This is a genomic window from Streptomyces sp. NPDC032126 (assembly GCF_055580085.1).
Window position 1 is genome coordinate 338,300 of record NZ_JBVIMA010000006.1, and the last position, 56,505, is coordinate 394,804.

The 56,505-nt window shown below is 72.4% G+C and carries 52 protein-coding genes and 1 riboswitch (2 of these 53 only partly in view); of the genes, 34 read left to right on the forward strand and 18 right to left on the reverse strand.

Annotated features, from left to right (window positions below; translation table 11 throughout):
- The 7 genes from ACZ5NW_RS23930 to sucD form a co-directional block, all read left to right on the forward strand.
- A protein-coding gene (locus ACZ5NW_RS23930) for an ATP-binding protein (RefSeq protein WP_468745910.1) crosses the window boundary here: on the forward strand, positions 1-858 show its 3' portion. It extends 273 nt beyond the left edge of the window; the window shows 858 of its 1,131 coding nt (coding positions 274-1,131); the start codon falls outside the window, past its left edge; the stop codon is at positions 856-858.
- 29 nt (positions 859-887) lie between these two features.
- Positions 888-3,221, forward strand: coding sequence for a DUF5682 family protein (locus ACZ5NW_RS23935; protein ID WP_468745911.1), 2,334 nt, complete (start codon positions 888-890; stop codon positions 3,219-3,221).
- Between the two features lie 134 nt (positions 3,222-3,355).
- Entirely contained in the window at positions 3,356-4,474 is a 1,119-nt protein-coding gene (locus ACZ5NW_RS23940) for a vWA domain-containing protein (protein WP_468746173.1), read from the forward strand.
- Positions 4,475-4,615: 141 nt separating this feature from the next.
- Positions 4,616-5,446, forward strand: coding sequence for a hypothetical protein (locus tag ACZ5NW_RS23945; protein WP_468745912.1), 831 nt, complete (start codon positions 4,616-4,618; stop codon positions 5,444-5,446).
- Between the two features lie 156 nt (positions 5,447-5,602).
- Positions 5,603-7,330 (forward strand): hypothetical protein, encoded by a 1,728-nt coding sequence (locus ACZ5NW_RS23950; protein ID WP_468745913.1) that lies wholly within the window; start codon positions 5,603-5,605, stop codon positions 7,328-7,330.
- A gap of 446 nt (positions 7,331-7,776) precedes the next feature.
- On the forward strand, positions 7,777-8,955 hold the full coding sequence (sucC, locus tag ACZ5NW_RS23955) for an ADP-forming succinate--CoA ligase subunit beta (RefSeq protein ID WP_468745914.1): 1,179 nt from the start codon (positions 7,777-7,779) through the stop codon (positions 8,953-8,955).
- Between the two features lie 22 nt (positions 8,956-8,977).
- On the forward strand, positions 8,978-9,862 hold the full coding sequence (gene sucD / locus ACZ5NW_RS23960; RefSeq protein WP_468745915.1) for a succinate--CoA ligase subunit alpha: 885 nt from the start codon (positions 8,978-8,980) through the stop codon (positions 9,860-9,862).
- Between the two features lie 82 nt (positions 9,863-9,944).
- Here the strand turns inward: sucD and ACZ5NW_RS23965 are convergent, their stop codons facing one another.
- Positions 9,945-10,829, reverse strand: coding sequence for an RNA polymerase sigma factor (locus ACZ5NW_RS23965; protein WP_468745916.1), 885 nt, complete (start codon positions 10,827-10,829; stop codon positions 9,945-9,947).
- A 96-nt stretch (positions 10,830-10,925) separates the two neighbouring features.
- Here ACZ5NW_RS23965 and ACZ5NW_RS23970 point away from each other — a divergent pair, with 96 nt between their 5' ends.
- A complete protein-coding gene (locus tag ACZ5NW_RS23970) occupies positions 10,926-12,572 on the forward strand; it encodes a cell division protein PerM (protein ID WP_468745917.1) in 1,647 nt (548 codons plus the stop codon).
- A gap of 39 nt (positions 12,573-12,611) precedes the next feature.
- On the opposite strand, the gene ACZ5NW_RS23975 is transcribed toward ACZ5NW_RS23970, so the two are convergent.
- The gene (locus tag ACZ5NW_RS23975; protein ID WP_468745918.1) at positions 12,612-13,448 is read right to left on the reverse strand and encodes a hypothetical protein; all 837 of its coding nucleotides are present in this window, start codon (positions 13,446-13,448) and stop codon (positions 12,612-12,614) included.
- A gap of 269 nt (positions 13,449-13,717) precedes the next feature.
- On the opposite strand from ACZ5NW_RS23975, the gene purN reads away from it, so the two are divergent.
- Both purN and purH read left to right on the forward strand, forming a co-directional pair.
- Positions 13,718-14,356, forward strand: a complete 639-nt coding sequence (gene purN / locus ACZ5NW_RS23980) for a phosphoribosylglycinamide formyltransferase (RefSeq protein ID WP_468745919.1) — start codon at positions 13,718-13,720, stop codon at positions 14,354-14,356.
- Positions 14,353-15,918 (forward strand): bifunctional phosphoribosylaminoimidazolecarboxamide formyltransferase/IMP cyclohydrolase, encoded by a 1,566-nt coding sequence (gene purH / locus ACZ5NW_RS23985; RefSeq protein ID WP_468745920.1) that lies wholly within the window; start codon positions 14,353-14,355, stop codon positions 15,916-15,918. Before purN ends, purH begins: the two co-directional genes overlap by 4 nt.
- A 67-nt stretch (positions 15,919-15,985) precedes the next feature.
- On the opposite strand, the gene ACZ5NW_RS23990 is transcribed toward purH, so the two are convergent.
- The gene (locus tag ACZ5NW_RS23990; RefSeq protein WP_468745921.1) at positions 15,986-16,585 is read right to left on the reverse strand and encodes a hypothetical protein; all 600 of its coding nucleotides are present in this window, start codon (positions 16,583-16,585) and stop codon (positions 15,986-15,988) included.
- A gap of 170 nt (positions 16,586-16,755) precedes the next feature.
- Between ACZ5NW_RS23990 and ACZ5NW_RS23995 the strand changes: the two genes are divergently transcribed.
- From ACZ5NW_RS23995 to ACZ5NW_RS24015, 5 genes are all read left to right on the forward strand, one after another.
- Positions 16,756-17,610 (forward strand): bifunctional methylenetetrahydrofolate dehydrogenase/methenyltetrahydrofolate cyclohydrolase, encoded by an 855-nt coding sequence (locus tag ACZ5NW_RS23995; protein ID WP_468745922.1) that lies wholly within the window; start codon positions 16,756-16,758, stop codon positions 17,608-17,610.
- On the forward strand, positions 17,600-18,070 hold the full coding sequence (locus ACZ5NW_RS24000; RefSeq protein WP_468745923.1) for a DUF3017 domain-containing protein: 471 nt from the start codon (positions 17,600-17,602) through the stop codon (positions 18,068-18,070). The genes ACZ5NW_RS23995 and ACZ5NW_RS24000 overlap by 11 nt, the downstream gene beginning before the upstream one ends.
- A 201-nt stretch (positions 18,071-18,271) precedes the next feature.
- Complete coding sequence (locus tag ACZ5NW_RS24005; RefSeq protein WP_468745924.1) at positions 18,272-18,760, forward strand: helix-turn-helix domain-containing protein; 489 nt, start codon at positions 18,272-18,274, stop codon at positions 18,758-18,760.
- Positions 18,761-18,914: 154 nt separating this feature from the next.
- Entirely contained in the window at positions 18,915-19,832 is a 918-nt protein-coding gene (locus ACZ5NW_RS24010) for a helix-turn-helix domain-containing protein (protein ID WP_468746174.1), read from the forward strand.
- Positions 19,833-20,171: 339 nt separating this feature from the next.
- Positions 20,172-21,161 carry a malate dehydrogenase gene (locus tag ACZ5NW_RS24015; protein WP_468745925.1) on the forward strand — a complete coding sequence of 330 codons (990 nt, stop codon included), beginning with the start codon at positions 20,172-20,174 and terminating at the stop codon, positions 21,159-21,161.
- A gap of 212 nt (positions 21,162-21,373) precedes the next feature.
- On the opposite strand, the gene ACZ5NW_RS24020 is transcribed toward ACZ5NW_RS24015, so the two are convergent.
- Both ACZ5NW_RS24020 and ACZ5NW_RS24025 read right to left on the reverse strand, forming a co-directional pair.
- Complete coding sequence (locus tag ACZ5NW_RS24020) at positions 21,374-22,195, reverse strand: serine hydrolase domain-containing protein (RefSeq protein ID WP_468745926.1); 822 nt, start codon at positions 22,193-22,195, stop codon at positions 21,374-21,376.
- Positions 22,196-22,260: 65 nt separating this feature from the next.
- Positions 22,261-23,652: an MFS transporter gene (locus ACZ5NW_RS24025; RefSeq protein ID WP_468745927.1), complete on the reverse strand. Its 1,392-nt coding sequence runs from the start codon at positions 23,650-23,652 to the stop codon at positions 22,261-22,263.
- A gap of 91 nt (positions 23,653-23,743) precedes the next feature.
- Here ACZ5NW_RS24025 and ACZ5NW_RS24030 point away from each other — a divergent pair, with 91 nt between their 5' ends.
- A complete protein-coding gene (locus ACZ5NW_RS24030) occupies positions 23,744-24,715 on the forward strand; it encodes a LysR family transcriptional regulator (RefSeq protein WP_468745928.1) in 972 nt (323 codons plus the stop codon).
- 74 nt (positions 24,716-24,789) lie between these two features.
- On the opposite strand, the gene ACZ5NW_RS24035 is transcribed toward ACZ5NW_RS24030, so the two are convergent.
- The gene (locus ACZ5NW_RS24035; RefSeq protein ID WP_468745929.1) at positions 24,790-25,509 is read right to left on the reverse strand and encodes an isocitrate lyase/PEP mutase family protein; all 720 of its coding nucleotides are present in this window, start codon (positions 25,507-25,509) and stop codon (positions 24,790-24,792) included.
- Positions 25,506-26,024, reverse strand: coding sequence for a carboxymuconolactone decarboxylase family protein (locus ACZ5NW_RS24040; RefSeq protein WP_468745930.1), 519 nt, complete (start codon positions 26,022-26,024; stop codon positions 25,506-25,508). Before ACZ5NW_RS24040 ends, ACZ5NW_RS24035 begins: the two co-directional genes overlap by 4 nt.
- 47 nt (positions 26,025-26,071) lie before the next feature.
- On the opposite strand from ACZ5NW_RS24040, the gene pdxR reads away from it, so the two are divergent.
- Positions 26,072-27,463 (forward strand): MocR-like pyridoxine biosynthesis transcription factor PdxR, encoded by a 1,392-nt coding sequence (gene pdxR / locus ACZ5NW_RS24045; protein ID WP_468745931.1) that lies wholly within the window; start codon positions 26,072-26,074, stop codon positions 27,461-27,463.
- 27 nt (positions 27,464-27,490) lie between these two features.
- Here pdxR and ACZ5NW_RS24050 read toward each other — a convergent pair whose 3' ends face one another.
- The gene (locus tag ACZ5NW_RS24050; RefSeq protein ID WP_468746175.1) at positions 27,491-28,369 is read right to left on the reverse strand and encodes a DMT family transporter; all 879 of its coding nucleotides are present in this window, start codon (positions 28,367-28,369) and stop codon (positions 27,491-27,493) included.
- Between the two features lie 141 nt (positions 28,370-28,510).
- On the opposite strand from ACZ5NW_RS24050, the gene ACZ5NW_RS24055 reads away from it, so the two are divergent.
- The 6 genes from ACZ5NW_RS24055 (at position 28,511) to ACZ5NW_RS24080 (ending at position 35,863) form a co-directional block, all read left to right on the forward strand.
- Positions 28,511-28,858, forward strand: coding sequence for a hypothetical protein (locus ACZ5NW_RS24055; RefSeq protein ID WP_468745932.1), 348 nt, complete (start codon positions 28,511-28,513; stop codon positions 28,856-28,858).
- Between the two features lie 17 nt (positions 28,859-28,875).
- Positions 28,876-30,084, forward strand: a complete 1,209-nt coding sequence (locus tag ACZ5NW_RS24060; protein WP_468745933.1) for a glutathionylspermidine synthase family protein — start codon at positions 28,876-28,878, stop codon at positions 30,082-30,084.
- 132 nt (positions 30,085-30,216) lie between these two features.
- Positions 30,217-30,305: riboswitch (ZMP/ZTP riboswitch) on the forward strand.
- A 47-nt stretch (positions 30,306-30,352) separates the two neighbouring features.
- Entirely contained in the window at positions 30,353-31,804 is a 1,452-nt protein-coding gene (locus ACZ5NW_RS24065; RefSeq protein WP_468745934.1) for a glycine hydroxymethyltransferase, read from the forward strand.
- A 102-nt stretch (positions 31,805-31,906) separates the two neighbouring features.
- Positions 31,907-32,920: a tryptophan--tRNA ligase gene (gene trpS / locus ACZ5NW_RS24070; RefSeq protein ID WP_468745935.1), complete on the forward strand. Its 1,014-nt coding sequence runs from the start codon at positions 31,907-31,909 to the stop codon at positions 32,918-32,920.
- Between the two features lie 138 nt (positions 32,921-33,058).
- Complete coding sequence (locus tag ACZ5NW_RS24075) at positions 33,059-33,646, forward strand: 2'-5' RNA ligase family protein (RefSeq protein ID WP_468745936.1); 588 nt, start codon at positions 33,059-33,061, stop codon at positions 33,644-33,646.
- A gap of 24 nt (positions 33,647-33,670) precedes the next feature.
- Positions 33,671-35,863 carry a protein kinase domain-containing protein gene (locus ACZ5NW_RS24080; RefSeq protein WP_468745937.1) on the forward strand — a complete coding sequence of 731 codons (2,193 nt, stop codon included), beginning with the start codon at positions 33,671-33,673 and terminating at the stop codon, positions 35,861-35,863.
- On the opposite strand, the gene ACZ5NW_RS24085 is transcribed toward ACZ5NW_RS24080, so the two are convergent.
- Both ACZ5NW_RS24085 and ACZ5NW_RS24090 read right to left on the reverse strand, forming a co-directional pair.
- Positions 35,860-36,615 (reverse strand): decaprenylphospho-beta-D-erythro-pentofuranosid-2-ulose 2-reductase, encoded by a 756-nt coding sequence (locus tag ACZ5NW_RS24085; RefSeq protein ID WP_468745938.1) that lies wholly within the window; start codon positions 36,613-36,615, stop codon positions 35,860-35,862. The genes ACZ5NW_RS24080 and ACZ5NW_RS24085 overlap by 4 nt on opposite strands.
- A 27-nt stretch (positions 36,616-36,642) precedes the next feature.
- Positions 36,643-37,998, reverse strand: coding sequence for an FAD-binding oxidoreductase (locus tag ACZ5NW_RS24090; RefSeq protein WP_468745939.1), 1,356 nt, complete (start codon positions 37,996-37,998; stop codon positions 36,643-36,645).
- A gap of 142 nt (positions 37,999-38,140) precedes the next feature.
- On the opposite strand from ACZ5NW_RS24090, the gene ACZ5NW_RS24095 reads away from it, so the two are divergent.
- The 3 genes from ACZ5NW_RS24095 (at position 38,141) to ACZ5NW_RS24105 (ending at position 40,673) form a co-directional block, all read left to right on the forward strand.
- On the forward strand, positions 38,141-38,695 hold the full coding sequence (locus ACZ5NW_RS24095; protein ID WP_468746176.1) for a phosphatase PAP2 family protein: 555 nt from the start codon (positions 38,141-38,143) through the stop codon (positions 38,693-38,695).
- Positions 38,688-39,671 (forward strand): decaprenyl-phosphate phosphoribosyltransferase, encoded by a 984-nt coding sequence (locus tag ACZ5NW_RS24100; protein WP_468745940.1) that lies wholly within the window; start codon positions 38,688-38,690, stop codon positions 39,669-39,671. The genes ACZ5NW_RS24095 and ACZ5NW_RS24100 overlap by 8 nt, the downstream gene beginning before the upstream one ends.
- A 96-nt stretch (positions 39,672-39,767) precedes the next feature.
- Entirely contained in the window at positions 39,768-40,673 is a 906-nt protein-coding gene (locus ACZ5NW_RS24105; protein WP_468745941.1) for a YihY/virulence factor BrkB family protein, read from the forward strand.
- Here ACZ5NW_RS24105 and ACZ5NW_RS24110 read toward each other — a convergent pair.
- Positions 40,627-41,961, reverse strand: coding sequence for a D-alanyl-D-alanine carboxypeptidase family protein (locus ACZ5NW_RS24110; RefSeq protein ID WP_468745942.1), 1,335 nt, complete (start codon positions 41,959-41,961; stop codon positions 40,627-40,629). The genes ACZ5NW_RS24105 and ACZ5NW_RS24110 overlap by 47 nt on opposite strands.
- A 91-nt stretch (positions 41,962-42,052) precedes the next feature.
- On the opposite strand from ACZ5NW_RS24110, the gene ACZ5NW_RS24115 reads away from it, so the two are divergent.
- The 3 genes from ACZ5NW_RS24115 to ACZ5NW_RS24125 all read left to right on the forward strand — a co-directional run bounded on the left by ACZ5NW_RS24115 (position 42,053) and on the right by ACZ5NW_RS24125 (position 44,783).
- Positions 42,053-42,292: an SCO4848 family membrane protein gene (locus tag ACZ5NW_RS24115; protein ID WP_468745943.1), complete on the forward strand. Its 240-nt coding sequence runs from the start codon at positions 42,053-42,055 to the stop codon at positions 42,290-42,292.
- 248 nt (positions 42,293-42,540) lie between these two features.
- Positions 42,541-44,079 carry an ABC transporter substrate-binding protein gene (locus ACZ5NW_RS24120; protein WP_468745944.1) on the forward strand — a complete coding sequence of 513 codons (1,539 nt, stop codon included), beginning with the start codon at positions 42,541-42,543 and terminating at the stop codon, positions 44,077-44,079.
- A gap of 296 nt (positions 44,080-44,375) precedes the next feature.
- Positions 44,376-44,783, forward strand: coding sequence for an ATP-binding protein (locus ACZ5NW_RS24125; protein WP_468745945.1), 408 nt, complete (start codon positions 44,376-44,378; stop codon positions 44,781-44,783).
- Positions 44,784-44,829: 46 nt separating this feature from the next.
- On the opposite strand, the gene ACZ5NW_RS24130 is transcribed toward ACZ5NW_RS24125, so the two are convergent.
- Both ACZ5NW_RS24130 and ACZ5NW_RS24135 read right to left on the reverse strand, forming a co-directional pair.
- Positions 44,830-46,281: a sensor histidine kinase gene (locus tag ACZ5NW_RS24130; protein ID WP_468745946.1), complete on the reverse strand. Its 1,452-nt coding sequence runs from the start codon at positions 46,279-46,281 to the stop codon at positions 44,830-44,832.
- Positions 46,278-46,967, reverse strand: coding sequence for a response regulator transcription factor (locus ACZ5NW_RS24135; protein WP_468745947.1), 690 nt, complete (start codon positions 46,965-46,967; stop codon positions 46,278-46,280). The genes ACZ5NW_RS24130 and ACZ5NW_RS24135 overlap by 4 nt, the downstream gene beginning before the upstream one ends.
- A gap of 165 nt (positions 46,968-47,132) precedes the next feature.
- On the opposite strand from ACZ5NW_RS24135, the gene ACZ5NW_RS24140 reads away from it, so the two are divergent.
- The gene (locus tag ACZ5NW_RS24140; RefSeq protein ID WP_468745948.1) at positions 47,133-49,547 is read left to right on the forward strand and encodes an MMPL family transporter; all 2,415 of its coding nucleotides are present in this window, start codon (positions 47,133-47,135) and stop codon (positions 49,545-49,547) included.
- Positions 49,548-49,627: 80 nt separating this feature from the next.
- Here ACZ5NW_RS24140 and ACZ5NW_RS24145 read toward each other — a convergent pair whose 3' ends face one another.
- Entirely contained in the window at positions 49,628-50,377 is a 750-nt protein-coding gene (locus tag ACZ5NW_RS24145) for a TetR family transcriptional regulator (RefSeq protein ID WP_468745949.1), read from the reverse strand.
- A 67-nt stretch (positions 50,378-50,444) separates the two neighbouring features.
- On the opposite strand from ACZ5NW_RS24145, the gene ACZ5NW_RS24150 reads away from it, so the two are divergent.
- Complete coding sequence (locus ACZ5NW_RS24150) at positions 50,445-51,428, forward strand: nucleotidyl transferase AbiEii/AbiGii toxin family protein (RefSeq protein WP_468745950.1); 984 nt, start codon at positions 50,445-50,447, stop codon at positions 51,426-51,428.
- On the opposite strand, the gene ACZ5NW_RS24155 is transcribed toward ACZ5NW_RS24150, so the two are convergent.
- A complete protein-coding gene (locus ACZ5NW_RS24155) occupies positions 51,395-51,802 on the reverse strand; it encodes a VOC family protein (protein WP_468745951.1) in 408 nt (135 codons plus the stop codon). The genes ACZ5NW_RS24150 and ACZ5NW_RS24155 overlap by 34 nt on opposite strands.
- Positions 51,803-52,059: 257 nt before the next feature.
- On the opposite strand from ACZ5NW_RS24155, the gene ACZ5NW_RS24160 reads away from it, so the two are divergent.
- From ACZ5NW_RS24160 to ACZ5NW_RS24170, 3 genes are all read left to right on the forward strand, one after another.
- A complete protein-coding gene (locus tag ACZ5NW_RS24160) occupies positions 52,060-52,542 on the forward strand; it encodes a TM2 domain-containing protein (protein WP_468745952.1) in 483 nt (160 codons plus the stop codon).
- Positions 52,535-52,954 carry a DUF2752 domain-containing protein gene (locus ACZ5NW_RS24165; protein ID WP_468745953.1) on the forward strand — a complete coding sequence of 140 codons (420 nt, stop codon included), beginning with the start codon at positions 52,535-52,537 and terminating at the stop codon, positions 52,952-52,954. The genes ACZ5NW_RS24160 and ACZ5NW_RS24165 overlap by 8 nt, the downstream gene beginning before the upstream one ends.
- Before the next feature lie 247 nt (positions 52,955-53,201).
- Positions 53,202-53,471 carry a TM2 domain-containing protein gene (locus tag ACZ5NW_RS24170; RefSeq protein ID WP_468745954.1) on the forward strand — a complete coding sequence of 90 codons (270 nt, stop codon included), beginning with the start codon at positions 53,202-53,204 and terminating at the stop codon, positions 53,469-53,471.
- Between the two features lie 68 nt (positions 53,472-53,539).
- Here the strand turns inward: ACZ5NW_RS24170 and ACZ5NW_RS24175 are convergent, their stop codons facing one another.
- The 3 genes from ACZ5NW_RS24175 to sdhA all read right to left on the reverse strand — a co-directional run.
- Positions 53,540-54,151: a Uma2 family endonuclease gene (locus ACZ5NW_RS24175; RefSeq protein ID WP_468745955.1), complete on the reverse strand. Its 612-nt coding sequence runs from the start codon at positions 54,149-54,151 to the stop codon at positions 53,540-53,542.
- A gap of 158 nt (positions 54,152-54,309) precedes the next feature.
- Positions 54,310-55,071: a succinate dehydrogenase iron-sulfur subunit gene (locus ACZ5NW_RS24180; RefSeq protein WP_468745956.1), complete on the reverse strand. Its 762-nt coding sequence runs from the start codon at positions 55,069-55,071 to the stop codon at positions 54,310-54,312.
- A protein-coding gene (sdhA, locus tag ACZ5NW_RS24185; protein ID WP_468745957.1) for a succinate dehydrogenase flavoprotein subunit crosses the window boundary here: on the reverse strand, positions 55,071-56,505 show its 3' portion. 320 nt of this gene lie beyond the right edge of the window; 1,435 of the gene's 1,755 nt are visible here — the last part of the coding sequence; the start codon falls outside the window, past its right edge — the gene reads right to left on this strand; the stop codon is at positions 55,071-55,073. The genes ACZ5NW_RS24180 and sdhA overlap by 1 nt, the downstream gene beginning before the upstream one ends.

Consider the following 56,505-nt stretch of genomic DNA (forward strand, 5'->3'; position numbering starts at 1 on the left):
CGCGCCCTGCTGCTCCTCGGCGTCCCCGGCACCGCCAAGACCTGGGTGTCCGAGCACCTGGCCGCCGCGGTCAGCGGCGACTCGACGCTGCTCGTGCAGGGCACCGCCGGCACCCCTGAGGAAGCCATCCGCTACGGCTGGAACTACGCCCAGCTGCTGGCCCACGGCCCGAGCCGCGCCGCCCTCGTGCCCAGCCCCGTCATGCGGGCGATGGCCCAGGGGGCGACGGTCCGCGTCGAGGAGCTCACCCGGATCCCGGCGGACGTCCAGGACACGCTCATCACCATCCTGTCGGAGAAGACCCTGCCGATCCCCGAGCTGGGGCAGGAGGTCCAGGCCGTGCGCGGCTTCAACCTCATCGCCACGGCCAACGACCGCGACCGGGGGGTCAACGAGCTGTCCAGCGCGCTGCGGCGCCGCTTCAACACCGTGGTGCTGCCGCTGCCGGACAGCATCGAGGCCGAGGTCGACATCGTCGCCCGCCGCGTCGACCAGATCGGCCGCTCCCTCGACCTGCCCGCCGCTCCCGACGGCATCGACGAGATCCGCCGCGTGGTGACCGTCTTCCGTGAACTGCGCGACGGGGTCACGGCCGACGGCCGGACGAAGGTGAAGTCGCCCAGCGGGACCCTGTCCACGGCCGAGGCGATCTCCGTGGTCACGGGCGGGCTGGCGCTCTCGGCCCACTTCGGCGACGGCGTGCTGCGGGCGGGCGATGTCGCCGCCGGGATCCTCGGTGCCGTGGTGCGCGATCCGGCCGCCGACCGGGTCGTCTGGCAGGAGTATCTGGAGGCGGTGGTGCGGGAGCGCGAGGGGTGGACGGACTTCTACCGGGCCTGCCGCGAAGTGAGCGGCTGAACCGGGGCGGGGACGGGACGGGGGACGACATGGTGGGTGCTGAGGGAGCCGGGCCGCACCGCCCGGGCGCGGAACCCTTGCTGCTGGGGGTGCGGCATCACGGGCCGGGATCGGCGCGGGCCGTGCGGGCGGCGCTGGAGGCGGCACGGCCGAGCGTCGTCCTGATCGAGGGGCCGGCCGAGGCCGACACCCTGGTCCCGCTGGTCGGCGACGCCGGCATGCGCCCCCCGGTCGCCCTGCTGGCGCACGCCGTCGACGAGCCGGGCCGGTCGGCGTTCTGGCCGTTCGCCGAGTTCTCGCCGGAGTGGGTCGCGATGCGGTGGGCCGTGGCGCACGGGGTGCCGGTCCGTTTCATCGACCTTCCCGCGGCGAACGCGCTGGCGTGGGAGCGCGAGGAGGAGGCGGAGGAGCGGGAGGAGGGCGCCCGTGTCGACCCCCTCGCCGTGCTGGCCGAGACGGCGGGGTACGACGACCCCGAGCGCTGGTGGGAGGACGTGGTCGAGCACCGGGGCGCCGGGCCGGGGGACCCGTTCGCGCCGTTCGCCGCCGTGGAGGAGGCGATGGGCGCGCTGCGGGAGGCCGACGACGACGAGGCGCGCGACCGGGACGCGGTGCGGGAGGCGTACATGCGGCTCCACCTGCGCGCCGCGCGGCGGGAGTTCGGGGGCGGCGGGGTCGCGGTGGTGTGCGGGGCCTGGCATGTGCCGGCGCTGCGCAGGCGGACGGCGGCCGCCGCGGACCGGGCGCTGGTGAAGGGGCTGGCCAAGGTCAAGGCGGATCTGACCTGGGTGCCGTGGACGTACCGCAGGCTGGCGCGGACGAGCGGGTACGGCGCGGGGATCACCTCCCCGGGGTGGTACGGCCATCTGTTCGCCGTGCCGGACCGGCCGGTCGAGCGATGGCTCACCAGGGTCGCGGCGCTGCTGCGGGAGGAGGACCGGATCGTGTCCCCGGCGCACGTCATCGAGGCGGTGCGGCTGGCCGGGACGCTCGCCGCGCTGCGGGGCCGCCCGCTGCCCGGGCTCGGGGAGACGACCGACGCGGTACGGGCGGTGATGTGCGAGGGGTCGGACGTGCCGCTGGCGCTGGTGCGGGACCGGCTGGTGGTGGGGGACGCGCTGGGGGAGGTGCCGGTGGGCGCGCCGGCGGTGCCGTTGCAGCGCGATCTGGACCGGCAGCAGCGGAAGGTGCGGCTGAAGCCGGAGGCGCGGGAGCGGGAGATCGAGCTGGACCTGCGCAAGGAGGCCGACGCCGCGCGGAGCAGGCTGCTGCACCGGCTGCGGCTGCTCGGGGTCGGATGGGGCGAGCCGGCCGTGGCGCGGGGGAGCACCGGGACCTTCCGGGAGACGTGGCGGCTGCAGTGGGAGCCGGAGCTGTCGGTGCGGGTCGCGGAGGCCGGGGTGTGGGGGACGACCGTGCTCGCGGCGGCCACGGCCAAGGCGGAGTCGGACGCCGTGACGGCCCAAGGGCTCGCGGAGGTCACCGGGCTGGCGGAGCGCTGTCTGCTGGCCGGTCTGCCGGAGGCGTTGCCGGCGGTGATGCGGGTCCTCGCCGACCGCGCGGCTCTCGACACGGACGTCGGCCATCTGGCCCAGGCCCTGCCCGCCCTGGTCCGCTCCCTGCGCTACGGGGATGTGCGGGGCACGGACACCGGGGCGCTGTCCGAGGTCGCCGAGGGCCTCGCCGAGCGGATCTTCGTCGGCCTGCCGCCCGCGTGCGCCGGGCTGGACACGGACGCGGCGCTGGAGATGCGGGGTCACGTGGACGCCGTCCACGGGGCGGTCGGGATGCTGGCGGACACGGGCGCCGGCGCCGACTCCCTTGATCTACGCGGCCGTTGGTGGGGCGTCCTGCGGGTGCTGGGGCAACGGGAGCGGGTGCCCGGGGTGATCCGGGGGCGGGCCGTTCGACTGCTGCTGGACGGTGGCGAGTTGGCGGAGGCGGAGGCGGCCCGGCTGATGGGACTCGCCCTGTCGGTGGGGGCGGCGCCGGCGGACGCGGCGGCGTGGATCGAGGGGTTCGTGGGCGGCGGCTCCGGCGGGGGGATGCTGCTGGTCCACGACGAGCGGCTGCTGGCGCTGGTCGACACATGGCTGACGGGGATACCTGCGGAGGCGTTCACGGACGTACTCCCGCTGCTGCGGCGGACGTTCTCCGCGTACGGGACGGGGGTCCGGCGGACCCTGGGGGAACTGGTGCGACGCGGGCCCGAGGAGAGGGGCGCGGTCGCGGGCGCCGGGTCGGGCGTGCCCGGCTTCGCACCGGAGCCGGATCGCGCCCGGGCGGAGGCGGTGATGCCGGTGGTGCGGCTGCTGCTGGGGGAGCGGGCGGAAGGGGACGGGCTGGAAGGGGTGGTCGTATGACGCAGGCGGAGACGCAGACGGAGACCGAGACGGAGACCGAGACGGAGACCGAGACGGAGACCGAGACGGAGACCGAGACGGAGACCGAGACGGAGACCGAGACGCAGAGGGGTGAGCGGCTTCGGCGGTGGCGGATGGTGTTGGGGGGTGATGCCGCGGACGGTACCGGGGTGTCGTTGGCGGGCCGGGACGCGGCCATGGACGGGGCGCTCGCCTCCCTGTACGGGCGGGAGGATCGGGGGCAGCAGCAGACGGGGCGGGAGCGGCAGGCGGGGCTCGGGGCGTCGGCGCCGGCCGTGGCGCGGTGGCTGGGCGACATCCGGACGTACTTCCCCTCCTCCGTCGTCCAGGTCATGCAGCGGGACGCCATCGAACGGCTCGGGCTGTCCACACTGCTGCTGGAACCCGAGATGCTCGAAGCGGTCGAGGCCGACGTGCACCTCGTCGGCACGCTGCTCTCGCTCAACAAGGCGATGCCCGAGACGACGAGGGAGACCGCGCGGGCCGTCGTGCGCAAGGTCGTCGACGACCTGGAGAAGCGGCTCGCCACCCGCACCCGGGCCACCCTCACCGGAGCCCTGGACCGCAGCTCCCGGGTCCACCGGCCGCGCCATCGCGACATCGACTGGAACCGCACGATCGCCGCCAACCTCAAGCACTACCTGCCGGAGTACGGAACGGTCGTGCCGGAGCGGCTCGTCGGGTTCGGGCGGTCGGCGCGGGCCGTCAAGAAGGACGTGATCCTGTGCGTCGACCAGTCGGGGTCGATGGCGGCGTCGGTGGTGTACGCGTCGGTGTTCGGGGCGGTGCTCGCTTCGATGCGGTCCCTCGACACCCGGATCGTGGTGTTCGACACCGCCGTCGTCGACCTCAGCGATCAGCTGGACGACCCGGTCGACGTCCTGTTCGGCACCCAACTCGGCGGCGGCACGGACATCAACCGGGCGCTCGCGTACTGCCAGTCGCACATCACCCGGCCCGCCGAGACGATCGTCGTGCTGATCAGCGACCTCTACGAAGGGGGCATACGCCAGGAGATGCTGAAGCGGGTCGCGGCGATGAAGGCGTCCGGGGTGCGGTTCGTGACGCTGCTCGCGCTGTCGGACGAGGGGGCGCCGGCGTACGACCGGGAGAACGCGGCTGCGCTCGCGGCGCTGGGCACACCGGCGTTCGCGTGCACGCCCGAGCTGTTCCCGGAGGTGATGGCGGCGGCGATCGAGAAGCGGCCGCTGCCGATACCCGACACCGCGTGACGAGGTGCGGCGGGTGACGACTTGTCGACCCGGGGGCGGCGGCAAAAAGGACATGGCTACCCATCGGTAACAGGGGGCTTGCGTGACCGCGGGACCCCCGTGCAAGGATCGACGCCTCTTCTCCCGGGAGGTCCGCCCCTTTTGACCCCGCCCACCGCTCTTCCCCACACCGCCGCGCCGCGCGTTCCGCGTGCCGCGGTGGGGCGGCGTGCGCTGTATGTGGCACTGCTGCTGGGCGGGTTGTGGATGCTGGGCGTGCTCTTCGGCGGGCGGGCGGAGGCGGCCGAGGGGACGGGGACCCCGGTGACTCCGGTGGCCTCGGTCACCGGGACGTTCACCGCGGCCGCGGCAGCGGTGCCGGACTCCCCGGCTGGATCCCCCTCCTCCATGGGCGACGAAGTCGTACACCCGCTGGAGCATGTACGGCCCGCAGAAAACGCCGTGCGGCCCGTGGATCACGTCGTGCGGTCCGTGACCGAGGAGTTGACGCGGGCGGGGGAGCGGTTGCCGTCGCTCCCGTCGCTGCCCGGGGTTCCCGACCTTCCCGGGGTTCCCGCGAGTTCGTTGCCCGTCACCCAGGCGCCGCAGTCCGGCGCACCGGTGGTGTCCGTCGTGCCGGGTGACCGTGAGGACGGGCGGAAGGCGTCCGCCGTGGACGCGGCGGCGGTGAGCCGTACGGACGCGTACGGTCCGTCGGCCGTCGGGGACGGCGAGCGGGGAGCGTACGGCGATCGCCGGCACGCCACCCCGCGATCCGGTTCGGCTCCCGTGCGTCAGGCGCCCGCCGGTGATCCCCACGGGATGCTGGGCCACGCGCCCGCGATGGACGGCGGTGCGTCGCGGCACGGGGACGCGCATGCCGTGACCTCGCATCAGCAGGCGCCGCTGGCGCTGATGGCCGGCGGTGCCGTGCGCACCGAGGCCGACGAGACCCGGGACCGGTACCGGGACATTCCCGTTTTCCCCGCTTAGGGCAGGCCCTTCCCGCGCCGTAGACCTGCCGCGCGGGGGCGGAACAGGTCTGCCCGTCCGTTCGGACCCCCCAACCCGTTCTCCGGTCCGGACGGAAGCACCCGAATGTCCCAAGCCTTCCGAAGTCTCGGAACCCCCTAAGGATCTGACGTACGCATGAACAAGAACATCCGCCGTTCCATCGTGATAGCCGCCGGAGTCACCGGTGCCTGGGCGCTCGGCTCCGCCGTGGCCAGCGCCGACGAACTGCCCGCCTCCTCCCTCTCCGTCACCGACACGACGTCGGACCCGGCCGGGAACCTGGTCGGGGGAGTCGAGGGCGTCACCGGTGAGGTGACCGGTGCGGTCACGGCGACCGTGGACGGGGTCGTCGCCGACGTGACCGCTGACGCGCGGGGCACGGCCGCCGAAATCACCGACGCGACAGCCCCGGCCGTCGACGCCGCCGACGCGGGCAAGGGCGCTGCCGCGACCGTGCGGACCACGAGTGTCCGGGGCGCGCAGGCCATCCAGGGGGCCCGGGCGGCGCGCGCCGCGCAGGCCACGGCGCAGGCTCGGACCACCGCCCAGGAGCACGCCCGTGCGCTGCGGGAGCGGGCGGCCACCGTGCTGTCCGACCTGGAGTCCGGTACGGCGGCTCGGCACGGCGTCGACTACCTCTTCGGCCCGCTGTCCGCCTTCGCCCCGGAGCTGGAGGAGGCACTGGCCGCCGCCCAGACGAAGCTGCAAGGGACGCGTGCGCAGGGCGCCAAGGGCGCGGCACGGACGGAGGCGCGACAGGTCGCCGCGGGCGCGGGCCGCACGGCGACCGGTGCGCAGGGGGTCGCCTCCGGCGCCACCACGACGGCGGAGGGCGCCACCACGACTGCGCAGGGCACGGCCACGGCGGCTCGGAGCACCGCGAACGGCACCACGAGGGTCGCCGCGACGGCCGCCACGACGAGCGTGTCCGCCGTGCCGGGACACGTCACCGGCACGGTGAGCAGCGCCCTGCGGAGCACGGTCGTGCCGGTCGCGCGACAGACCGCGAGCGCGGCCGTCCCGCCCGTCGCCGACACCGCCGTGGACGGACTGCTGCCGGTCGCCGGGGGCGCGGTGTCCGACGTGCGCGGCGTCGCAGGGGAGGCGGTTTCGGGTGTGCAGCCGGTTGTGGGTGGCGTGGTCTCAGGGGCCCGAGTGATCGCCGACGGCGCCATCACCGGAGTGCACGGCGTCGTCGATGGGGCGGTTGCCGGGGTTCGAGGGGCGGTTCTCGGGGTCGTCGCCGACGTGCCGGACTATGCCTCCGGGGTCGTGGGTCAGGTCGCCGGGGACGCCGTGGGGGCTGTCCTGCCGGCCGTTGCGAACACCGCCGTGCACGGGGTCGTGCCGGTGGCCGGTCAGGCCGTCGCCGACGCCGGTGCGCTCGCGTACGGCGTCACGGATGACGTACGGCCCTTCGCGGGCGGCGTCGCCGCCGACGTACCGCCGCTCGCGCAGGGCGTGACCGGGCAGGTGGGCGGCTTCGCGTACGGGGTGAGCGGTCAGGTCGGGCCCTTCGCGGGCGGGGTCGTCGACGCCGTGGAGCCGGTCGTGGAGACGGTGGCCGGGATCGCCCGGCCGGTCGTGCGGGGGGTGGGCGGCAGCGCCACCACGCTGGCGTACGGCGTCACCGCCGAGGCCGCTCCGCTCGCGCAGGGCGTGACCGGGCAGGTGGGTGGCTTCGCGTACGGGGTCACCGGTGAGGTGGGGCCCCTGGTCCATGACCTCACCGGGACGGTCGCCGCCGACGTCGAGCCGCTGGCCGCGCACGCCGTGACCGGCGTCCGGGGCATCGCCGAGGGGGCGACCCCGGCGTACCTGGACAGCGCGTATGACGCCCACGGCTCGTCGTACCTCGGCTGACTCGACCGCATCCGCGTAGCGGACGAGCTCCGCCGCGGCGCTGACCCGGACGGCCGAACGCCGTCGGAATCGTTCGGGCGGCGTCGGGCGGGTGGGGCCGGGCAGCCCCATCGGGGTGGGGACGCCGGTGGGGACGCCCCGGCCCGGGCAGCGCCTTCGGGCGCTGTGCGCGCGGGGGTCCCACCGGGTCGACCCCAGCCCGGTGGGACCTCACACGCGGCACGCCGTGTCAGCGAGGACGGCATCATGTGACAGGTATCACCGCTCAGGTGTGACCCGCGATTTAGAGGCCCCCGGGAAGCAGAGATAACCTGCGAGACGGACATGCCGCGCGCTCGGACACCGTGTGCGCTTCCCTTGTGACACTGCGGACGTCGTCACGTTGCCCTTCGCGGCACGCCCACGCATCCAACGAACCGCGAGATCACTGATAGGGACGGAAGCGCGTGGACCTGTTCGAGTACCAGGCGAGGGACCTCTTCGCCAAGCACGATGTACCGGTGCTGGCCGGTGAAGTCATCGACACGCCTGAGGCGGCCCGCGCAGCCACCGAGCGCCTCGGTGGCAAGTCTGTCGTCAAGGCCCAGGTGAAGGTCGGCGGCCGTGGCAAGGCCGGTGGCGTGAAGCTCGCCGCCACCCCGGACGAGGCCGTCGCCCGCGCGACGGACATCCTCGGCATGGACATCAAGGGCCACACGGTCCACAAGGTGATGATCGCCGAGACCGCCCCGGAGATCATCGAGGAGTACTACGTCTCCTTCCTCCTCGACCGTGCCAACCGCACCTTCCTCTCCATCGCGTCCGTCGAGGGCGGCATGGAGATCGAGGAGGTGGCGGCCACCCGTCCGGAGGCCGTCGCCAAGACCCCGATCGACGCCAACGAGGGTGTGACCGAGGAGAAGGCCCGCGAGATCGTCGCGGCCGCCAAGTTCCCGGCCGAGGTCGCCGACAAGGTCGTGAACGTCCTCGTCAAGCTGTGGGACACCTTCATCAAGGAGGACGCCCTCCTCGTCGAGGTGAACCCGCTGGCGAAGGTCGCCTCCGGCGAGGTCATCGCCCTCGACGGCAAGGTCTCCCTGGACGAGAACGCCGAGTTCCGTCAGCCGGAGCACGAGGCCCTCCAGGACAAGGCGTCGGCGAACCCGCTGGAGGCCGCCGCCAAGGAGAAGAACCTCAACTACGTCAAGCTCGACGGCGAGGTCGGCATCATCGGCAACGGCGCCGGTCTCGTCATGAGCACCCTGGACGTCGTCGCGTACGCCGGTGAGAACCACGGCGGCGTCAAGCCGGCCAACTTCCTCGACATCGGCGGTGGCGCCTCCGCCGCCGTCATGGCGAACGGCCTGGAGATCATCCTGGGCGACCCGGACGTCAAGTCCGTCTTCGTCAACGTCTTCGGTGGCATCACCGCGTGCGACGAGGTCGCCAACGGCATCGTCCAGGCGCTGAAGCTCCTGGAGGACAAGGGCGAGGAAGTCACCAAGCCGCTGGTCGTCCGGCTGGACGGCAACAACGCCGAACTGGGTCGCAAGATCCTCTCCGACGCCAACCACCCGCTGGTCCAGCGCGTGGACACCATGGACGGCGCGGCCGACAAGGCCGCCGAGCTCGCGGCTGCGAAGTAAGGGAAGAGGGACTCAGACAGCCATGGCTATCTTCCTCAACAAGGACAGCAAGGTCATCGTCCAGGGCATGACCGGTGCCACGGGCATGAAGCACACCAAGCTCATGCTGGCCGACGGCACGAACATCGTCGGTGGTGTGAACCCCCGCAAGGCCGGCACGTCCGTCGACATCGACGGCAACGAGATCCCGGTCTTCGGCACGGTCGCCGAGGCGATCGAGAAGACGGGCGCCAACGTCTCCGTCCTCTTCGTCCCGCCGGCCTTCGCCAAGGCCGCCGTCGTCGAGGCCATCGACGCCGAGATCCCCCTCGCGGTCGTCATCACCGAGGGCATCGCGGTCCACGACTCCGCCGCGTTCTACGCGTACGCCGTCGCCAAGGGCAACAAGACGCGCATCATCGGTCCGAACTGCCCGGGTCTGATCACCCCCGGCCAGTCCAACGCCGGCATCATCCCGGGCGACATCACCAAGCCGGGCCGCATCGGCCTGGTCTCGAAGTCCGGCACGCTGACGTACCAGATGATGTACGAGCTGCGTGACATCGGCTTCTCCTCCGCCGTCGGTATTGGTGGCGACCCGGTCATCGGTACGACCCACATCGACGCGCTCGCCGCGTTCGAGGCCGACCCCGACACCGACCTGATCGTGATGATCGGTGAGATCGGTGGCGACGCCGAGGAGCGGGCCGCCGCGTTCATCAAGGAGAACGTGAAGAAGCCGGTCGTCGGTTACGTCGCCGGCTTCACCGCGCCCGAGGGCAAGACCATGGGCCACGCGGGTGCGATCGTGTCCGGTTCGTCCGGTACGGCCGCCGCGAAGAAGGAGGCCCTCGAGGCCGCCGGCGTCAAGGTCGGCAAGACGCCGACCGAGACGGCGAAGCTCGCCCGCGAGATCCTCGCCGGCTGAGCCGTTCAGTCCAGCGCAGGTGGCCCGTTCCCCGGAGTGGGGGCGGGCCACCCGCGTTTCCGCTCGCCGGGGGGAGACACCGTCAGCGTGCCTCCGGCAGCACGCGCTCCGGGCCGTGCGACATGTGCGAACGGAGCTTGGCCCGCAGCGACAGTTCCGGGTCCGACAAGGGGCCCGGGGCCATTCTCGGCGGGACTCCCTGGACCGTTTCTCCCCGGGGGACCGGGGCCTCGTAGCGCGTGGGAGCCGTGCGCAGCGTCAGGGCCGTCGCGCCGACGATCGTGATCGTGAAGGCGATCGCCGCGCGCGTCCAGAAACGCGCCCGGCGTTCGCTGCCCAGCCGCACCGACGGGGGCTTCGCCGCGCGCAGGCGCTCCACGGAGGCGACCTCGGCGAGGCGCCGGTGCAGCGTGGCGGGGTCCGCGAGGTCGGGCAGGCGCGCGGCGATCTCCTCGCGCGCGTGCAGCAGCCGGCGGGCGGTCGCCGGGGTGCTCGCCTCCGTCTCCGCCGCCGTCTCCGGCAGATCGAGACCGATCCCGTCGTACAGCAGCAGCGTGCGCCGGTACGACGGCGGCAGCTTCAGCAGCGCGTCGAGCAGCGCGCGGTCGGAGGCGTCGGCGGGGGGTGGCTCGGGGTAGCGGTAGCGCGGGCGGAGGCGGTGCCAGGGGGAGAGGGCGTACTCGTACGCCGCCGCCCGCACCCAGCCCGCCGGATCGCGGTCACGCGCCACCTCGGGCCAGTGCTCCCAGGCACGGTGGAAGGCCCGTTCGACGGATTCGCGGGCGAGTTCGCGGCGCCCGGTGAGGAGATAGGTCTGCCGTACGAGGGCGGGGGCGCAGAACGCGTAGAGCGCGTCGAAGGCCTGAGCGGGGGTCAGGGCGGCGGGGACGGGCCGCTTGACGAGGCTGACCGTCACATCCGCGCGGGCCGGGGTGGCCTGACGATCCGTCGACTCCTTCAGTGTCACCGGGCGCCCTTCCGTACGAACAAGTACATAAACGTATATTGAGCGACACAACGGGGCTTCGCCTGTTACGCCGGGAAAGCGCGTGTCGTTGGGAGCATGGCGGGCGTGATGCCGATGACCGCTCGCCGTTCGTCCCCGTCCCCGCTGCTCTCCCGCTGGCGCGACCGCTCGCCCGGACTGGCCGCCGGCCTCCTGGGCGGTGCGCTGGCGGCCGGGCTGGGGCTCGGTTCGCTCGCCGTGCTCGTGATGGTGCTGTGGATCAGCTCGCCGTACCCCGACAGCGGGCCGTCCGGCGCGCTGCATGTCGCCGCCGCGCTGTGGCTGCTCGCGCACGGGGCCGAACTGGTGCGCACCGACACGCTGGCCGGCGTCCCGGCGCCGGTCGGGGTCACGCCGCTGCTGCTGCTCGCGCTGCCGGTGTGGCTGGCGCACCGGGCCGCGCGGGACGCGGTGGAACCGGACGGCGACGAGGAGGACGCGGCGCCGGTGAGCGGGCGTGCCGCGTGGGCGGGCGTCGTCCTCGGCTATCTCGCCGTCGGCACGGCCGCCGCCCTGTACACGGCCGACGGCGCTCTGCGGCCCTCGTGGGGCTGGACGGTGGCCGGGATGCCGACGGTGGTGGCACTGGCGGCGGGGGCGGGAGTCTGGACGGCGCACGGCCGTCCCCGCGACGCGGCGGACGGCGCACTGCTTCTGCTGCCGCGCACGCTACGACGACCCCTGCTCGACCCGGCCGAACGGCGACGGCTGGCAGCGGCGACGCGGGCGGCGACAGCCGGGGTCTCGCTGCTCTTCGGGGGCGGCGCGGGCCTGGTGGCGGCGTCGTCGGTGTGGCACTACGAGCCCGCCCGCGCGTCCTTCCTCCAGCTGACGGAGGGCTGGTCGGGGCGGTTCGGGGTCCTGCTGCTCTGCATGGCCCTCGTCCCTAACGCGGCCCTGTGGGGAGCGGCCTACGCCCTGGGCCCCGGATTCGCCCTGGGCACGGCGCACACGGTGACCCCTCTCGCCTCGGATCCCGCCCCCCTGCTCCCCCCGTTCCCTCTGCTCGCGGCGGTCCCGGACGCGGGCCCGGGAACGCCGTGGAACTGGGCGGCGGCGGTGGTGCCGGTGGTGGCCGGGGTGACGGTGGGGTGGTTCGTGGCGGGAGCGGCGGGGCGGGGCGGCTGGACGCGGGGGCGTACGGCGGTCACCGCGCTGCTCGCCGCCGGGCTGTGCGCCGTCGCGGTCGCCGCGCTCGCCGGGCTGGCCGGGGGGCCGCTCGGGGTCGCCGCGCTCGCCGGGTTCGGGCCGGTCGGATGGCAGGTCGGTGCGGCGGCGCTGGCGTGGCTCGCGGTGATCGCGGTGCCGGTGGCCGTGGGCGTACGGGCCTGGCGCCACCGGAGGCGCGGCGCACGGCGATCGCGACGGTCGGACACCCTGCCCCTCGTCGCCCCTCGCCCGGAGCCCCCGGCCCCGACACCGGCCTCGGCTCCTACGCCGGCCGGTGACCCACCCCCCACGGACCCCACCTACGAGCCGTACGACTTCCTCCCCCTCGACCCACCCGAGGACCCCCTGTCACCCCTGCCCTGGCACGACGACCCCGCCGGCAGATCCCACTGGACGGCTCTGAGGGACGCGACGTCCACAGAGGCGAATTACCCAGGCCTCAAGAATCCGCCGGACAAGGACGCGGCGCCCGAGCTACGCGACCCCCACGCCCCGCCCGGAATCCCCGGCGCCCCCGGCGCCCTCGACTCCTGAGCGGCAGTCCAAAACCCGGACCCGGACCCGGCCCCTTCCTCAGTCGCTCTCTCCCAGCAACCCCCGCAGTTCCTTCGGCAGCAGGTCGTCGCAGGACTGCTTCGCCTCGTGGGTCAGCGCGTCCTGCCTGCACGTGTAGTAGTCCTGGTAGACCAGCTGGGCGGCGAAGCCCGCCGCCACCAGGGCCAGCGCCAGCGACGCCGTCACCACGCCGCTGACCGCCGCCGTGATCTGGGGCCGGCCCCCGCTGTCGGGCGGGGCCGGGGTGTTCGGGTCGGGGACGCGGGGCTTGGCGCGCAGCGCGCTGATGCCCCAGTACAGGCCGAGCGCACCGAGCAGCAGGCCAACGTACGGCCAGCCGAAGAGGACGAAGAAGACGGCCCACATGCCGCTGAGCAGGGCGTAACGCGCCCGGCGCTGCGAGGGGTCGGCCGGGTCCCAACGGGGTCCGGGGGTGGGGTTGGGGCCGCCCTGGCCCTCGGGGCCGCTGCCGGGACGCTGGCCGAAGCCACCGCCGGGGGCGCGACCGGGCTGGCGGTCGCTCCACTGACTGCCCCAGGGAGAGCCACCCTGCGGAGGACCCCCCTGAGGGGGCCCGCCCTGCCCGGAATCAGGACCGGAGCCGTGACCCGAGCCGGAGCCGTGACCTGATTCGGAGCCGTCGGCGCCCGGGGACGGGTGGCGGGGCTGCCAGGGACGGTCCGGTGCGCCCTCCGGCGGCGGGGCGAAGGGGTTGTCGTCCTGGGGCTCGCCCCGCTGGTCCTCGGGCGTCCTGGGCGGCGAGGTGGGGCGCTCCCGCAGCAGCACGGCTGCACGCTCCCCTCCCTGCGCTGACTGCGGGGGGAGCGTGTGGAGTCGCAGGCTGCGGTCCGACATCAAGTGAGTGTCTTCCCCTAGGTGGTTACGGCTGTCCGACAAGAGCGTCCCCCTGGAAAACGCACCGCACCACGATCGCGTTCCCGAGTCGCTCGCCCCAGACGCTACCTTCCGGCCACGCCCCCGTCCCATGAGGGGCTTCCGGTGTGCCGGTATCGTTGCTGGCGGTCGGCCGCTTCGTAGACTTCCCCGTATCCCGGGGCGCGAAGCATTCGTACGACTGTACAAACCGGCCGTACAGAAGCTCCCCCGAGAAAGGGCCCCCAACCGTGGCCGCCACCCCCGCCGGACCAGCGGTCAAGCGCCTCGTCGTGCTGGTCTCCGGATCCGGCACCAATCTGCAGGCGCTGCTGGACGAGATCGCCCGCGTCGGAGCCGAGGCGTACGGGGCCGAGATCGTCGCCGTCGGCGCCGACCGCGACGGCATCGAGGGGCTGGCCCGCGCCGAGCGCGCCGGACTGCCGACCTTCGTGTGCCGGGTGAAGGACTACGGGACCCGCGAGGAATGGGACGCCGCCCTCGCCGGGGCCGTCGCCGCCCACCGCCCCGACCTGGTCGTCTCCGCGGGGTTCATGAAGATCGTGGGCAAGGAGTTCCTGGCGCTGTTCGGCGGGCGGTTCGTCAACACGCATCCCGCCCTGCTGCCCAGTTTTCCCGGCGCCCACGGCGTCCGCGACGCGCTCGCGTACGGGGCCAGGGTCACCGGCTGCACCGTCCACTTCGTGGACGACGGCGTCGACACCGGGCCGATCATCGCCCAGGGCGTGGTGGAGGTCCGGGACGAGGACGACGAGAGCTCTCTGCACGAGCGCATCAAGGAAGTCGAGCGAAGGCTGCTCGTCGAGGTCGTGGGGCGGCTCGCCCGCAACGGCTATCGCATCGAGGGACGAAAGGTAGTTATCCAGTGACCGCCGAGAGCAACAAGCGGCCCATTCGCCGGGCGCTCGTCAGCGTCTACGACAAGACCGGCCTGGAAGAGCTGGCGCGCGGGCTGCACGAGGCCGGCGTCGAGCTGGTGTCCACCGGTTCCACCGCCTCCCGCATCGCCGCCGCCGGCGTGCCCGTCACCAAGGTCGAGGAGCTCACCGGCTTCCCCGAGTGCCTGGACGGCCGCGTCAAGACCCTGCACCCCAAGGTGCACGCCGGCATCCTCGCCGACCTGCGCCTGGACAGCCACCGCCGGCAGCTCGACGAGCTGGGCGTGGCCCCCTTCGACCTCGTCGTGGTCAACCTCTACCCCTTCCGGGAGACCGTCGCCTCGGGCGCCTCGCCCGACGAGTGCGTCGAGCAGATCGACATCGGCGGCCCGTCGATGGTCCGCGCCGCCGCCAAGAACCACCCGTCGGTCGCGGTCGTCACCAGCCCGGCCCGCTACGCCGACGTCCTGGCCGCCGTGCGGGACGGCGGGTTCGACCTCGCCACCCGCAAGCGGCTCGCCGCCGAGGCCTTCCAGCACACGGCGTCGTACGACGTGGCGGTGGCGAGCTGGTTCGCGAGCGAGTACGCCCCGGTCGACGACTCCCGCTTCCCCGACTTCCTCGGCGCCACCTGGCAGCGCGAGAACACCCTGCGCTACGGCGAGAACCCGCACCAGCCGGCCGCGCTCTACGTCGACGGCGGTGGCAGCGGCCTCGCGCAGGCCGAGCAGCTGCACGGCAAGGAGATGTCGTACAACAACTACACGGACACGGACGCCGCGCGCCGTGCCGCGTACGACCACGACGAGCCCTGTGTGGCGATCATCAAGCACGCCAACCCCTGCGGCATCGCGGTCGGCGCGGACGTCGCCGAGGCGCACCGCAAGGCACACGCGTGTGACCCGCTGTCGGCGTTCGGCGGCGTGATCGCGGTCAACCGCCCGGTGTCGAAGGAGATGGCCGAGCAGGTCGCCGAGATCTTCACCGAGGTCATCGTCGCGCCCGACTACGAGGACGGCGCGCTGGAGGCCCTCGCCAAGAAGAAGAACATCCGCGTCCTCAAGGCGCCCGGCGCCCCGGCCAACCCGGTCGAGGTCAAGGCCGTCGACGGCGGTGTACTGCTCCAGGTGACCGACCGGCTCCAGGCCGACGGCGACGACCCGGCCAACTGGACCCTCGCGACCGGCGAGGCGCTCACCGCCGACGAGCTGGCCGAGCTCGCCTTCGCCTGGAAGGCGTGCCGGGCCGTGAAGTCCAACGCCATCCTGCTCGCCAAGGACGGCGCGTCCGTCGGCGTCGGCATGGGCCAGGTCAACCGGGTCGACTCCGCGAAGCTGGCGGTCGAGCGGGCCGGTGCGGAGCGGGCCCAGGGCTCCTACGCCGCCTCCGACGCGTTCTTCCCCTTCCCGGACGGGCTGGAGATCCTCACCGAGGCCGGCGTCAAGGCGGTTGTGCAGCCGGGCGGTTCGGTCCGCGACGAACTCGTCGTCGAGGCCGCGAAGAAGGCGGGCGTGACCATGTACTTCACGGGCACGCGGCACTTCTTCCACTGATCCGCCCCTGACATGACGAGGGCCCGCCGACCGTTCCCCGGTCGGCGGGCCCTCGTCATCGGTCCCGTCAGTAGCGCGGCCTGTTGAACCAGGCGGAGCCGGTCGAGTTGCCCGTGAACACGGCGATCAGGATGCCCAGCACCAGGTGCACCAGGCCGATGATCAGGAACGGGTACACGCCCAGCACCGCCGTGATGATGCCGAAGACCAGCGCGGCGACCCGCACACCGTTGCCGCCCGTCTTGAACTTCGTCGCCAGGAGGATCGCGTAGACCATCCAGCCGATCGCGAAGACGCCGATGGCGAACATCAGGCCCGCCGGAAGGTCACCGAGCCGCCTCGCCAGCTCCGAGTCGTCCCCGTCGTCCGCGTTCGCCGCGGCGAAACCGAGGCCGAGGTAGAGGAACACACCGATGACCTGGAGGCCGACGATCACCCAGAGCATGGCGCGGGCCGCGGAGACCGTGCCCGGCATGGTGGTCATGGGCGGGTGACCGCCCGCGTACGGCTGCGAGAGCGGCGGGGCGGCGGGGATGCCACCGGGGGCTCCGTAGTAGCCGGGCTGCTGCTGCGGGAAGCCGTAACCAGGCGCGGGAGGCTGCTCCTGCGGCTGCTGGGGGTTCTGGGGCGGCGGCCCGTAGGGGTTGTTCGGCTCGCCGTAGCTCATGGCGGGATTTCCTCCGTCTGCCGGGTGCGGGGACACGGCCGGCCGCACTGTTCACGTCAATCGTTGAGCACTGTCCGGATCGTTGTCCAGCGTCATTCCCCGGCGTTGTGCAAGCGCAATGACCGGGGCGGATTGGAACCCGGGGCCGGTCATCCGGGAGGATGGGGAGCATGACCGCCCAGATTCTCGATGGCAAGGCCACCGCAGCCGAGATCAAGTCCGATCTGACCGCCCGCGTGGCGGCTCTCAAGGAGAAGGGCGTGACGCCCGGTCTCGGCACGATCCTCGTCGGGGACGACCCCGGCAGCCAGAAGTACGTCGCCGGAAAGCACCGCGACTGCGCCGAGGTCGGCATCGCGTCGATCCAGCGCGAACTGCCCGCCACGGCCACGCAGGAAGAGATCGAGGCGGTCGTCCGCGAGCTGAACGAGGACCCCGCCTGCACCGGTTACATCGTCCAACTCCCGCTGCCCAAGGGCATCGACGAGAACCGCATCCTCGAACTGATGGACCCGGCCAAGGACGCCGACGGCCTGCACCCGATGAACCTCGGCCGGCTGGTGCTGAACGAGCCGGCGCCGCTGCCCTGCACCCCGAACGGCGTGCTCACCCTGCTGCGCCGCCACGGCGTGGAGATCAAGGGCGCGGAGGTCGTGGTCGTCGGCCGGGGCGTGACGATCGGCCGCCCGATGCCGCTGATGCTGACGCGGCGCAGCGAGAACGCCACGGTGACCCAGTGCCACACCGGCACCCGCGATCTGTCGGCCCACCTCAAGCGCGCCGACATCATCGTCGCGGCCGCCGGTTCCGCCCATCTGATCCGCGCCGAGGACGTGAAGCCGGGCGCCGCCGTCCTCGATGTCGGTGTCTCCCGCAGCGCCGAGGGCAAGATCGTGGGCGACGTCCACCCCGACGTGCGCGAGGTCGCCGCCTGGATCTCCCCGAACCCCGGCGGGGTCGGCCCGATGACCCGCGCCCAGCTGCTCGTCAACGTGGTCGAGGCGGCGGAGCGCAGTGTGGGCTGAGGCACGGGACCGGACCGAGGCCGGCGACCAGGACGAACCCGGCCGCGAGGCCGGCCGTCCGGCCCGGCGGCAGGGTCAGCGCCGCTTTCCCCGACTGACCCGGGACACCGCGCGTCCCGAGGGCGGCGGGCGGGCCGCGCCCGGGGACGCGCCGGCGCCCGCGCGGCAGTGGCCGATGCTCGCGGTGCTGGGCCTGGTCGCGCTGGGCCTGCTGCTCACCGCCGTCGACCTGTTCCGCGTCGGGACGGTCCTGGTCGGTGTGGCCCTGCTGGGCGGTGCGGTGCTGCGCTGGATGCTGCCGGGCGTCGGCATGCTGGCGGTGCGCTCCCGCTTCACCGACATCGCCACGTACGGGGTGCTGGGCACCGTGATCGTGCTGCTGGCGCTGATGGCCCAGCCCGACCCGTGGCTCCAGATCCCGTTCCTGAAGGACACCCTGCACTTCACGGTCAGCAGCTGAGTCCTCGCCGCTCGCGGCGGCGTACGGCGGCCCGTCCCCACCCCCGTGCGAGGACGGGCCGCCGACGTGTTCCACGCTTCCTCACGGCGAAGTGCCTGTTCAACACCTGTCAGGCCGCTGTGGCACGGAAGTGACCGTTCCGCTACGGAACCGAACTGCGCCCCCCGTGCGTCCACCCGATCGGACCCGGGGAGGTGGGTGATGAGCTCCTGGCAGCCGCTGCCGGACGAACTGCCGTCGGAGGTACGGCACTTCGTGGAGCACCTGCGGCAGTTGAAGGACCGCTCGGGGCTCAGCCTGGCGTCGCTGGGCGCGCGCACGGCGTACAGCAAGTCGTCCTGGCAGCGCTATCTGAACGCCGTCCAGCCGCCGCCGAGGCACGCCGTGGCCGCGCTGTGCAAGGTGGCGGGCGGGACCGAGGCGGAGGCGGAACGGTACTGCGTCCGCTGGGAGTTGGCGGTGGAGGCGTGGCCGAAGACGGGGCAGGGGAAGGCGGGGGACCAGGGGGAGCCGGGGGAAGCGCCCACCGGCGAGGGGGCGTACGAGGACGAGCCGACCGTGCCGTGGTGGGAGCGGTTGGAGGAGCGGGCGCCGAGCCGGTTCGGGCCGGGGCGGGTGCTGTGGGCGGCGGTGGCGCTGCTGGGGGTGCTGCTGGTCGCGGTGGTGGTGGGGGCGCTGGCGTTCGGCTGAGAGCGCGCGGGGCGGGCGCCGGAGTGTGGCCGTTGTGTCGATGCGTCGACAAAAACGTGGATCGGTATCGAATCGGCGGCACATCGGGGCTAACGTGTCCAATCGGGCGGAGCGTGCCGGGGGAGAGGGGGGCTCGATGCCTCGTTGGAGGGCCTTGCCCGAGGAACTCGACCCGCAGGTGCGGGAGTTCACCGAGCAGATGCGCCGCGTGGTGGACCGCAGCGCGCTGAGCCCGGCGGCGCTGGCGGACCGTACGGGATACAGCAGGACGTCGTGGGAGCGGTATCTGAACGGGCGGCTGCTGGCGCCCAAGGGGGCGATCGTCGCGCTGGCGGAGGTCACCGGGACGAACCCCCTCCATCTGACGACGATGTGGGAGCTGGCCGAACGGGCGTGGAGCCGGGCGGAGTCGCGGCAGGACCGCACGATGGAGGCGCTGCGGATCGCGCAGGCGCGGGCGGCGCTGGGGGCGGACGGCGAGGGCCGGGGCGCGGTGGTGGTGGCGCCGGGGATCGCGGGACCGGCGGGGGTGTCGCCGACGGTGCCGAGGGAGCCCGTGGCCGAGGGTGAGCGGCGGGAGTGGGGCCGGGGCTGGACGTTCCTCGCGGCGGCGGTCGGGGTGGTGGTGGTCGCGGCGGGCGCCTTCGTCCTGACGGACAGCGGTGGCGGCGGGGCGCGGGCCGGGACAGCCGCGAAGTCCCCCTCCCCCTCGGCGAGTTCGCGCGCGGCGCTGCCGGCCGGGGTGAAGTGCGCGGGGGCGGGGTGCACGGGGAAGGACCCGGAGGTGATGGGGTGCAGCGGTGATCTGGTGATGACGGCGAAGAGCGCGACGGTCCGGGCGACGGTGGTCGAGGTCCGCTACAGCAGGACCTGCGGCGCGGCGTGGGGAAGGATCACGCAGGCGGCCCAGGGCGACGTGGTGGAGGTGCACGTGGGCCGCCTCACCAAAACCGGCACGATCACGCAGCCGGGCGACACGATCGCGTACACCCCGATGCTGCCCGTCCCGAACGCGGCAGAGGCAAGAGCCTGCGTAACCCTGGCAACGGGCCTAAAGGGCTGCACGGGCTGACCGCGCCGTGACATCGGCGTGAGCCGTTCCGGCTCCCGCAAAAAAGTCAACCGGCGACACGAATGCCGCCCCCGATCCCGGGCACGCGAACCGTACCCCCACGGGATTCGGTCTCACCGATCCCCCACCCGGCGGCCGCCACGTCTCTCCTCTCCCGGACCGGCGGCCGCCGTCCCCTTCGTACGGCCGTACGGCCTTCTGTGGGACGGGCCACACAGCCCCGGGAGTCCGGCATGCCGGATGCGCGATAGCCTGACCGGTGGATCTCTTGACGCCAAGAGATCGATCAAACGTCCGGGGCAGGGACGCCCCACCGCCAGCTGTCATACGGAGAACGCCATGACCCGCACTCCCGTGAACGTCACCGTCACCGGCGCGGCCGGCCAGATCGGTTACGCCCTGCTCTTCCGCATCGCCTCCGGCCAGCTGCTCGGCGCGGACGTGCCGGTCAAGCTCCGCCTCCTGGAGATCACCCCCGCCCTCGGCGCCGCCGCCGGCACCGCGATGGAACTCGACGACTGCGCGTTCCCGCTCCTCCAGGGCATCGACATCACCGACGACCCGAACGTCGCCTTCGACGGCGCCAACGTCGCCCTCCTCGTCGGCGCCCGCCCCCGCACCAAGGGCATGGAGCGCGGCGACCTCCTGGAGGCCAACGGCGGCATCTTCAAGCCCCAGGGCAAGGCCATCAACGACCACGCGGCCGACGACATCAAGGTCCTCGTCGTGGGCAACCCGGCCAACACCAACGCCCTGATCGCCCAGGCCGCCGCCCCCGACGTACCGGCCGAGCGCTTCACCGCGATGACCCGCCTCGACCACAACCGCGCGCTGACCCAGCTGGCGAAGAAGACGGGCTCCACGGTCGCCGACATCAAGCGCCTGACCATCTGGGGCAACCACTCCGCCACCCAGTACCCGGACATCTTCCACGCCACGGTCGCCGGCAAGAACGCCGCCGAGGTCGTGAACGACGAGAAGTGGCTGGCCGAGGACTTCATCCCGACCGTCGCCAAGCGCGGCGCCGCGATCATCGAGGCCCGTGGCGCGTCCTCCGCCGCGTCCGCCGCCAACGCCGCCATCGACCACGTGTACACCTGGGTCAACGGCACCGCCGAGGGCGACTGGGCCTCCATGGGCATCCCGTCCGACGGTTCCTACGGCGTTCCGGAGGGGCTCATCTCCTCCTTCCCCGTCACCGTCAAGGACGGCACGTACGAGATCGTCCAGGGCCTGGACATCAACGAGTTCTCCCGCGCCCGCATCGACGCCTCCGTCGCCGAGCTGGCGGAGGAGCGCGAGGCGGTTCGCGCCCTCGGCCTCATCTGATCGGCTGATGTGACCGCGGTGGCCGGTGTGGTCTATAGTTGATCTCACACCGGCCACCGGAACTCCCGGAAGCCGACTGTGCGTTGGTGGTCCAAGGAAAGACGCCCCGCTTCCTGCGGGGAAATGCAGGTGCAAGGCCTGCCCGGCGCTCAAGGAAAGAGTCCCGTCCCGCATCGCGGGGCGGGACTCTTCGCTTTCCCGGTCCTGCCGGTTCACCGGCCCCGCAGCGCCTCCACACCCTTGCGGTCCGTCTCCTCCGGATCGCCGCCCAGCCGGTGCACCAGCACCCACCGCCCGTCCGCCATCGCCCCCGCGAACACCGACGCGTCCCCCGTCGCCCCGTTGTGCCAGTGCAGTTCGCCCGCCGTCTGCCAGCTCAGCGCCGGCTCGCCCAACCGCCGCTCCACCAGCAGCCGTACGACGAGATCCGCGGCGGCGCGCGGGGTCGCCCACAGGCCGCCCGCCGGAAGGATCGCCCCGTCCATCGTCCAGGGCCTGCGGGGCCGGCCCAGCAACCCCGGTGCGGTCAGCCGCAGTTCGCGAGCGGGGTGCGCGCTCACCTCGGTCACCTTCAGGGGCCGCAGCACGTACGCGTCCACCAGTTCCTCGTACGACGTCCCGGCCGCCGAGGCGAGGGCCGCGCCGAGGATCGCGTACCCGAGGTTGGAGTACTCCTCCTCGCCGTCCGGCGGCCGTACGGCGAGCGCGTCGAGGTCCTTCACCAGCCGCAGCAACTCCGCGTGGTCGAAGCGGACGTACGGGTCGCGGCTGCCCACGTTCGGCGGGAGCCGGGGCAGGCCCGAGGTGTGCCGGGCCAGGTTGCGCAGGGTGATGCCGGTGCCGGCCGGGGCCGGGAGCCAGCGGTCGACGGGGTCGTCCAGGCCGACCGCGCCGGCCGCCGCCATGCGGTGCAGCGCCGTGCCGGTCAGCACCTTGGTGAGCGAGCCGATCTCGACATAGCGGTCCAGGGCGTGTCCGTCGGTGACGGCGGGCGGGCTCGCGTCGGTCAGGACGCAGGTGGGTATGCGGGGCACGGGGCTTGATCCTTTCGGCCGGTCGGCGGCCATTGTGCGGTGCCGGACCGGCCCGACCGTCGAGTTCAGGCCACCGGCTCCTTGGCCCGCGCCGGGGCCGTGGGAGCCGGCCGGGGCGTGGCCCGGTAGCCCTTGACCACCACGGCTGTCGCCGCCAGGACGACCACCGCCACCGTGCGCAGGGCCGGGCCCATGCCGGACGCCAGGCCGGAATGGTTCGCCAGGACCGTGCCGGTGACCGCCACACCGAGGGCCGCGCCGATCTCCCGGGCCGCCGTTCCGAGACCGGACGCCAGGCCCGTCCGGTGCGGCGGCAGCGAGGTGGCCGCGCCCAGCGTCAGGGCCGGCATCGACAGACCCGTGCCCGCCGCGATGACCAGCAGCCAGCAGGCGTACACCGGGTACGGGGTCGCGGCGTCCAGGGTGGAGGCGGCCAGCAGGCCCACGCCGATCAGGGCGAGGCCGGTGCCGATGACCGCCCGGGGGTGCCCCGACCAGCGGACGGCCAGCTTCGGGACCAGGGCCATGCCGATGACGAGCGGGATGAACGCGACGCCGGTGACGGCGGGCTCGTAGCCCTTCACCTCCTGGAGGTACTGGGAGTTGACGAAGAACAGCGAGAACAGGCCGAAGAAGCCGGTCGCCATGCCGAGGGTCGTCGCGCGCAGCCGCGGGGAGGCGAACACGCGCGGGTCGAACAGCGCGGCGCGCGAGCGCAGGGACCTCAGCGTGAAGGCGGCGATCAGCGCGGCGCCGGTCGCGAACGCCGCCAGGATGCGCGGGGACGTCCAGCCGTGCAGCGGGCTCTCGATGATGCCGAACAGGACGGCGACCAGGCCCGCCGTGAGCAGCAGGGTGCCCAGCGGGTCCAGATGGCTCTCCGGGGAGCGGGGCGTGCGCGGGGTGGTGCGGGCCACCGCCAGGGCCAGGACGGCGGCCAGCGGCACCATCACGCCGAACAGCACCCGCCAGGACAGGAACTGGCCGATCAGACCGGCGCCGATGTTGCCCACCATGCCGCCCAGACCGATCGACAGCGTCCAGGCCGCCATCGCCTGGGTGCGGCGCTCGGGGCCGGCCAGCCGGATCAGGATCGACATCGTCGCCGGGGTGATCAGCGCGGCCCCGGCCCCCGAGACGCCCCGGCCCGCGATCAGCAGCGCCGGGACCGGGGCGAGCGCGCTGGTCGCGGCGCCCACGGCGAACAGGCCGAGCCCCGCCAGCAGGGCGCCCTTGCGGCCGTGGCGGTCGCCGAGCGCGCCGGCCGGGATGAGCAGGCCGGCGAAGACGATGACGTAGGCGTCGACCGTCCACAGGATCTCGGTGTGCGAGGGGTGCAGGGAGGACGAGGTCAGCTGCGGGATCAGGAGGTTGATGGCGGCGACCATGCTCTGGGCGACCAGCACGCAGGCGCACATCGCGAGGAGCGTGGACCGTTTCAGGGCGTGCGAGGGCACGGTTCCTCCCGGGGAGGTCGGTGGAGTGGGATGCCCTTTCACCGTAGGCTCGGGGTGACCTGCTTTCCAGTGCAACCTTCGCAAGGGATAAATGCGCGTGACGCAATCCACCGGGACGGCGGAGAACGAGCCCGCCGGAACCGGCGCCGGGCACGACCTCGCCGGCGTCGATCTCAATCTGCTCGTCGCGCTGGACGCGCTGCTGGAGGAGCAGAGCGTCCAGGGGGCCGCCCGCCGCATGCATCTGTCCGAGCCCGCGATGAGCCGCACCCTCGGCCGGATCCGCAAGGCGCTCGGGGATCCGGTGCTGGTGCGCGCCGGGCGGCAGATGGTGCCCACGCCCCGCGCGCTCGCCGTGCGCGCCGAGGTGAGCGCGGTCGTGGAGCGGGCGCGGGCGCTGTTCGCGCCGGCCGGGGACACCGACCTCAGGACCGTGACCCGCACGTTCACGATCCTCGGGCATGACGCCATAGCGGCCGCCCAGGGGCCGGCGCTGCTCGCCCGCGCGGCCGCCGAGGCGCCCGGCGTCCGGCTGCGCTTCCTGAGCGAGAGCCATGTCGACGCGCCCTTCCTGCGGGAGGGGACGGCCGATCTGGAGGTGGGCGTCATCGACACGGTCGCGCCCGAGGTGCATCGCGAGCATCTGCACGAGGACCGGATGACCGGCGTCGTACGGGCCGGACATCCGTTGCTGGAGGGCGAGTTGACGCCCGAGCGGTTCGCGACCGAGGCCGATCACCTGATCGTGTCGCGGCGCGGCAAGCTGCGCGGGCCGGTCGACGACGCCCTCGCCGAACTCGGGCTGCAACGGCGGGTGGTGGGCGCCGTCGGCTCCCTGCCGTCGTCCCTCCACGTCATCCGCGACACCGACCTCGTGGGCCTGAACACCACCTGGGGCCTGCCCCTGGCGCAGAGCCTCGGCCTGGTCTCCTTCGAGATCCCGCTCCCCCTCCCGCCCCTCCGCCTGGGCATGGCCTGGCACCCCCGCCACGACGCGGACCCGGCCCACGCCTGGCTAAGGAGTGCGGTAAGAGACCTGGCAGCACGTTGGCCACACGCCTAGCGACAACCGCCCAGGGGCGCGGGGAACTGCGCGACCGGCCCCCCACGACCCGCACCCGGCCACGCCACCCCGCCCTACGGCAACAGATCCGCCACGATCCCCGCCAGCGCAGCGACACCGCACCGCTGCAAGCCCGGCCCGAACGTCACCCGTGTCGCCCCCAGCCCGGCCAGTTCCCCGGGCGTCGGCCCCTGCTGGGGGTGGGCCAGCGCGTTCAGGGGTCCCTGGATCCCGGAGCGCAGCAAGGGCAGTACGGCCGTCGGGGCGAGGATCGGATACACGCAGTCCGCGCCCGCCGCCACGTACAGTGCCGCCCGCTCGATGGCCCGCGCGGGATCGGCGACCCCGCGTACGAACGTGTCCACGCGCGCGTTGACGAAGAGCTGGTCCCCGGCCGCCTGACGCACCTCGGCGAGCCAGTCGGCGTGCGCGCGGGGGTCCTTGAGGACACCCCGGGAGGAGTCCTCCAGATTGCAGCCCACCGCACCGGTCTCCAGGAGCCGTTCCACCAGCTCCTTCGGTGGCAGCCCGTACCCGTCCTCCACGTCCGCCGACACCGGCACGTCGACGGCGCGGACGATCCGGGCGACCGCCGCGAACATCTCGTGCGGGGGCGTGGCGCCGTCCTCGTAGCCGAGGGACGCGGCGATCCCGGCGCTCGGCGTGGCCAGCGCGGGGCTCCCCGCGTCGGCGAACACCCGCGCGCTGGCCGCGTCCCAGGGCCCGGGCAGGACGAGCGGCTCGTCGGGCGAGGGGCGCCGATGCAGGGCCCGGAAGGCGTCGAACTTGTTCACCGGTGCTGCCCCGCCTGGTAGTGGCCCGGCACCATACGGGTCGTCACGCCGAACCGGTTCCACGCGTTGATCACCGTGATCGCGGCGATCAGCTGCGCCAGCTCGGCCTCCTCGAAGTGCTCGGCGGCCGTCGCGTACACCTCGTCGGGGACGAAGCCGTCGGTGAGGACGGTGACCGCCTCGGTCAGCTCCAGGGCGGCCAGCTCCTTCTCCGTGTAGAAGTGCCGCGACTCCTGCCACGCGCTCAGCTGCACGATCCGCTCGACGCTCTCGCCCGCCGCCAGCGCGTCCTTGGTGTGCATGTCGAGGCAGAACGCGCAGTGGTTGATCTGCGAGGCGCGGATCTTCACCAGCTCGTACAGCGCCGGGTCGATGCCCTGCCGGGCGGCCGCGTCCAGCCGGATCATGGCCTTGTAGACCTCGGGCGCGTGCTGCGCCCACGCCAGGCGCGGGGCGTGCTCGGGGGCGTACCGCTCCCTCGTGTCCGTCATGTCCTTGACGTCGTGGCTGCTCATGCGAACGACCCTACGAACCAAGCAGCCCACGGGTATGGTCCATTCCCGTGCGGGAATCTTGGGCCACTTTGGGCGTCGACCTGCATCTGGAGCCGACCGGCACACAGGTGCGGCGCGGGCTGACCGACGCGCTGCGGGAGGCCGTCCGCAGCGGGCGGCTCGCGCCCGGCACCCGGCTGCCGTCGTCCCGTTCCCTCGCCGCCGACCTGGGCATCGCCCGCAACACGGTCGCCGACGCCTACGCCGACCTCGTCGCCGAGGGCTGGCTCACCGCCCGGCAGGGCTCCGGCACACGGGTCGCCGAGCGGTCCCCGGCACCCCGGCCGCCCGAGCCGCCCGCCCGGCACCCGCGCGTGCCCGGACGGGCCGCCCACAGCCTGCTGCCCGGCACACCCGACCTCGCCGCGTTCCCGCGCGCCGAGTGGCTCAAGGCGGCCCGCCGCGCGCTGTCCGCCGCACCGCTCGACGCCCTCGGCTACGGCGATCCGCGCGGGCGCGTCGAACTGCGCACCGCGCTCGCCGCGTACCTCTCCCGCGCGCGGGGCGTCCGCGCCGACCCCGAGCACATCGTGGTCTGCTCGGGCTTCGCCCACGGGCTGCGGCTGCTCGGGGAGGCGCTGTACGGGCGGGGGCTGCGCTCGCTCGCCGTGGAGTCGTACGGCCTGCCGCCGCACTGGAGCCTGCTGGAACGGGCCGGACTGCGGACCGTCCCCCTGCCCTTCGACGACCACGGCACGCGCGTGGACGGGCTCACCGGGGAGACCGGGGCGGTGCTGCTCACACCCGCCCACCAGTTCCCGCTCGGCGCGGCACTGCGGCCCGAGCGGCGGGCGGCCGTCGTGGACTGGGCGCGGCGCACCGGGGGGCTGGTCCTGGAGGACGACTACGACGGGGAGTTCCGCTACGACCGGCAGCCCGTCGGCGCGCTCCAGGATCTCGGGCCGGAGCAGGTCGTGTACCTCGGCACCGCGAGCAAGTCGCTCGCGCCCGGGCTGCGGCTGGGATGGCTGGTGCTGCCGCCCTCGCTGACCGGGGAGGTCACGCGGCTGGGCGGGGGCATGTCGACGGGGGTGCTGGAGCAGCTGACGCTCGCCGAGTTCATCACGTCCGGGGCCTACGACCGTCATGTGCGCGCTTCCCGGCTGCGGTACCGGCGACGCCGCGACGCCCTCGTGGCCGCCGTCGCCGCGCACGCGCCCGAGGTCCGCGTCACCGGCATCGCGGCCGGCCTCCACGCGGTCCTCCGCCTCCCGCCGGGCACGGAGGATTCGGTGGTACGAGCGGCGGCCTGGCAGGGCCTGGACCTCTACGGCCTCTCCCGCTTCCGCCACGCACAGTCGACGGCGGAACCACTGGACGCGCTGGTGGTCGGGTACGGGGGACCGTCGGACCGGGGGTGGCCGGGAGCACTGGAGGCGTTGTGCAGGGCACTGCCGTGACGGGCCGACGAGAGCCGTCGGTTCGGGTCAGTGGTGGTGGGATTTCGGTTCGGTGTCGGGCAGGGGGTTCGCCGTGCTCGGGTCCTCCGGCGAGTCCTCCGTCGGGGCCTCTCCGAAGCGGGCCAGGGCCAGGGCGCCGGCCACCGCCACCGCGAAGCCCAGGACCGCCAGCCAGCCCAGGCCCTCCCTGGTGCGGTCGCCCAGCCAGGCCACGCCCACCGCCGCCGGGGGGAGGGTCTCGCCCAGGACCATGCCCGCCGTCGCCGTGGTCACCGAGCCGCGCTGGAGGGCCGACGTGAGCAGGACGAACGCCGCGGCGCCGCCCAGGAGCAGCGCGTAGACCGCCGGGTCGGTCAGCAGGGCCGCCGGGTCGAGGTCGTCGATGAGGCGGACCGACACCTCCACCACCCCGAAGCCGCACCCGGCCCCCAGCCCCAGCACCAGCGCCCGTGACCGGCCCCTCAGCCGTGTGCCGACCGCCCCCAGCAGCAGTACGCCCGCCGCCGCGCCGAGCATCGCCCACGGCAGCGCCGCCGGCCCCGTCTCCTCGCCCTCAGGACCGGACGCCAGCGCCAGCATCGCCAGCCCCGCGCACACGACCCCCACCGCGCCCCACTCGGCCCGGCTCAGCCGCGTCTTGAGCAGCCGCGCCGCGACCACCGCGGTCACGGCGAGGCTCGCGGCGAGGGCCGCCCCCACGGCGTAGATCGGGACGCTCCGCAGCGCCGCGATCTGGAAGAGGAACCCGAGTCCGTCGAGCGCGAGGCCCGCGATGTACCGCCACTGCCGCAGCGCCCGCAGCAGCAGCGCCGCTTCCGAGCCTCCCGGCGCGGCCGCCCGCGCGGCCATCGCCTGCAGCACCGTCGCCGTACCGAAGCAGAGCGCCGCGGCGAGGGCGCACACCATTCCAAAGAGCACAGGGGGACTGTAGGCGAGCGAGTGGTGAGCGGGGCGTGAGGGGGCCGCCGTCCGGGCTTTCTCACCGGTCTCTAGGCTGTCCGCCGGACAACAGCACCGACGGAATCCAGACAACGGGGTGACGGGAACATGGCGGACAGGACTCGGCGACGGCTGCGCTCCGGGACGGTCGTGCTCGGCGGAGTGGGGCTCCTCGCGACCGCCCTGACCGCCTGCTCCTCCGACCCCGACAAGCGCTGCGTCGACCGCGACAGCTACCGCGCGGGCCAGGGCTACAAGGTCGTCGCCGACAAGAACTGCCAGTCGTCCTCGTCGTCCTCCTCCCACTACACCTGGTACTACGGCGGCGGGAAGAGCGGCGGCTACGTCCACAGCGGCTCCTTCAGCAAGTCGTCGGGCAAGGGCTCGGGCTCCTCCGGAGGCGGCGGCGTGGACCGCGGCGGCTTCGGCGGCGGCAAGGGCAGCTCCGGCGGCTGAGCCGGAGGAGCACCCGCATGCGACGGCACACCCTCACCCCCCGCCCCGACTGGCAGCGCACCGTCGAGGAGCAGGGCCTCGTCTATCCGCTCACCCGTCACCTGGACGGCTCCCTGCGCCCGTACTGGGACGAGAGCGCCTACTACGTCTTCTCCCTCGACGAGGTCGAGGCGCTGGAGGAGACCGTCGAGGAACTGCACCGCATGTGCCTCGCGGCCGCCGACCACATCGTCACCGCCGGCCGTTTCGCCGACCTCGGCATCACCGACCCGCGCGTCGCCTCGGCGGTCGCGGAGTCCTGGCGCCGGCGCGCCGAACTGCCGTCCGTCTACGGCCGTTTCGACCTGCGCTACGACGGCACGGGCCCGGCGAAGATGCTGGAGTACAACGCGGACACCCCGACGTCGCTGGTGGAGGCGGCGTCGCCGCAGTGGTTCTGGATGGAGGAACGATTCCCCGGCGCCGACCAGTGGAACTCCCTCCACGAGCGCCTCATCGCCGCCTGGAAGAGGCAGGCCGCCCTCCTCCCGCCCGGCGGCCCCCTGTACTTCGCGCACTCCACCGCCGACGAACTCGGCGAGGACCTGATGACGGTCGCCTACCTCAAGGAGACCGCCGAGCAGGCCGGCCTGGACACCGAGTGGATCCCGATGGAGGACATCGGCTGGGACCACCTCTCCGGCCGCTTCGTCGACCACCAGCTCCGCTTCATCCGCGGCTGCTTCAAGCTCTACCCGTGGGAGTGGATGACCGAGGACCGCTTCGCCGACCACGTCCTCGGCACCCTCGACAACGGCGGCGGCACCGGCAGCACCCTGTGGATCGAGCCCGCCTGGAAGATGCTGCTCAGCAACAAGGCCCTGCTGGCGATCCTGTGGGAGCTGTACCCCAGCCACCCCAACCTCCTCCCCGCCTACCTCGACGGCCCTCGCGAGCTGGCCTCCCGTCAGGGCTACGTCGCCAAGCCCCTGCTCGGCCGCGAGGGCGCCGGCGTCACCCTCCACCCGCCGGGCGCCGAACCCGCCGACGGCGAGGCGATGCCGTCCGGCATCCGGGACGAGCCGTGCTGCTACCAGGAGCTGGCCCCGCTGCCCGCCTTCGACGGCAACCACGTCGTCCTGGGCGCGTGGGTCGTCGACGGCGAGTCGGCCGGGCTCGGCATCCGGGAGTCGGCGGGCCTGGTGACGGACGAGTACGCCCGCTTCGTCCCGCACGTGATCCTCTGACGGCCGTACGTGATCCCTTAACGGTCCCCTGTGATCCTTCAACGGCTCCCTGTGAGCCGTGAACGACCTCGTATGACCTTCGCTCGCATGGTGGACGTACCGCCTGCGGCCGGCGAACCGCCCGGTAGGCTGGCCGCGGGCCGTGACTGGCGCGCTGGGATGGGACGGACCATCGGGGAGCGGCCCGTGAGTGATCAGTGCCGTGCGCCTGGGCCGAACCGTGTACCCGTGACCGCTCCCCAGCACCACGCCACCGGAGGCCGACGACATGTCAGAGCAGCAGCCCCTCTCCACCGAGTCCACCGCCTTCCGCGCCGCCCTCGACGTGATCCGCGCCGTCGAGCCGCGCGTCGCCGACGCCATCGGCCAGGAGGTCCACGACCAGCGCGAGATGCTCAAGCTGATCGCCTCCGAGAACTACGCCTCCCCGGCGACCCTTCTCGCGATGGGCAACTGGTTCAGCGACAAGTACGCCGAGGGCACCGTCGGCCGCCGCTTCTACGCCGGCTGCCGCAACGTCGACACCGTCGAGTCCCTCGCCGCCGAGCACGCCCGTGAGCTCTTCGGCGCCCGGCACGCCTACGTCCAGCCGCACTCCGGCATCGACGCCAACCTCGTCGCCTTCTGGGCCGTCCTCGCCGACCGCGTCGAGGCCCCCTTCCTGGAGAAGACCGGCGCCCGCCAGGTCAACGACCTCACCGAGGCCGACTGGGCCGAGCTGCGCCAGGCCTTCGGCAACCAGCGCATGCTCGGCATGTCCCTGGACGCCGGCGGCCACCTCACCCACGGCTTCCGCCCGAACATCTCCGGCAAGATGTTCGACCAGCGCTCCTACGGCACCGACCCGGCGACCGGCCTCATCGACTACGACGCCCTGCGCGCCCAGGCCCGCGAGTTCAAGCCGCTGATCCTCGTCGCCGGCTACTCCGCGTACCCCCGTCTGGTGAACTTCCGGATCATGCGGGAGATCGCCGACGAGGTCGGCGCGACCCTCATGGTCGACATGGCGCACTTCGCCGGCCTGGTCGCGGGCAAGGTCCTCACCGGCGACTTCGACCCGGTCCCGCACGCCCAGATCGTCACCACGACCACCCACAAGTCCCTGCGCGGCCCGCGCGGCGGCATGGTCCTGTGCGACGACTCCCTCAAGGACCAGGTCGACCGCGGCTGCCCGATGGTCCTCGGCGGCCCGCTCCCGCACGTCATGGCCGCGAAGGCCGTCGCCCTGGCCGAGGCCAGGCAGCCCGCCTTCCGCGACTACGCCCAGCGCATCGTCGACAACTCCCAGGCGCTCGCCGAGGGCCTCATGCGCCGGGGCGCGACCCTGGTCACGGGCGGCACGGACAACCACCTCAACCTCATCGACGTCGCCACGTCCTACGGCCTCACCGGCCGCCAGGCCGAGGCCGCCCTCCTCGACTCGGGCATCGTCACCAACCGCAACGCGATCCCGGCCGACCCCAACGGCGCCTGGTACACCTCCGGCATCCGCGTCGGCACCCCGGCGCTCACCACGCGCGGCCTGGGCACGGCGGAGATGGACGAGGTGGCGGGCCTGATCGACCGCGTCCTGACGACGACGGAGGCGGGCACGACGAAGTCGGGCGCGGTGTCGAAGGCGGCCCACGTCCTGGACGAGAAGGTGAGCCAGGAGATCGCACAGAGGGCGACGGACCTGGTGGCGGCGTTCCCGCTGTACCCGGAAGTCGACCTGGGCTGAAGGCGCCCCTAGAGGGGCGCGGGGAACTGCGCGACCAGCCCACCGCGGGTCCGCAGTTCCCTACGCACAGAACCCCCCGAGCTCTCTGCGACAATGAGGGGTATGGCTTCTGACCGACCCCGCGTGCTCTCCGGCATCCAGCCCACCGCCGGCTCGTTCCACCTCGGCAACTACCTCGGCGCCGTCCGCCAGTGGGTAGCCCTCCAGGAGTCCCACGACGCGTTCTACATGGTCGTGGACCTGCACGCGATCACGGTCCCGCAGGACCCGGCCGACCTGCGCGCCAACACCCGGCTCGCCGCGGCCCAGCTTCTCGCCGCCGGCCTCGACCCGGACCGCTGCACCCTCTTCGTGCAGAGCCACGTCCCCGAGCACGCCCAGCTCGCCTGGGTCATGAACTGCCTCACCGGCTTCGGCGAGGCCAGCCGTATGACCCAGTTCAAGGACAAGTCCGCCAAGCAGGGCGCCGACCGCGCGAGCGTCGGCCTCTTCACGTATCCGATCCTCCAGGTCGCGGACATCCTGCTCTACCAGGCCAACGAGGTCCCGGTCGGCGAGGACCAGCGCCAGCACATCGAGCTCACCCGCGACCTCGCCGAGCGCTTCAACGGCCGCTTCGGCGAGACGTTCACGATCCCGAAGCCGTACATCCTCAAGGAGACGGCGAAGATCTACGACCTCCAGGACCCGTCGATCAAGATGAGCAAGTCGGCGTCCACGCCGAAGGGCCTCATCAACCTGCTCGACGAGCCGAAGACCACCGCCAAGAAGGTCAAGAGCGCGGTCACCGACACCGACACGGTGATCCGGTACGACGCCGAGAACAAGCCCGGCATCTCCAACCTCCTCACCATCCACTCCACCCTCACCGGCAAGTCGATCGCCGAGCTGGAGCAGGAGTACGAGGGGAAGATGTACGGCGCGCTCAAGACCGACCTCGCCGAGATCATGGTCGACTTCGTGACGCCGTTCCGGGAGCGCACCCAGCAGTACCTGGACGACCCCGAGACCCTCGACTCGATCCTCGCCAAGGGCGCGGAGAAGGCGCGTGCCGTCGCCGCGGAGACCCTGGCCCAGGCGTACGAGCGGGTGGGCTTCCTGCCCGCCAAGCACTGAGGCCGGCACTCGGTAAGCACCGCGCAAGCACTGAGCTGTAGAGCACACGGCCATCGCTGCACAACCGGGCAGCGGTGGCCGTACAGTCGATAGCCGACAGGGCCAGGACGACAGAGCCCGGACGACAGAGGAGACGACGTGGGGACCGTAACGATCGGCGTGTCGATCGCGGTCCCGGAGCCTCACGGCAGCCTGCTCCAGGAGCGGCGCGCGGGCTTCGGCGACGCCGCGGCTCACGGCATCCCCACGCATGTCACCCTGCTCCCGCCGACCGAGGTCGACGCCGGCGACCTGCCCGCGATCGAGGCGCACCTCACCGAGGTCGCCGCGGCCGGGCGGGCGTTCCCGATGCGGCTCGCCGGCACCGGCACCTTCCGGCCCCTGTCACCCGTCGTCTATGTGCGGGTCGTCGAGGGCGCCGACTGCTGCACCCGGCTGCAGAAGCGGATCCGTGACGGCTCCGGGCCGCTGGCGCGCGAGCTCCAGTTCCCGTACCACCCGCACGTCACCGTCGCCCACGGCATCGACGAGGCGGCGATGGACCGCGCCTTCGCCGAACTCGCCGACTACGAGGCCGCCTGGCCCTGCGCCGGCTTCGCGCTCTACGAGCAGGGCGCCGACGGCGTCTGGCGCAAGCTGCGCGAGTACGCGTTCGGCGGCGGCGCGACCGTCGTACCGTCGCAGGCCGGCGCACCGGCGGAAGAGGACAGCCTGCCGGCCCGCTGACCGGGGAGGGGGGGACAGGTGGGGGTGACCCCTCTCGGGTCCGAGGACCCGCTCGCCGTAGGGCAGTTCACCCTGCTCGGGCGGCTCGGCTCGGGCGGCTTCGGCACGGTCTACCTGGGGCGGACGCCCGGCGGCCGGAAGGTCGCGGTCAAGACCGTGCACCGGCACATCGCCGACCACGACGGCTTCCGCGCCCGCTTCCGCCGTGAGGTGGAGGCGTTGCGCCGGGCCGGCGGCTTCTTCACCGCGCCGCTCGTCGACGCCGACCCGGGCGCGCCGCTGCCCTGGCTGGCCACCGAGTACGTGCCCGGCCCCGATCTCGGCGCCGTCGTCGCTCGGGGCGGGCCGCTGGCACCCGACGCGGTCCGGCGCCTCGGCGCGGCACTGTGCGAGGCGCTGGCCGCGCTGCACGGCGCCGGGCTCGTGCACCGCGACCTCAAGCCGTCCAACGTGCTGCTCGTCGCCGACGGCCCCCGCGTCATCGACTTCGGCATCGCGTCCCTCACCGACGCGACCCGCCTCACCGTCACCCACGAATCGGCGGGCACCCCCGGGTACGCGGCCCCCGAGCAGCTGCGCGGCATGCGCGACGTCGGACCGGCGGCGGACGTGTTCGCGCTGACCTGCCTGCTGGTGTACGCGGCGCGCGGGCACGGGCCGTACCGCGCGGCGACGTACGTCGAGTACATCGCGCACGTCCTGCACGAACCCCCCGACCTGACCGGCCTGGACCGGCCCCTGCGTGAGCTGGCGGAGGCGGGCCTCACGACGGACCCGGACCTGCGGATCCCGCTGGCCGACCTCGCGGCCCTGTGCGCCGGGCACGGGACGAACGGCCCGACGCACCGCGACCTCCCCTTCGCCGAACTGCTGTCACCAGGGGCACGGAGCCTGCTGACGGCAGGGGAGACGGATCCGACGGTGGTGGCTGCGGAGGCCGCGGCGGCCGCTGTGGCCGGGGGCGGGCGTGCGGGCGCCGGTGCCGTCGTCGTAGAGGCGTCTCCGTCCGCGCGGGCCGTGCCGAAGCCGTCCCGGTCGTGGGAGTGGACGGTGCCCGTGCCCGGTCCCGACGGCGGCGGCCACGCGTCCCTCAGAGGGCCCGCGCGGGCCGACGGGGTGATCTGCCTGGCCGGTGGCGGGCGGCTGTACGGGCTCGACGCGGCCGACGGGACGGAGCGCTGGAGTGTCGAGGCCGGGTTCGGACGGCCCGTCGCCGGACCGGTGACCGCCGGCGGGGTGTTCGTCGTGACCGACCACCGGGGCCGGACGTACGGCCATCGCGCGAGCGACGGGGCCCGGCTGTGGACGCACGAGCGCGCGTCGAGCCCCCACGACTTCGAGTGCGCCCGGCTGATCGTCACCGACACGCCCGCTCGGTGGGTGCTGCTGCGGTTCGTGGAGCGGGACCGGGTCCCGGAGGGCGGCGACCAGGCGTCCGTCTCCTGGGAGGACGACGTCCTGCTGGACCCCGCGACCGGCGAGATCGTCACGTACACCACTCCCCGGTCCGACACGGACGGCCGGCGCTGGGGCACCACCGCCTGGGTGACCCGCGACCGGCTGTTCCTCCAGGGCTGGGAGAAGCTGGTCTCCCTCGGCTTCGGCACCGACGCGGGCACGCGATGGACGGAGAAGTCCCACGCGTCCGTGCCGAACGGCGAGCGCGTGTGCACCTGGAGCCCCTGGGGCGGTGTGGTCTGCCGCGACGCCGCGACCGGCACCGTCCTGTGGCGCAGCAGACGGCCGCGCGGCGGCACCGGCGCGGTGACCTGCACCCCCGACGGGGAGACGGTGATCGTGGCGACGACCCGGGGCCTGTGGGCGTACGCCGCGCGCACCGGGCGGCGCCTGTGGACGGAGTCCGCCCCCACGGAACCCCAGGTGCTCTCGATGCGGGCCGGGGTCACGGGCGGCGCGGTCTGGGTGCTGCTGAACAAGGTGGCGTACGCCTGCGATCCGGCCGACGGACGCCTGCTGTGGCAGCTGACGGTGGACGGTTACCAATCCTTCGCGGCCGAGCCGCACGGCGACCTGCTGGTGCTCACCGACGGCCTGCACCTGCGGGTCCTGCGCCCCGCCGACGGCCAGGAGCTGTGGTCCGGGGACACGGAGGACCACAACAGCTTCGACCCCCAGCCCCACTGGACCGTCACCGACACCCTGCTGGTCCTGCGCCGCACCGACGGCGCGATCGCCCATGAACTCCCGCAGCCCTAGACGGACAGGCGGCGGAACAGCCCGCGCGGGGTGTGCCGCAGCGCCGACATCACCACGCGCAGGACGCCCGGCACCCATACCGTCTCCGAGCGGCGGCGCAGGCCGAGTTCGATGGCCGTGGCCACCGCCTCGGGCGTGGTCGCGAGGGGAGCCTCGGGCAGTCCCGCCGTCATCCTCGTACGGACGAAACCGGGGCGTACGACCATCACGTGCACGCCCGTGCCCTGGAGGGCGTCGCCCAGGCCCTGCGCGAAGGCGTCCAGGCCGGCCTTGCTGGAGCCGTAGATGAAGTTGGCGCGGCGGGCCCGTTCGCCCGCGACGGAGGACAGGACCACCAGCGAGCCATGGCCCTGCGCCTGGAGCGCGCGGGCACAGACCAGGCCGGCCGAGACCGCGCCGGTGTAGTTGGTCTGCGCGACGCGCACGGCGGCGGCCGGCTCGCGCTCGTCGTGCGCCTGGTCGCCGAGGACACCGAAGGCCAGCAGGACGACGTCGATGTCACCCTCGGCGAAGACCTTGCCGAGCGCCGTCTCGTGCGCCCCGGGGTCGAGCGCGTCGAAGGCGACCGTACGGACGTCGGCGCCCAGGGCGCGCAGCCCCTCGGCGGCCTCCTGCAGCGCGGGGGAGGGGCGGCCGGCGAGCCACACCGTGCGGGTGCGGCGGGCGATCAGACGGCGGGCGGCGGCCAGCGCGATCTCCGACGTGCCGCCGAGGACGAGGAGGGACTGCGGGAGACCGAAGGCGTCCTTCACTGCTGCTCCTGGGGTGTGGCTGGGGTCCTACAGGGCGAGGCGGCGGGCGAGGTCGGAGACGAACACGCCGCGCGGGTCCAGTTCGGCGCGCAGGGCGCGGAAGTCGTCCAGGCGCGGGTACATCGCGGCGAGCAGCTCGGGGCGCAGCCGGGAGTCCTTGGCGAGGTAGACGCGCCCGCCGGCCTGTGCGACCTCCTCGTCGAGGCCGTCGAGGAAGGCGGCGAGTCCGGGCAGCGCGGCGGGGATGTCCACGGCGAGGGTCCAGCCGGGGCGCGGGAAGGACAGCCAGCCGGGGTCGGCGTCCCCGAACCGTTTCAGGACGGCGAGGAAGGACGGGCAGCGCTGGGTGGCGATGCGGCCCACGATCCGGCGCAGGGCGGCCTCCTGGCCGTACCCGACGACGCACTGGTACTGCACGAAGCCGCCCCGGCCGTAGATCCGGTTCCAGTGGGGGACGCCGTCCAGGGGGTGGAAGAAGGCGGGGATCCGCTGGAGTTCGCCGGTCCGCGCGCGGGGCGCCGCGCGGTACCAGAGGTCGTTGAACAGGCCGACGCTGCGGCGGGTGAGCAGGCCCTCCGGGAGGAAGGCGGGGGGCGCCGGGAGCCGGGCGGGGCGGAAGGCCAGCGGGTCGCGCCGCGCGCGCGTGCCCTCGGCGAGCGCCTCCAGGGGCGCGTGGTCGCCCCGGGTGAGGACCGCGCGGCCGGTCGCGGCGCCGCGCGCGAGGAGGTCGATCCAGGCGACCGAGTAGGGGTAGCGGTGGTCGGTGGCGGTCAGCCGGGCCATCAGGTCGTCGAGGTCGGTGGCGCGTTCGGTGTCGACCGACATCCACGACGTCTCCACGGGCCGCAGCCGCAGGGTGGCCGTGAGGATCATCCCGGTCAGTCCCATGCCGCCGGTCGTCGCGTCGAAGAGGGGGCTGCCGGGGGCCACCGCGCGGACCGTGCCGTCGGCGGTGAGCAGTTCCAGGGACCGCACATGGCGGGCGAAGGAGCCGGAGACATGGTGGTTCTTGCCGTGGATGTCCGCGCCGATCGCGCCGCCCACGGTGACCTGGCGCGTTCCCGGGGTCACCGGCACGAACCAGCCGAGCGGCAGCAGCACCTCCATCAGCCGGTGCAGGGAGACGCCGGCCCCGCACAGCACGGTGCCGGAGTCGACGTCGATGGCGTGGACGCGGTCGAGTCCGGTCATGTCGAACACGGCCCCGCCCGCGTTCTGCGCCGCGTCCCCGTACGCCCGTCCCAGCCCCCTCGGGATGCCGCCCCGGGGACCGCACTCCCGGACGGCGGCCACGGCCTCCTGGTAGGTCCTCGGACGGATCAGCCGGGCGACGGAGGGAGCGGTGCGGCCCCATCCCGTGAGGGAAACGGTCTCGGCAGGCATGGCGGTGACCGTATCGCGGTAAATGAGGTGGATTGACATGAAACATCCCTCTGCTCCCCGAAATGGGTGATTAATGGGATGTCGCTCAATATTGCCGTAATTCTGGCTGACCGGACGTGAACAGTGAGTCCCCATGGACGAGATGCACGAGACGGGGACGGGGCCGGGGTGGGCGGTCGATCGGCGCGTGCTGGCCGTGGTGCGGGCGCGGGGCGCCGACCCCCGGGTGGCCGGGGTCGCACGCGCCCTGTCCCGGGCCGGGGAGCACGGGGCGCTGTGGGTCGCGGCAGGGCTCGTCGGGGCCGCCGTGGACGGCGCCCGGCGCGATGCGTGGCTGCGTGCGACAGCGCTCGTCGCGGGCGCGCACGCCGTGAGCGTGGGCGTGAAGCGCATCGTGCGCCGTCCGCGTCCCGCGCATGTCGAACCCCTGGTGCGCACCGTCGGCCGGCACTCCTTCCCCAGCTCCCACGCGACCTCCGCGGTGGCGGCAGCCGTCGCCTACCGAGGGCTGGGCGGGCGCGGGGCGCGCGCGGTGCCGCCGCTCGCCGCCGCGATGTGCCTGTCGCGCCTCGTCGTCGGCGTGCACTACCCGTCGGACGTGGCGGCCGGCGCGGCACTGGGAGCGCTCACGGCGCGTGCGGGGGCGTGCTGGATGAAGAGGGGCGTGCACGGGGCCTACGGGGGCGTGCGTGACTGAGATCGCTACCTCGCGCCCCGGCGCGCTTCATGAGCAGCGGTCCCGGCGCGGGCGGTCCCGGCGGGTGCGCCCCGCGCCCCCGCGCCCCCGACGCGGCACGCTCCTCGGCGGTCTTCTGCGGACCATCCGCCCCAAGCAGTGGATCAAGAACGTCCTCGTCGTCGCCGCGCCCGCCGCCGCCGGCCGCCTGTCCTCCCGCGCCGACCTCGCCGAACTCGCCCTGGTCTTCGCCCTGTTCACCGCCTGCGCCGCCGCCGTCTACCTGATCAACGACGCCCGCGACGCCGAGGCCGACCGCGCACACCCCACCAAGCGGCACCGACCGGTCGCCGCCGGCTCCGTGCCGGTGCGGGTCGCGTACGCCGTCGGGGGCGCGCTCGGGGTGCTCGCGCCGGCGCTCGCCGCCTGGCTCACCGCCCCCTCCGTCGCCGTGCTCCTCACCTCGTACCTCGGGATGCAACTGGCGTACTGCGTCAGCCTGAAGCACGTCCTCGTCGTCGACCTCGCCGTCGTGACCACCGGCTTCCTCATGCGCGCGGCGGCCGGCGGGCTGGCGCTCGGCATCCCCCTGTCACGGTGGTTCCTGATCACCACCGGCTTCGGGGCGCTGTTCATGGTCTCCGCCAAGCGCTACTCCGAGGCCGTGCAGACGGCCGGACAGGCCGACGCCACCCGCCCGCTGCTCACCGAGTACACCACCGGCTATCTGCGGTTCGTATGGCAGCTCGCGGCCGCGGTCGCCGTGCTCGGCTACTGCCTGTGGGCGCTGGAGGCGGGCGGCGCCGCGCACCACGGCGTACTGCCCTGGCGCCAGCTGTCCGTGGTCGCCTTCGTCCTCGCCGTGCTGCGCTACGCCGTCTTCGCCGACCGGGGCACCGCCGGCGAACCCGAGGACGTAGTCCTCGGCGACCGCCCCCTCGCCCTGATCGGCCTGGCCTGGGTCGCCCTGTACGGGCTGGCCGTGGCCCACTGGTGAGCAACCGCACCCGAGGGCACGGTGACGTGCCGGCGGGGTACCCGGACAGGGGTCTTCCGTGACATGGGTCTTCCGTGAGGAGGGCAGAGTCGGATCATGGACTGGCTGAAAAAGCTCCCCGGCATCGGGCCGCTCGTCGCGCGCCTGATGTCCACGCACGCGTGGCGGTCGTACGAGCGCCTGGACCGGGTGAAGTGGACGCGGCTGGCCGCCGCGATGACGTTCATCAGCTTCATCGCGCTGTTCCCGCTGCTGACCGTGGCCGCCGCGATCGCCGCCGCCACCCTCAGCGAGTCCCAGCAGAAGACGCTCCAGGACAAGATCGCCGACCAGGTCCCGGGCATCTCCGACCAGTTGGACATCGCATCGCTCGTGCAGAACGCCGGCACGATCGGACTCATCGCCGGCGCCGTGCTGCTGTTCACCGGCATCGGCTGGGTCGGCCAGATACGGGACTGTCTGCGCGCGGTGTGGGAGCGGCCGGACCCCGAGGAGAACCCGCTCCTGCGCAAGGCCGTCGACGCCGGAGTGCTCGTCGGCCTGGGCGGCGCCGTGCTGATCACGATCGCCGCCTCGACCGTCGCCTCCTGGGCCGTCGGCCGGATCGCCGACGGCCTCGGCCTCGAAGAGAACGGCTGGGGCAGCTTCCTGCTGCGCGTCGCCGCGTTCACCGTCGCCGTGCTCGCCGACTTCCTGCTCCTGCTCTACGTCCTCACCCTGCTGCCGGGCGTGGAACCCACCCGCCGCCGCCTCGTCGTCGCCGCGCTGATCGGCGCGGTCGGCTTCGAACTGCTGAAGCTGCTGCTCAGCGGCTATATGCAGGGTGTGGCGACGAAGAGCATGTACGGCGCGTTCGGCGTGCCCGTCGCCCTGCTGCTGTGGATCAACTTCACGGCGAAACTCGTCCTGTACTGCGCGGCCTGGACCGCCACCGGCAGCGACGGGCACGAGGACGTCAGCGCCGACGACGTACCAGATCAGGCAGCGGCCAGCGGCGGTTGACCAGGTAGCCCGCGGCCGCGAGCAGCACCAGCAGGCCGCCGGTGATGCCCAGCGCCACGCCCATCCCGCCGGAGCCGTGCTCGGCGGTCGCGGCGGCCACCGGCTTGCCGGAGGCGTTCCCGGAGCCGCCCGCCTGACCGTCCTCGCCGGCCGTGCTGTTCGCGCCGGGCTGCGCGCTCGCCCGCGCGGCACTCCTCGGCGCGACCAGCTCGCCCACCGGACGCACCTTGCCCGCGGCCTGGAAACCCCAGTCGAACAGGGCGGCGGTCTCCTTGTAGACCTCGTTGTGGCCGGGCTTCTCCGGGTTCATCACCGTGACGAGCAGCACCCGCCCGGCCCGCTCGGCGACGCCGGTGAAGGTGGCGCCGGCGTTGGTGGTGTTGCCGTTCTTGACGCCGGCGATGCCCGGGTACTGGGAGATGTCGTAGTCGCCGGCGAGCAGCCGGTTGGTGTTCTGGATCTCGAAGGACCCGCGCGACGGCTTGCCGGTCTTCTTGTTCTTCGTCGTCTCGCCCGGGAACTTGGCCCGCACGGTCGAGCAGTACTCGCGGAAGTCCGCCTTCTGCAGCCCGGAGCGGGCGAACAGCGTCAGGTCGTACGCGGACGAGACCTGATTCGGGGCGTCGTAGCCGTCGGGCGTGACCACGTGCGTGTCGAGGGCCTGGAGCTCCTCGGCGTGCTCGTTCATCTCCTGGACGGTGGCGGCGGTGCCGCCGTTCATCGACGACAGGACGTGCACCGCGTCGTTGCCGGAGCGCAGGAAGACGCCGAGCCACAGGTCGTGGACGCTGTAGGTCTCGCCCTCCTTTATGCCGACCATGCTGGAGCCGGAACCGATGCCGGCGAGGTCCTTCGGCTCGACCTTGTGCTGCGTGGTCTTCGGGAAGCGGGGCAGCACGGTGTCCGCGAACAGCATCTTCAGGGTGCTCGCCGGGGGCAGCCGCCAGTGCGCGTTGTGCGCGGCCAGCACCTGGCCCGACTCGGCGTCCGCGACGATCCACGAGCGTGCCGTGAGGTCCTTGGGCAGCACCGGGGCGCCGTTCGCGAGGTCCACCTGGGTGCCGGCCTGGCCCAGCCGGGCACCGCCGACGGTCGACATGGCCGCCGGGGGCGTCGCCGTGGGGGAGGCCGAGGGCTTCGGCGAGACCGGCTTCCCGGCCGAGGGCGACGGGCTGGGAGCGGCGGTCGCGGCGGGCGCGGACAGCGCGAGGGACGACGCGAGGGACACAAGGGTCGCGGAGGTGACCAGCAGGGACCGCCTGCCGGAGCGCTTCATGGGTGCGGGCACGACGGAGAACGTACCTGCCGTACGACGGGAAGTCGCGCGCCCCTCCCCACCCCCGCTCCGGAACCGGACACGCGGCGGCGATACTGAGGGCATGAAGCTCAGCCGCCCCGCCTCCTGGTTCCTGCTCGCCTTCGGGGTGTGGAGCTGGGTCATCTGGATCACTTTCGTCAAAAACCTGATCAAGGACAGCAGTGGACAGGCCTTCGACGACGGGCAGCCGACCGCGTTCTTCTGGGTGCACCTGACGCTGGCCGTCGTCTCCTTCGTATTGGGGACGGTCGTCGGGGGCATCGGGTTGCGCGGAGTGCGCGCCCTGCGCCGCACGTCATAGCTGACGCGTACGCGTAAGCGCTTGTCCCGGGTTTCCACCGATTTTCACGTTCTGTGGACATGCTGTGAAACCCGGCAGAAACAACGCGTCGGTAAGTTCTTTCTCATCTCACCAGATACCTCTTCCGCCACCTGAAACTCGTGTGATTAGGTGAGCCCGCCACTTAGGGGAGTGGCCCATTTTTTGTGTAGTGCCGGGCCCCTTGGCGGGTCTGGGGAGGGCAGGGCACCACCATGCGATCTGTTCGCATGCGGATCCTCGTGACGCTGCTGGTTCTGGCAGTCGTCGGGGTAGGCGGCTGGCAGCTTCTTCCGGAGAAGCAGGACAGCGGAAAGACCATCACGGTCGGTACGACGGACACCATCACGTCACTGGACCCGGCGGGCGCGTACGACGCCGGCTCCTGGGCGTTGTTCAGCAACGTGTTCCAGTCACTGCTGACGTACGAGCCGGGCGGCGTGTCCCCCGTGCCGGACGCGGCGAAGGAATGCGGTTTCCAGCCCGGCAGCCTGACGACGTACGTCTGTGAGCTGCGGGACGACCTCACCTTCCCGAGCGGCCGCAAGGTCACCGGCGAGGACGTGAAGTACTCCTTCGACCGGGTCAAGAAGATCAACTCGGATGTCGGTCCGGCCAGCCTCTTCTCCACCCTGAAGTCGGTGAACGCGAACGACCGCAAGATCACTTTCCGGCTGTCGTCCCCGGACGCCACGTTCCCGTTCAAGGTGGCCACCGGCGCCGGTTCGATCGTCGACAAGGAGCGCTACCCGGCGACCGAACTGCGCACCGGCGACGGCGTCGACGGCACCGGCCCCTACACGCTCACCGACTACACCAAGGGCAAGCGGGCCGAACTGTCGCCCAACTCCCGCTACCGGGGCGCCGTCAAGCCCGGCAGCCCCATCGACCTGCGCTACTACGCCGACCCGGAGGCCCTGGAGAAGGCCTGGACGGCGCGTGAGGTGCAGGCGGCCACGCGGCAGCTGCCGCCGAAGACGCTGTCCACGCTGAACGCCAGCGACCCCAACCAGCGGGTCACCGAGGCGGACTCCGCCGAGACACGCAACCTGTACTTCAACACCCGCAAGGGCTCCCCGCTCCACAACGAACAGGTGCGCCAGGCGGTGGCGTGGCTGATCGACCGCGAGCAGCTGGCCTCCGGCGTCTACCAGGGCACCGTCGACCCGCTCTACTCGCTCATCCCGACCGGCATCACCGGCCACACCACGTCGTTCTTCGACCGCTACCCGGACCAGAACCCGGACAAGGCCCGCAAGCTGCTCCGCGAGGCCGGCGTCGAGACCCCCGTCACCTTCACCTACGGGTACGGCAAGGGCAGCGGCGCCGCCGCCGCGGAGGCCGCGGAGATCAAGCGGCAGCTGGAGGCCGGCGGGCTGTTCAAGGTGAACGTCCAGGGCTACGAGTGGACCGACTTCCAGAAGCGGTGGGCCACCGGCAAGCTCGACGCGTACGCCGTCGGCTGGGTCGCCGACTACCCCGACCCGGACACCTTCGGCGCCCCGCTCGTCGGCACCGACGGCACGATGAACACCGGCTACAGCGACACCAAGGTCGACCAGCTCATCCAGTCCAGCCAGCAGTACGCCGACCGCAGCCGGGTCAACGACGACTTCCGCGGCGTCCAGGACCAGGTCGCCGAGGAGGTGCCGGTCATCCCGCTGTGGCAGCGCAAGGAGTACATCGTCACCAGCCAGGACGTCGGCGGCGGCCAGTACCTCGCGGACGGCAACGGCGTCTTCCGCCTCTGGAAACTGACCTGGATCTAGGGCCTGTCCGGCGGATCAGGTCGCAGGATATTGGCGCGACCTCGTCAGCGCAGGTGAGCGGGGGCTGGTGCGTCCAGCTGCAAGGCGGAGGAGGGCGGCGATGCGGAGCATCGGCAACCGACGACAACGCCGCAGATGGGCGTGCCAGGCCCCGCGTCTGCGGCCTGATCCGCCGGACAGGCCCTAGTCCCCTTCCTGCCCGGCCGGCACGCGGCCGGGCATGCGGGGCGGTCGGGGCGGGCAGGGACCTCACGGCGCACCATGTGACGGTGGTGTGTGCGGGGGGAGGAGGCGATGTGGTGAGACGTCATGCCTTCCGGCTGCCCCGGCACCCCGCGTCGGTCGGCCTCGCCCGGCGCCGGGTGCGGGACCACCTCGCCGACTGGGGGCACGGCCCCGGCGACGCGGCGCTCCACGACGCCGTCCTGCTCGTGTCCGAGCTCGCCACCAACGCCGTACGCCACGCCCCCCTCAGGGAGCGCGAGTTCGAGGTCGCCGTCACCGCCCTCGCCGACGGCGCCTGCCTCATAGAGGTCTCGGACGAGGGCCGCGCGCACCCCCGCCTGCGCCTGGTCGGCGCATCCGACGAACACGGCCGGGGCCTGCACCTGGTGGAGCACATCGCGGCGGCCTGGGGCGTCTGGTCCAGAGGCGACCAGGGCCAGACGGTCTGGGCCCTGGTCCAACCCGCCGAGACCCTCTGACCGGGCCCGTACGACAGCGCCCGTACGACAGCGCCCCCGGTGGAGCTCAGTCGCACGGCTCCTTCCCCCGCGGCCCCGGCAGCCGTACCGTCACGCCCAGGCCCTCTCCCGGTGCCGTACGCACGCTCACCTCGCCGCCGTGGGCCGTCACCACGCCCTGCACGATCGCCATCCCCAGACCGCTGCCCGCACCCCCGCCCGCCCGGAAGAAGCGGTCGAAGATACGGGACGCGGCCTCCGGCGGCAGACCCGGCCCCTTGTCCTCCACCCACAGCCGTACCACCCCGTCCGCCCGCTCCACCCCCAACCGCACCGGCACGTCCGCGGGCGTGTGGGTGCGTACGTTGGTGAGGAGATTGCCGAGGACCTGGCGCAGGCCCGACTCGTCGGCGTGGACCAGCACCGCGCCCTCCGCCGACACGTCCAGCGGCCGCTCCGGCTGCTGCACCCGCAGGTCCTGCGCCGCGTCCCGCACCAGCCTGCTCACGTCGACATTGCGCAGCCGCAGCTCGGGCCGCTGGTCGAGGCGGGCCAGGGTGAGCAGCTCGTCGACGAGCCGGCCCATGCGGTCGACCTCGGCGTTCATCCGGTCCCAGGCGCGCCGGCGCTCGTCGGGCTCGCGCAGCATCCCCTGGTCGTACAGCTGGAGGTAGCCGCGGATCGCGGACAGCGGGGTGCGCAGCTCGTGCGAGGCGTCGGCGACGAACCGCCGCAGCTGGGACGCGCTGCGCTCGCGCGTGCGGTACGCCGACTCCACCTGGTGGAGCATCGAGTTCAGCGCGAGCCGCAGCTGCTCCACCTCCTGGGTGGCCTCCCGGCTGGACGGCACCCGCCGGGTCAGATCCCCCTCGGCTATCGCCGACGAGGTCTCCACCATGTCCTCCAGCGGCCGCATCCGGCGCCGGACGCTCCACATCGTCAGACAGCACAGCAGCGCCAGCAGCAGCGTGCCGAAGCCGACATCGAGCCCGATGGCCTTGGCCACGCTGCGGTGCAGGGCCTCGGTGGAGGTGGCGAGCAGGATGTAGGGGCCGTCGGCGAGCCGGGTCGCGGTCACCCGGTACGAGGCGCCGCGCACGGTGACGTCGTGCGGGTCGGGGTCGGCGGCGAGGGCGCGCGGGTCGTCCACCGCGTCCCCGAGCCCACGCTGGGCCGTGGTGGGCTTGATGCCGAACAGGGTGAGGGCGGTGCCCCGTTCGTCGACGGCGGCGAAGATGGTGTCCGGCGTCTGCCCGTCGTCCGCCGCCTCGGGCACGAACCGGTCGCGTACGACGCTCAGCACGCTCAGCGAGTCGATCTGCCGCAGCGTGAGCCCGGAACTGCCCAGCGAGTCGCGCATATGGGTCAGTTCGTTGTCCACCTGGCCGACCAGATACATCCGCATCCCCATCAGGCTCACCGCGGTGGCCACCACGATGCCGAGGGCGAGGAGCGCGACGTTCGTCAGGGTCAGCTGGCCGCGCAGGGAGTGGATGCCGTGCCGGGGACGCAGCCTCATGCCAGACCGTATCCGACGCCCCGCCGCGTGGTGATCACCGGTGGGCCGAGGGCGTCCAGCTTGCGCCGCAGATAGCTGATGTAGGTCTCGACGACCGTCGACTCCGGCGGCGCGTGCTCGTACTGCCAGACGTGGCGCAGGAGTTGGTCCTTGGGCACGATCCGGCCGCCGTTGCGCACGAGGAACCGCAGGAGCGCGTACTCCGTGGGCGTCAGCTCGACCGTGCCGCCCGCGCGGTGGACGCAGTACGTCGTCTCGTCCAGCTCCAGATCGCCGTAGCGCAGGGGCGGGCGCTGCGGCAGGACGTCGGCCGGGCGGGTGCGGCGCAGCACCGCGCTGATCCGGGCGACGACCACGTCGATGTCGAAGGGCTTGGTGATGTAGTCGTCGCCGAAGCCGAGCGCGCCGACTATCTCCGCCGGCGCGTCCCGCGCGGTGAGGAAGACCACGGCCAACTCCGGTCTTCGGGCGCGCAGTTCGCGGCCCAGCGCCCGGCCGTCGCCGTCCGGCAGCATGACGTCGAGCAACGCCACGTCGGGCGGGGTGCGTTCGGCGTGGGCGAGGGCCTCTCGGACCGTGCCCGCGGTCATGACCTCGAAGCGGTGATAGCGCAGGGCGATGGCGAGGACGTCAGCGATGCTCTCCTCGTCCTCCACGACCAGCACGGTGCCCGGAACCGTCGACATGCCCCCAGTATCGGCTCCACCACCGACAAGCGGGCCGGGATCTCGCTTTGGAGTTCCTTGAGAGTCGGGCCGGTTGTCGTGCACGCGCGCAGCGCGGCCCCCAATGCTGGTGCCCAGGACCTGGGGGACCAACCGATCATTGACATCTGACGAAGGAGCTTGAACGTGGCCGCATGGGCACGGTGGTGCTACCGGCACCGGCTGGTGGTCCTGTTGCTATGGGTGGGGGCGCTGTTCGGCCTGGGCTTCGCGGCCTCGACGGCCGGTACGGACTACGCGAACGTCTTCTCTCTCCCGAACACGGACTCCAAGAGCGCGTACGACCTGATGGAGAAGGCGTTCCCCGAGCGCGCCGGCGACGTCGACACGGTCGTGTGGAAGGTCGACGAGGGATCCGTCCGGGACGAGTCGGTGAAGTCCCGGATCCAGCCCGCTCTCGACGAGATCAAGAAGATGAAGGGCGTCGGCGACGTCGCCGGCCCGTACACGGGCGAGCAGGGCGCCGCGCAGATCAGCAAGGACGGCCGGATCGCGTACGCCCAGATCACCTTCACCAAGCAGGCCAACGAGGTCCCCAAGGGTCTCATCGAGGACGTCCGCGACACCGCGAAGGACGCCAAGAAGGACGGTCTGAGGGTCGAGCTGGGCGGTGAGGCGATCCGGCGGGTGCAGGAGCCGCCGCAGGGCCTGTCGGAGATGGTCGGCATCCTCGCCGCGGCCATCGTCCTCTTCCTGGCCTTCGGCTCCCTGTTCGCGATGCTGCTGCCGATCGCGGTGGCGATCTTCGGCGTCGGCACCGGCATGATGGGCACCCAGCTGCTCAGCCACGCCACCAACATCCCCGACCTGGCGCCGCTGCTCGCCTCGCTCATCGGTCTCGGCGTCGGCATCGACTACGCCCTGTTCATCGTCACCCGGCACCGGCGCGGCATCCTGCGCGGCGTCGAGCCGGAGAAGGCGGCCATCGCCGCGCTCAACACCTCCGGCCGTGCGGTGCTGTTCGCGGGCGGCACCGTGTGCATCGCGCTCGCCGGCATGCTGGTGACGAACCTGCGCTTCCTGGACGGCGTCGTCATCGGCACCATCCTGACCGTGGTCCTCAGCGTCCTCGCGGCGACGACCCTGCTGCCCGCCCTGCTGGGCTTCCTCGGCATGCGGGTGCTCAGCCGCAAGCAGCGGCGCAAGCTGGCCGAGAACGGCCCCGAGCAGGACAAGGCGAACGGCCTCGCGGCACGCTGGTCGACGAACGTGCAGAAGCGTCCCCGTACGGTCGCGGTGATCGCGCTGGCCGTGATGGCGGCGCTCGCGCTGCCGGTGCTGTCGATGCGGCTGGGCGTGAGCGACCAGGGCAACGACGACGCGAAGACGACCACCCGCAAGGCGTACGACCTGCTCGCCGACGGCTTCGGGCCGGGCTTCAACGGCCCGCTCCAGGTGGTGTCGGAGAGCGGTGACACGACGGCGCTGGTGAAGGGCCTTCAGGACACCAAGGGCGTCGCCCAGGTGGCCGCCCTGCCGCCCGCGCAGGGCGTGACGGTCATCCAGGTGGTCCCGACGACGTCCCCGCAGTCCGAGAAGACGGACAAGCTGATCGACACCCTGCGCGACGAGGTGATCCCGAAGGCGGGCGTCGAGGCGCACGTGGGTGGCGTGACGGCGGTCTCGAAGGACTTCACCAAGGTCACCGCCGACCGGATGCCCTACTTCGTCGCGACGATCATCGGCCTGGGCTTCCTGCTGCTGCTCGTGGCGTTCCGCTCGCTCGTCGTGCCGCTGACGGCGGCCATCATGAACCTGATCGCGGCGGCGGCCTCCTTCGGTGTCCTGGTCGCGATCTTCCAGTGGGGCTGGGGCCTGGACCTGCTGGGCCTCGGCAAGGAGGGACCGATCAACTCGTTCCTCCCGGTCATCATGCTGTCCCTGCTCTTCGGCCTCTCCATGGACTACCAGGTTTTCCTGGTGAGCCGGATGCACGAGGAGTGGGTCCACACGAAGGACAACGCGCGGGCGGTCCGCGTCGGCCTCGCGGAGACCAGCCGGGTCATCAACAGCGCGGCCCTGATCATGGTGTTCGTCTTCATGGCGTTCGTGCTGAGCGGCGACGCGGGCGCGGCCATGGCGGGCGTGGGGCTCGCGGCGGCGGTCTTCCTGGACGCGTTCATCCTGCGTACGGCCCTGGTGCCGGCGGCGATGCACCTGCTCGGCAACTCCAACTGGTGGCTGCCGGCGTGGCTGGACAAGCGGCTGCCGCACCTCGCGGTGGAGCCCAAGGACGAGGACGAGACGGTCTCCGCCGAGGAGGCCCAGGCCTCGGTCATCCACGGCTACGTGCGGGACGACTCCGGCGCCCCGGTCGAGGACGCGGCGGTCACCCTCCTGTCCAAGGGCGGCCACCAGCTGGACCGCGTGACCTCCCTGGCCGACGGCTCCTACATCCTGTCGGTGCCGTCCCCGGGGGCGTATCTCCTCGCGGTCACGGCCCGCCCGTACGCGTCGAAGGCCCGCCATGTGACGGTGGCGGGCGGACCGGTGGTGTACGACGTGGAACTGGCGGAGGGCGAGGTGGACGCGGTCAACTGACCTCGCCCTGAGCGGCCTTGAGGATTCCATCGGCGCCGAGGTCGACCTCGGCGCCGATGGACGCGTTCACCCGGAGGCGATCACGTGCCCTCACGGCTCTTGGCCATCGGGTCCGGCAGAACGCGCGTCATCCCCGGCAGGAAGTCCGTGAACAGCTCGTGGACCTCCAGCACCAGCGGCCGCAGCACCCGGAACCGGGCGAGGGAGACGCCCCGCGCCGTCAGCCGGGCGCCCCGCTCCGCCAGCCGGTAGCTGCGCTCACGCCCCTCGGTCCGGTCGAAGATCCAGTACAGGACCAGCCCCATCTGCGACAGCCACATCAACTCGGGCAGGACGTCCCGGAGTTCCTCGGGGACCTTCGTCCTCGTCGCCCCCGCCAGCACCTCCCGGTGCACGGAGATCGCCTCCACGCGCGCGTGCTCGCTCTCCGGAGAGAAGGGGCTGAGCGGGCTGTCCGGGTCGGCGGCGTTCTTGAAGAACTGCACCGCGAACTCGTGGTACGGCGTCGCCACGTCCAGCCAGACCCGCAGCACCCCCGCCAGCCGCGCCTCCAGATCGGTCTCCCGGTCCAGGACCGCCCGGACCGCCCGCCGGTGCTCGGCGGCGAGCCGGTCGTAGAAGCCCTGGATCAGGTGTTCCTTGCCCTGGAAGTAGTAGTACGCGTTGCCGACCGAGACCCCGGCCTCCTGGGCGATGGCCCGCATCGTCGTCTTGTCGTACCCCCGCTCCTGGAACAGCCGCATCGCGGTCTCCAGGATCAGCGCACGGGTCTGCTCGGACTTGCTGGGCGCGGAGGCCGCCTCGTCGGGGTTGTCGTTGTTCACGGGCACGGACGAGAGCCTAACCAGTGACCAGCACGCCCCCGCCTGTCAGTGCCCGTTGCTAGCGTCGGGCGGTGTGAAGGGACCCGACGGAGCTCGACGTGCCGCTCTCGATCACGTCCTGGCGCTGATCGCCGAGGCGCCGTGGAGCGCGTCCCTCGTCCTGCGCGGCAGCATGACCCTGCCCGCCTGGGTCGGGGACGCGGCCCGCGATCCGGGTGACCTCGACTGGATCGTCCTGGAGGGCGAGGTCAGGGTCGACCCGCACGACCCCCACCCCTACGCGCACGCGCTCGACGAGGTCCAGCAGTGGCCGGAGGCCGCCGCCGGCGCCGCGCGCTACGACATCTGGCGGGAGGAGGAGTTCGGCACGGACGGCCGCCGCCCGTATCTGCCTCCCGAGGGCCTGCACTGGATCGTCGCCGAACCGGACACGGCCGAGCCGAGCCCGCCCTACCAGGACCTGCTGGACCGCGTGCGCGAACGCCCGTGGGCGGCCCCGGGCGTGGTCCTGGACGCGGGCGCGGCGAGGGAGGACGGCACCTGGACGTATACGGAGTACGACACCCCGGGTGTCCGCCTCGTCATCCCCTATCGGGCGGAGGGACGGTTGCAGGGCGCCGTACGGCTGGACTTCGCCCGCGACGAAGTCCTCCCCGAGCCCCCGGTGTGGACCCTGGTCCCGCGCGCGGACGGCCGCGCCCCGATCGCCGTCCGGACGGCCGGCCGGGAGCTGTCGCTGGCCTGGAAGCTCCAGTGGCTGCACACCGACGCGGCGACGGAGGGCGGCGCACAGGGGAAGGACCTCTACGACGCGGTCCTGCTCGCGGAGTCGGGAGCGGTCGCGCAGCTCACCCCACGCCTCCTGAACAAGGTCCTGAGCCGCGGCCTGACGACGGACGACGTATCGACCTGGCGGATCGACTGGAGGCCCTTCCACGAGGAGCACCCGTGGGTACGGGGCACGGCGGAGACGTGGCTGGCCCGTCTGACCGAGGCACTGGACCCGATGCTGAGCACCGCGACTCACCGCCGCGCCAACTCCGGGCGCTTGCTGTAGTCGGTGAGCCCGAGGACGTTCCCCCAGGGATCGGCGAACTCGACCGTCCACCCCGTGGCCACGGAGAACGGCTCGTCGAGCGCGGCGATCCCGGCCTCGCCGAGCCTCTTCGCGGCACGGCGGGCGTCGGCCACCTCGATCCACAGCCGGGGGGAGGGCCAGTGGGGCGGCCGATGCCCGAGCCCGTCCTCCTGCCGCAACAAGATCCCCGGCGTCTCCGCCCCCACCTTGAGCAGAGCGATCCCGGCCTCGTCGAACCGGAACCCGGTGACGAACCCGGCCCGCTCGTAGAAGGCGACGGCCTCACCGAGCTCCCCGACGGGCAACAGAACATTGTCGAACCCGAGCAGCTCGTACGACTGGTCATCTGACATACCGTCAGAGTAAGCATCTCGCTCGACCGGCCTTCGGCACGCGGACGCAGGCAGAACATGTGATCACCCGTTCAGGTGAGGCGTCCCGGATTCCCCACCACCGTCCCGGCCGTGACGCGGAGGACACACGGGACGCCTGAAGTGACGGCGGGGGCGGCCGCAGGCGGGCGTTGGTCCACCTGACTTCTTCAGGGCTTGTGGTGTCGGGCAAGATGACGTGCATCCGATAGACATCGCACCTCGGGGGAGAATCCACCGTGACCGAACAGCCGCAGCAGCCTCAGCAGCCGCCCCAGCCGGGGTACGGGTACCCCAACGCCGGGCAGCAGCCGCAGGCCGGCCCGTACGGGTATCCGCAGCAGGGCGCTTACCAGCAGCCCGGATACCAGCAGCAGGGCGCCTATCAGCAGCCCGGGTATCAGCAGCAGGGCTACCCGCAGGGTGGGTACGCCGCCCCGGGTGCCGTTCCGCCCGGCACCTACACCGGTGACCCCAACGCCCCGTACGGCTACGACCCTTACGGGCGTCCGTACTCCGACAAGTCGAAGATCGTCGCCGGTATCCTCCAGCTCTTCCTCGGCACCTTCGGCGTCGGCCGGTTCTACATCGGCAATGTCGGCCTCGGCCTCGCCCAGCTCTTCACCTGCGGTGGCCTCGGCATCTGGGCGCTGATCGACGGCATCATCCTGCTGACGAGCAGCAACACCACCGACGGCAACGGGCGGGTGCTGCGTGGCTGACGTGGGCGCCCCGCCCCGTTCCGCGTCGTCGCTTCTGCGGCATCCGGCGGCGGCACCCCTCGCGGTGCTCGCCGCCGGTGCGGCCGGTTCCGTCTATCTGTACGGGACCGACCCGCACCAACCCGGCCACGTCCTGCCCCAGTGCCCCTTCCGGTTCGTCACCGGGCTGCTCTGCCCGGCCTGCGGCGGCACTCGTATGACGTACGACCTGATGCACGGTCAGTTCGCCCAGGCGTGGCTCGACAACCGCGTCCTGCTGCTCGCCTCCCCGTTCGCCCTCGCCCTCCTCGGACGCTGGATGTGGGAGGGGGTCGTCGGCAAGCGGCACTGGCGGCCGACCCCCAGTCGCCGCACCCAGGCCGTCATTCTCGGCCTCGCCGTCGTCTGGACCGTGGTGCGCAACGCCTTCTAGGCGCCGGAGGTTGAGCCTGCGGTCGGCGAAGGACCGGATCCGGGTCGTAGTTGGCGAAAAATTGATCACGGAAGAGGAACAATCGCCCCGCCGGGCTCCCGTTCGCCCTGCATGTCTCCCTAGGCTCACCCCCTACGGGGGGCGACCGTGTCATGAGACCGTGTCATGTTTCAGGCCGGTATGTGCTCCTCCGCACCCGGAGACATCCCGCTCCGGGCCCGCTTGAGCCATTCCAGGAGCAGTTCTCATGACCGTCCCCACCAACGACCCCAACGCCCCTTACGGTTACGACCCGCAGGGCCGCCCCTACTCCGACAAGTCGAAGATCGTCGCGGGGGTCCTCCAGCTCTTCCTGGGCGGCTTCGGCATCGGCCGTTTCTACGTCGGCAACACCGGCGTGGGCATCGCCCAGCTCTTCACCTGCGGTGGCTTCGGCATCTGGGCGCTGATCGACGGCATCCTGTTCCTCACGAGCAACGACCGGACCGACTCCCAGGGCCGCGTCCTGCGCGGCTGACACCCGCACGCACGTCTCCCTCGCCCCGTCGGTCGGATGTCTGGCCGGCGGGGCGTTGTGCTCATCGCTCAGTCGCTCTTGCGGGGCTGCCCCGCCGACAGGATCTCGGCCACGTCCAGGGTGACCTCGGCGCCGATGGATTTGGGCAGGGTGACCATCTCGCCGGGGGAGTGGGGCCGGTGGCTCTCGTAATCGTCCCCGGTGGGGTTGGTCAGGACATGGAGGCGCTGATGTGTGCGGTCGATGATCACGTAGACCGGAATCTTGGCCGCAGCGTACGCCTTGACCTTGTCTCGTAGGTCGCTCCGATAGTTGCTGGAAGTGACCTCCAGAACCAGGCGGAAGCAGACGGGGTCGTAGCAGTTGTTCTCGACGTAGTGATCTTCGAAATCGGCGTCGAGCAGCGAGAGGTCGGGGATCGCGTAGTCCTCGGAGCCTGTCGGCAGCCAGAGGCCAACGCCCTGCAGTACCGCTGATTCAGCCCCGTGGAGACCGGCGGCCAGGAATGGCAGCATCAAGTCGGTGAGGGCCTTGGCGTGTGGGCCGTCCGGTGGCGGGGACACGAGGATCTGGCCTCCGATGATCTCGACGCGGTACCCCGGGAGACGATCCATGATCCGGTTCGCCTCCGCGATCAACGGACGGTCCTCATGCGGCCGCTCGACAGCTGCTGCGGACATCAGGTGCCTCCTGTGGGCTGGTGTCGAGAACATCATCGTAGGCCGGACGGTGCCTGTACGTCCTTCGCGCCCCGGTTCACCCGATGGTGGGGCATATGCCAGAGGGCCCTGCCTCCAGCGGAGACAGGGCCCTCACGGCGTACTGATGACGACAACGCTCAGAAGCGGCGCGTGATCAGCGCCTTCTTCACCTCGGCGATCGCCTTCGTGACCTCGATACCGCGCGGGCAGGCGTCCGTGCAGTTGAACGTCGTACGGCAACGCCACACGCCGTCACGGTCGTTGAGGATCTCCAGGCGCTGCTCGCCGGCCTCGTCACGGCTGTCGAAGATGAATCGGTGCGCGTTCACGATCGCGGCCGGGCCGAAGTACTGGCCGTCGTTCCAGAAGACCGGGCAGGACGACGTGCACGCGGCGCACAGGATGCACTTCGTGGTGTCGTCGAACCGCTCGCGGTCCTCCGCCGACTGAAGACGCTCACGCGTCGGCTCGTTGGTGTCCTTCGTGATCAGGAAGGGCATCACGTCCCGGTAGGCCTGGAAGAACGGGTCCATGTCCACGACCAGGTCCTTCAGCACGGTCAGGCCCTTGATGGGCTCGACCGTGATCGGCTTCTCCGGGTTGATGTCCTTGATCAGCGTCTTGCACGCGAGGCGGTTCTTGCCGTTGATGCGCATCGCGTCCGAGCCGCAGATGCCGTGCGCGCAGGAGCGACGGAACGTCAGCGTGCCGTCCAGGTCCCACTTGATCTTGTGGAGACCGTCGAGCACACGCTCCTTGGGGTCGATTTCCAGCTGGAAGTCTTCCCACGTCGCCTCGGCCGAGACCTCCGGGTTGAAGCGGCGGACTCGGAAGGTGACCGTGATGTACGGGGACGCGGCGGCCTCGGCCTCCACCTTGTCCAGAACAGGGGTTGCCATCAGTACTTACGCTCCATCGGCTGGTAGCGGGTCTGGACGACCGGCTTGTAGTCGAGACGGACGGACTCGGTGCCGTCGTCGCCCACCTCGCGGTACGCCATGGTGTGGCGCATGAAGTTGACGTCGTCGCGGTTCGGGTAGTCCTCGCGGTAGTGACCGCCGCGGGACTCCTTGCGGGCCAGGGCCGACACCGCCATGACCTCGGCCAGCTCCAGCAGGTTGCCCAGCTCGATGGCCTCCAGGAGGTCCGTGTTGAACCGCTTGCCCTTGTCCTGGATCGCCACGTTCTTGTAGCGCTCGCGCAGCTCGGCGATCTTCTCGACCGCCGTCTTGATCGTCTGCTCGGTGCGGAACACCATGACGTTGGCGTCCATGGTCTCCTGCAGCTCACGACGGATCTGGGCGACCCGCTCGTTGCCCGTGGAGGTGCGCAGCCGCTCGATCTGCTCCACGACGAACGCCTCGGGGTTCTCCGGCAGCTCGACGAAGTCGGCCTTGTGGGAGTACTCGGCGGCGGCGATGCCCGCGCGACGGCCGAAGACGTTGATGTCCAGGAGGGAGTTCGTGCCGAGACGGTTCGCGCCGTGCACCGACACGCACGCGACCTCGCCGGCCGCGTACAGGCCCGGGACGACGGTGGTGTTGTCCGCCAGGACCTCACCCTCGACGTTCGTCGGGATACCGCCCATGGCGTAGTGCGCGGTCGGCTGGATCGGGATCGGGTCCGTGTACGGCTCGATGCCGAGGTACGTCCGCGCGAACTCGGTGATGTCGGGCAGCTTGGCGTCCAGCTGCTCCGGCGGGAGGTGCGTGAGGTCGAGGTAGACGTGGTCGCCCTCGGGACCGCAGCCGCGGCCCTCACGGATCTCCGTGTAGATGGAGCGGGACACGACGTCACGGGACGCGAGGTCCTTCATGACCGGCGCGTACTTCTCCATGAAGCGCTCGCCGTCCTTGTTGCGCAGGATGCCGCCCTCACCGCGGGCGCCCTCCGTCAGCAGGATGCCCATGCGCCAGATGCCGGTCGGGTGGAACTGGAAGAACTCCATGTCCTCCAGCGGAAGCCCGCGGCGGTAGACGGCGGCCTGGCCGTCACCGGTCAGGGTGTGGGCGTTCGACGTCACCTTGAAGAACTTGCCGGTGCCGCCGGAGGCGTAGATGACCGCCTTCGCCTGGAAGATGTGGATCTCACCGGTGGCCAGCTCGTACGCCACCACACCGGCCGACTTCTTGACGCCGTCGACCTCGGTGATCAGCTGGTCCAGGACGTAGAACTCGTTGAAGAACTCCACGCCCTCCTTGACGCAGTTCTGGTACAGCGTCTGGAGGATCATGTGGCCGGTGCGGTCGGCCGCGTAGCAGGACCGGCGGACCGGGGCCTCGCCGTGGTTGCGGCTGTGACCGCCGAAGCGGCGCTGGTCGATGGTGCCGTTC

Bases quoted from the DNA above. Each gene is read 5' to 3' on its own strand.
- ACZ5NW_RS23935 (WP_468745911.1), top strand. From the start codon at position 888: ATGGTGGGTGCTGAGGGAGCCGGGCCGCACCGCCCGGGCGCGGAACCC.
- ACZ5NW_RS23940 (WP_468746173.1), top strand. From the start codon at position 3,356: ATGGTGTTGGGGGGTGATGCCGCGGACGGTACCGGGGTGTCGTTGGCG.
- ACZ5NW_RS23950 (WP_468745913.1), top strand. From the start codon at position 5,603: ATGAACAAGAACATCCGCCGTTCCATCGTGATAGCCGCCGGAGTCACC.
- sucD (WP_468745915.1), top strand. From the start codon at position 8,978: ATGGCTATCTTCCTCAACAAGGACAGCAAGGTCATCGTCCAGGGCATG.
- ACZ5NW_RS23970 (WP_468745917.1), top strand. From the start codon at position 10,926: ATGGCGGGCGTGATGCCGATGACCGCTCGCCGTTCGTCCCCGTCCCCG.
- ACZ5NW_RS23975 (WP_468745918.1), bottom strand. From the start codon at position 13,448: ATGTCGGACCGCAGCCTGCGACTCCACACGCTCCCCCCGCAGTCAGCG.
- ACZ5NW_RS23990 (WP_468745921.1), bottom strand. From the start codon at position 16,585: ATGAGCTACGGCGAGCCGAACAACCCCTACGGGCCGCCGCCCCAGAAC.
- ACZ5NW_RS23995 (WP_468745922.1), top strand. From the start codon at position 16,756: ATGACCGCCCAGATTCTCGATGGCAAGGCCACCGCAGCCGAGATCAAG.
- ACZ5NW_RS24005 (WP_468745924.1), top strand. From the start codon at position 18,272: ATGAGCTCCTGGCAGCCGCTGCCGGACGAACTGCCGTCGGAGGTACGG.
- ACZ5NW_RS24015 (WP_468745925.1), top strand. From the start codon at position 20,172: ATGACCCGCACTCCCGTGAACGTCACCGTCACCGGCGCGGCCGGCCAG.
- ACZ5NW_RS24030 (WP_468745928.1), top strand. From the start codon at position 23,744: ATGCGCGTGACGCAATCCACCGGGACGGCGGAGAACGAGCCCGCCGGA.
- ACZ5NW_RS24040 (WP_468745930.1), bottom strand. From the start codon at position 26,024: ATGAGCAGCCACGACGTCAAGGACATGACGGACACGAGGGAGCGGTAC.
- ACZ5NW_RS24050 (WP_468746175.1), bottom strand. From the start codon at position 28,369: ATGGTGTGCGCCCTCGCCGCGGCGCTCTGCTTCGGTACGGCGACGGTG.
- ACZ5NW_RS24055 (WP_468745932.1), top strand. From the start codon at position 28,511: ATGGCGGACAGGACTCGGCGACGGCTGCGCTCCGGGACGGTCGTGCTC.
- ACZ5NW_RS24060 (WP_468745933.1), top strand. From the start codon at position 28,876: ATGCGACGGCACACCCTCACCCCCCGCCCCGACTGGCAGCGCACCGTC.
- ACZ5NW_RS24065 (WP_468745934.1), top strand. From the start codon at position 30,353: ATGTCAGAGCAGCAGCCCCTCTCCACCGAGTCCACCGCCTTCCGCGCC.
- trpS (WP_468745935.1), top strand. From the start codon at position 31,907: ATGGCTTCTGACCGACCCCGCGTGCTCTCCGGCATCCAGCCCACCGCC.
- ACZ5NW_RS24090 (WP_468745939.1), bottom strand. From the start codon at position 37,998: ATGCCTGCCGAGACCGTTTCCCTCACGGGATGGGGCCGCACCGCTCCC.
- ACZ5NW_RS24095 (WP_468746176.1), top strand. From the start codon at position 38,141: ATGCACGAGACGGGGACGGGGCCGGGGTGGGCGGTCGATCGGCGCGTG.
- ACZ5NW_RS24105 (WP_468745941.1), top strand. From the start codon at position 39,768: ATGGACTGGCTGAAAAAGCTCCCCGGCATCGGGCCGCTCGTCGCGCGC.
- ACZ5NW_RS24115 (WP_468745943.1), top strand. From the start codon at position 42,053: ATGAAGCTCAGCCGCCCCGCCTCCTGGTTCCTGCTCGCCTTCGGGGTG.
- ACZ5NW_RS24120 (WP_468745944.1), top strand. From the start codon at position 42,541: ATGCGGATCCTCGTGACGCTGCTGGTTCTGGCAGTCGTCGGGGTAGGC.
- ACZ5NW_RS24130 (WP_468745946.1), bottom strand. From the start codon at position 46,281: ATGAGGCTGCGTCCCCGGCACGGCATCCACTCCCTGCGCGGCCAGCTG.
- ACZ5NW_RS24135 (WP_468745947.1), bottom strand. From the start codon at position 46,967: ATGTCGACGGTTCCGGGCACCGTGCTGGTCGTGGAGGACGAGGAGAGC.
- ACZ5NW_RS24155 (WP_468745951.1), bottom strand. From the start codon at position 51,802: ATGTCAGATGACCAGTCGTACGAGCTGCTCGGGTTCGACAATGTTCTG.
- ACZ5NW_RS24170 (WP_468745954.1), top strand. From the start codon at position 53,202: ATGACCGTCCCCACCAACGACCCCAACGCCCCTTACGGTTACGACCCG.
- ACZ5NW_RS24175 (WP_468745955.1), bottom strand. From the start codon at position 54,151: ATGTCCGCAGCAGCTGTCGAGCGGCCGCATGAGGACCGTCCGTTGATC.
- ACZ5NW_RS24180 (WP_468745956.1), bottom strand. From the start codon at position 55,071: ATGGCAACCCCTGTTCTGGACAAGGTGGAGGCCGAGGCCGCCGCGTCC.